Raw genomic sequence first — 57,542 nt, forward strand, 5'->3', positions numbered from 1 at the left:
CCGCTACGAAGATGATACCCGCGTCGTCAGCACGTTTCACGGCTTCAACTAGTGGTTGAGCTTGTGAACGAGACACTGCTGCACCCCAAGAAGCAGAGATCACGTCAACTTTTTTCTCAATCGCGTAATCGATCGCTTTGATCGCGTTGTTAAGGTCACCAGAACCACGCTCATCTAAGAAACGCAAAGGCATCATAGAGATGTCTGGAGCCAAACCAACGATACCACCGTCGATCAAACCCGTCGCGCCAACAGCACCGGCACAGTGAGTACCGTGACCAGGATTTTGGAAACCCGTTTTATCCATTGGATCTGCATCGTTTTCAGCAAAGTCGTAACCTGGAACCATGTTTGGAGCCAAGTTCGGATGGCGATAATCAACGCCCGTGTCAATAACTGCAACTAGAACAGATTTGTTCCCTTTGTTACCAGCACGTTGCCAAGCTTTTTCAGCTTGAACTTTAGAAATCGCCCATTGTTCTTTCAAAGCCGCCGCATCAACTGGTGCGGTGAAAGCATGGATCTTAAAGTTCGGCACAACATACTCAACACCTGGTTGAGACAGAAGACTTGCTAAGGCTTGAGCTTCGTGTTTTTTGTTGATGTCTACTTTTACAAGATTTGCACGTTCGTTGTGATCCGTCATTTGGATCGTCGCTACTTTCGTAGCTGTCATTGTAGTGATCATGTTAAGAGCGCCAGTATTGGTGTATTTCACCAAATACTCTCCGGCAAAAGCCTGAGACCCTAACAACAATGCACCTAAAAATAATGCACGTTTCATATTAAACCCCCTCCGTGGTGAAAAAATCATATTCAGATTTGCAACGCGATGGACAGGAAAATCTTTTAAAATCTTAAATTACTTTGACACGAACCAGCGAACATTGAACCCAGCGCTGATGTTTTTAAGAATGAATAACTTTGATTTTCAATACGACAACGCTAGAGGTCACGATGGATTTTGTTCACGCAATTATACTTGGAATAGTGGAAGGGATTACCGAATTTCTTCCGATCTCATCGACCGGCCACATGATTATTGCCAGCTCCTTGATGGGAATTGAAGACAATCAATTCACCAAAGCTTTTGAAGTCATCATTCAATTCGGAGCCATTTTGTCCGTTCTGGTTTTATACTGGAAACGCTTTTTACCGAACTGGAGCTTCTATAAAAAACTCTTCGTGGCATTTTTGCCGATCGCGATTATTGGTTTTTTTGCCAAAGATCTCGTCGAACATATGTTAGGAAGTGTTCAAGTTGTTGCGTGGTCCTTAATTATCGGTGGTGTTATTTTAGTGTGGTCTGACAGATGGTTTTCTCATCTGACCACCGAAGGGCAAGGGCGTACATTTAAGGACATGAATTACTTTGATTCCGTTAAACTGGGACTTTTTCAAGCCATCGCCATGATCCCCGGTGTGTCCAGATCAGGAGCCACTATTATGGGTGGCCTGACACTTGGCATGAACAAAAAAGAAGCAGCTGAATTTTCATTTTTCTTAGCTGTCCCCACAATGGCCGCAGCCTGCGGATACAAACTTTTAAAAATCTATAAGACCATCGACGCCGCACAAATCAATCTGCTTTTGGTCGGTGGATTTGTGGCTTTTGTGGTGGCGATGCTTGCGATCAAATTTTTTATCGGTATAGTAGCTCGCTATGGATTTCGCGGGTTTGGCTATTACCGCATTGTTCTGGGTCTCGTGATTTTGGTCATGATTTATTCTGGAATCGAGTTAAAGCTTACATAACACTTAATAAGGGAGCACACGATGGATAAGGGGTTGGTCAAAGAATCTTCGGTTGTAAGTCATGATTTAGCAGAGCTCTTTAATCAAACAGCCTTCCTTATGCCGAACTGGAAATGGTTCGGTTTAGCCCTTGTTATTGTCCTCGGTTTTTTTCTTCATCCCGTCTTTAAGTTTGTCCTGCGACAAATTAAAAATCACAATCCCATTGCACGACGTTTCCCGGACAGCTTTACCGGGCACATCGTGACTCAACCCATTGAACGTCCTATCGCGTGGTTATTAACCATCGCCCTTTGGCTGATCGGCGGCAATGCTATCGGGTTGCCGGAAAAATTAAATCGCTATTACGACAATACACTGACCTTCTTTTTAGCGATCAACATCATCGTCCTTTTATTTTACTGCGTGGATGCGATGAAAGATGTACTGACTAAAGTCAGCATCAAAAACTCAAGCTCTTACAACTATGGCGGGCAGCTGATCCCCTATGCCTCAAAGGCCTTGAAGGTTTTAATTTTTGTTCTAGGAGTCCTGATCGCGTTGCAAAGCTTCGGACTGAATGTGATGTCACTGCTAGCGGGTCTTGGTTTAGGGGGCTTGGCTTTAGCTCTGGCCGCCCAAGACACGGCCGCCAATGTGTTTGGTTCGGTCTCTATCATGCTGGACAATCCCTTTAAGGTGGGGGACTGGATCAAAACAAAAGACACCGAAGGAACCGTTGAAGAAATCGGTTTTCGTTCCACTCGCATTCGCACGTTTTATAACTCGGTGGTGACTTTACCTAATGCCACTATCGCAAAAGAACTTATCGACAACATGGGCGTTCGGCCCGCTCGCCGCATTCGTCAGGTTTTAGGCATTACCTACGAAACACCCATCCCGATGATCACAAAGTTCTGCGATCAAGTGCGAGAGAAAATTAAGTCTCACGATAAGGTAAATCCCGACACGGTCACCGTGGCGTTTAATAATTTTAATCAGTCGTCCTTAGATGTTTTAGTGAATTTTCACATTCATGTGTACACGGGGCCTGAGGAGCTTGAACTGCAGCAGAACATTTTCTTAGAAATTCTGCAAATCGCCGCAGACTTGAATGTCGAGTTTGCTTACCCAACTCAAACGACTTACTCAAAAGATGCGCCACCGCCGATGGCCAAAAATGATTTCGTCCCCTCGCCTCAAGCTTAGTTTGTAAAAGAAAACGCACACTGTGACCGCTCATCTTGCGCAATGCGCCGATGCAGGACGGTGTGCTTTTCGTTCTCAAAGCTCTTAGTATCGTGGGAATGCGACCCTACGAAATACTCCGCCATCCACGAATTCGAAGTGCTCAAGATAAATTATTACTCAATTTGCCGTTTTGGATCGCCGCCGGACTGACGGCTTTGATCTCGGTCTTTTACACCCAAGTTTTTAAAATCTGCGAAGAATGGGCTATCGAAAATGCACATTCACCTTGGATTTATGCCACCGCCCCGCTCGCCCTTTTGGCGTCATTTTTAATCGGTCACTTTTTTTCTAAAGAAGCCCTGGGCAGCGGAATTCCTCAAGTCATCGCGGCGGTTGAGATGTCGCCCACAAGACATCCTTATCTGGAAAAACTCTTAAGCATTAAAATGGTGATCGTCAAAATCGTGGGTTCTTGTGTGTGTGTTTTAGGAGGCGGCGTTTCGGGGCGCGAAGGGCCGACTTTACAAATTTCCACCGCCGTATTTTATCAACTGTCGCGCTTTTGGCCCAAAAAACTTCCTCAACCTCAACTTCCCGCAATGATTTTGGCCGGCGGTGCGGGGGGACTAGCTTCGGCCTTTAATACTCCCTTGGGCGGTATCGTCTTTGCGATCGAAGAACTTTCAAAGTCGCACATCAGCCTTGTGCGAACCGCCGTCTTTCAAGCGGTCATCATCGCGGGTTTATCGGCACAACTTTTTTTAGGGAATTATCTTTACCTGGGAGATTCCAGTTTTGGAACTTTCCCGGCCGCCGTCTTATACCAAACCGTCATCATCGCGGGCCTGGTCGGCCTTACGGGAGCGGCCTTTGCTGAAGGCCTTTTTCGTATTGCGACATGGAGGGCGCAAAAATCTTTATCATTTAAAATTATCATGACCCTGGCCTGCGGTCTGCTGCTAAGCCTGACCATCTATCTTTGTGGTGCTCATACGGTCGGCGCGGGAAAAGGAGTGATGGTTGAACTTTTAAAAAATCCCACGGCCACCGCCGATCCTCTTTTACCGATAGCGCGCATTTTCGGGAATTTCTTTACTTATATTGGGGGAGTCATCGGTGGCGTCTTTGCTCCCGCACTCGCAAGTGGTGCGACGATGGGACAATTTTTAAGTCAACTTTTTGGCTTTGCAAATGTCAAACTGATGATCATGGTGGGGATGGTGGCTTTTTTGACAGGCATCACTCGCACGCCTTTTACTTCCTTTGTGTTAGTTTTAGAAATGAGCGATTCCCATGAGATCATTCTTTATTTAATGATCTCTTCGATGGTGGCCAACGTGGCCGCCCGAGCGGTCAACAACAAAGGCTTTTATGAAATGGCGGCTCACGGGATTATTTCAGCCAACCCACCTCCGGCGGCTGAAAAAGCATAAAAGCAGTGCTTTGACGGTATTGTCCAAAAAATTGACACTTTTTGCGGGGGTCGCGAATGTTTTTCAAGCGACCCACAAAGCTTCCACATCTGTGCTATAAAGACCTTCGCTTCGGAGGTTTTATAAATGAAAAATTCCTTCCAAAAATTCTTGGGTGTTCTTTTAGTTACCACCACGATCGTGGCTTGTAATAAAGACGACTCTAAAAACGGTGGTGATTTACGCCCCTTAAATGTCACGACGGCAAATATTGTCGGCGCTTGGGAGATCGAAACGCAAACCGCCGATGTTCGCACCAGCGTTCCTAACACCAAATCACAATTTGAAATTACGGACACCACCATTGCGGCGATTCAAAGCTCCGGCAATCGCGTCCTGTGGAATCGCAGTGCGGATTACGTTTTACAAAACGGACGTATCATCACCCAAAACGTCGATAAAAATATCTTACCTGATTTAGATATTCTAAAAATCACGGAAAGCACGATGCAAGTACGTGCCTTGGTGACAAACGGATCAGCAAATCAAGAATTAATCTGGTCATTGAAGCGTATTGATCCCTCACTGCTTGTGGGGGGTTCAACAGGTCCGACCCGTCCCGGCGGTTCTTGGGAAGAATCCGTGCAAATGGAAATGGTCACGCCGACTTTGAAGTTCAACTATCAGGATTCATTCAAAGGCCGTCGCCAACAAAGAAGTCCTTTGAGTTGTTCTTATGATCGTGAAACTAGCACTTTTGATCTTGATTTAACGGCCTACCGCCGCGGTTCAGATCGTCGTGATGACCGCGACGTCGAAGCGCAAGTGTCGCTCACGGGCCGTGATGTGGTGTTTGATTTTTCAAGACGTCATGAATCAGTGAACTTTTCAATCGTGAATCCCCGTCGCCAACAACGACCGGCGTTTGTGGCGACTTACAATCCCCAAGGTGGCAGAAAAATTTATTTCAGCACCACACGCGAGAGCCGTTGCAACGTAACCCTGACTCGCCAAGGTAAGATGGTCAGCTTCGAAGCCATGTGCCGCGAGCTTGACGCCAATGGCGACCGCTTAGAGGGCCGTGCGCGCATCAGCTTGAAAGGTTCTTGTTCATTGTAAGATTAAAAAGTCGTGGGCTTTCTGGTTTTAAAACCAGGTTCACGACTTTGATTTTTTTCTTTTTTTGCATCTCTTGCACCAGGTAATGCCGATGACAGTCTGATTCATCGGCTTCATAACAAAGTAATACCAGCTTTTTTTTAAGTATCAGCTTTTTGAGCTCTGCGATTTCTTCTGAAACTTCAGGCAACACTTTCTTAACATAGTCCTTAAACATTTTATCGCGCGTGATGATCTTCGCCTTAGCTTCTTTACGCCATAAAGTTGGCACCCCCAAGGAAGGCCAATGAGTGTACTCAATGCCTTCTTTAGCTAGCTCCTCTGCCAGGCGTTTCTTGGAAAAACCTTTTTTACCGCTCACAGGATTTTTTCGAATATCTGCCAGGTGCTCAATGCCGTTTTCCTTAAGCCCCGCTACAAATTGGTTAATATCGCAGCCTTCGTATCCCACGGTGAAAAGTTTTGCCATGCCCGACACTCCTACACTCTTGAGATCATAGCTCTGATTGTGTCCCGGCGCGGAATAAAACTTTGAGGTCTTTTAACAAAAAACCCCGGGATTCTCCCCGAGGTTTTAATCGAAATTAATTTAACTGTGTCTTCTGACTATTTTTTCTTTTTCTTAGTTTTATCCGTCAAACCAGATTCAGCACGAATCTTCGCGGTTTCAAGTTTCGCTTTTTCTGTTTCGGTTTCGGCTCTGGCCGTTTCAAGCTTCACTTTTGATTCATCCGCTTTATCTGCGGCGGCTTCGGCCAGCTTTTCTAACTTCGCTGCTTCGGATTTAGCTTTTTCCGCTTCTTCACGCAAACGCTTCATTTCGGCTTCACCACGGGCTGTTTCCGCCTCGTGATCGGCGATGGCTTTTTTAGATTTCGCGATCGCCATAGTAGCCTCTGCTTGCTCTTTACGAAGAGTATTGCGGTTGGCTTCTAATTCTTGGCGGATTTTCGCTGCGGCTTGACGCGCTTTTTCTTCTTCTTTGCGGATCTCTTCTGATTTTTTTCTTTCGGACTCTGCTTGTTTCACCGCTTCTTTAGAAGCTTCTTGAGAAGCCGCTAATTCTTTTTGTAACTTTTCAGTCATCGCCTTGGCTTGTTCGTCTTGAACTTTCAAGCGCGCTATTTCGGCCTCCGCTTTGGCTTTATCCGCTTCCGCACGAGCGATATCTTGTTTTGCTTTCGCTTCGCGAGATTTAGCTTCCGCCACCGCTTTTTCCGTCAGCAGTTTCGTTTTCGCTAAATTCTGCTCAGCTTTTTGCAATTCCATTTTAGCGTTATCAGCTTCTTTAGTGGCCTTGGCTCCCTCTTCGTGAGCCGCATTGGCTTTTTTCTCTTGGTCTTTCGCTTGATCGCCAATTTCCTTGGCTTTGCTTTCAGCGTCTTTGCGCGCTTTTAAAGCTTCATCTTTATCTTTTTGTGCTTTTTGAGTTTTTTCTTGAGCGGCTTTAATACGCGCCTCGGAAGAAGCTTGTTCTTTTTCGGCAACGGCTTTTTGGCGTTCGAAATCGGCGATCTCGGCCTTCATCTTAGCCACATCACGCTCACCTTCAGCTTGTTCCTTTTTTGCTTCCGCTTCCATAGAGCGAGCTTTGGCAATTTGGCTTTGCGCCTCAGAACGAATTTTATCGCGCTTACGACGTTCATCGTCGGCTCTTTTTTTAGCCTCAATAGCTTCAGCTTTGGCAGATTCTGCGTCGGCCATGGCCTCTTCCGCGTCGATCTGTGCGCTGTCTGCTTGTGCGTGGGCAAACTGTGGTGTTTGCGCCATCAATGCTGCCAAAATCAAAATCCCAAAAGCTTTAAACATCAGATGTCTCCTTAAGATGTAAAACAACAGAACTAAGACTATATTGATTTTTGGGAAAAAAAAAGACGACCAGGATTGGGGGGGAGGGTCCTGGCCGCCATGGGGGGGTATCTTTCCTTATTGCAAGGGGGCTGCCATGATCAAATATTCGTCAAAACCCCTTAAATTCGCTCTTAGCCCAATACCTCTGTCGAGCTTTTTTACAGAAAGCGCCCAAGGCCGTCCCCGGTTTGCTTATTTCGAAAGCAAGAAATCTAGCCGAGGGTCTCGCTTAAGAATTCGCCTAAATCTTCAAATAATTTTAAACCTGTCTCATTACCAATGTCCCATTGCTGGACTCGACATAAACGACCTTCATTCCCTAACCTGTAAAGACATGACATTTATCTTAAAGACTCTTTTTTGCTTCCTGGTCACCACCTCACCTGCTTGGGCATTGCATATCATGTTAGACCCTGGCCATGGTGGCATCGATACGGGAGCCGTGTATGGTTCGGCCAAAGAAGCCGATCTGGTTTTAAAAGTCGCCCAACGTCTTAAAACTTTGTTAGAGCAAGATCCTGACTTTAAGGTCTCTATCACCCGCACCGCAGATCGCGTGGTGGCTCTGCCCGCTCGGGTGAAGTTGGCGGAACAAGTCAAAGCCGAACTGTTTGTGAGCTTACACGCTAACGCGGCCACCGACCCCCGAGCCAAAGGAGTGGAGTTCTTTTTTCAGAATCATTTACCCCCCGATGAAGAAAGTCTTTTTTTAGCCAGCCAAGAAAATCAGTTGATGATCAACGCCAAAGAAATCAATGAAATTTCAGGGGGCGATGATCTGTCAAAAAAAGGCGACGTCGCCGCCATCGTGGAAGACTTGCAACGACAAAATCGCATCAACAGCAGCTTGCGTTTAACCCAAACTTTGACACGCGTATGGCGCCAGGACAAAGACTCAACCCATGCGGCCATCAAGCAAGCACCGTTTTACGTGATCTCTAAAACTTCGATGCCTTCAGTTTTAATTGAAATTGGTTTTTTAAGTAATCCGCGTGAAGCCAAAAAACTTTTAAACGCGGACTATCAGAAGGATTTAGCGCAGAAGATTTATTCTGCGCTCGTGAGCTATAAAGAAAAGATCGAAAAAGTTCCCGCAAAAATCACCGTGAACTAATTCTTAATAATATTCGTCGTAGACTTTCCACTTACCGTTCGTGCAAATCACACGGCGGTAAACGTTGCGATCATTCGCGTTGTCGCGCTCTTGCCATAACTCTTTACGACCCTCCGCACAGCGCGATTTAGGATTGTAAACATAATCTGACAAATCATAATAGCTGCCATTTTGACAGGTGCGTACGATGGTGACTGATTGGTCGTTGATATTATCACGTTCTGTGAAACTAGCGCGTTGGCCTTCCACGCAGCGACGTGGGGCCGCGTAAGCAGCGCGCTGACGAAGTCCGCCCCCGCCAGAGCCCCCACCACCTACTGTTTGGGCGAATGTGCTTGGAATAATAAACATCACCAATAAAATCGGTAATAAGATCTTTGCGATCATGTGAGGTCTTCCTTTTCGGCGTTACGAGCCATTTTCTTTTTCATTTCCATTTCAATAACGCCGGTGTGAGTCCATGAGAACAGGACATCATTGTCTTCGCGAGTCGTTAATGAGTTTTCGTGTAAATCCCGCAAAGCGCTATTCACCTTGCTAACAAACTGTCGGATATGCTGACGGCTTGTCACCAACGACAGCGTGTCGTATTCATACGATCTAGCATCGGAAAGATGCGCGATAATACTGATGGTCATGGCTAAGTAGTCTTTAACGGAGATATCACCCAGACTTAAAAATTCGAAATGAGTTTCTATGCGACCGTCAGCGCGCAAGTGCCATAACCCTGAACGCAATAAACGTGTCGTGAAGTCATGATAGGCTTCCTCATCAATTCCTAATTTTTTGGCCGCTTTTTTTAACGCTTCGGTTTCTGGTGCAAGTCCCGGCAAAATACTAAACAGCGAGAACTGATAGTTCTGGCGAATCATCTCTTTGGTCGACTCTAGAATTTCTTCTGTCGTCTGGCCCTCGAAAGCGAGTGTGCTGGGGATATTACTTAGACCCCAAGACGTTAACGATTCGGAGGATGGATTGTTTTTTGTATTCATCAAGTCGTCCTATCGTAGCTAACATGCGACTTTCAGTCCCTGGTGCTTTCAAAGCGGAACCACCCAGTTCTTTGATACGCTCTTCTAACATTCCTTCCACGTCCACGCCCAAAATACCCAATAACATGAGCAATCGGTCGGAACGCATCTCAACCTTCCCTTGAAAGTAAAGATTCATTTGGCTGGGTTGGATATCCAAACTGTCGGCCAAATCTTTCTGACGAATCCCCATTAAGGAACAAGCCTCGCGCACGCGCGCCATAAACTCATCACCCCTAGAAGGAGATTTAAAAGATTCTCGATTCATCCGACACCCATTAGCGATGTTTACTCGCAAACACAACTGTAAAATTTTCTAATCCATCGCAGAATTGCCTAAGATCGAAAATAGAAAAGGGAGAAGTGGCTTCTCCCTTTTCTTTGCAAAAAGCTAATAATTGAACTTTGCAGGTAACGATCAATTAGTTTGCTTTGACCCATTTGCCAGCGCGGCAAACTTTAGACACATAAACCGTGTTGTCTGTTGAATTATCACGGTAAGAGTCAAGGAAACGAGCGCCTTCTTTGCAACGGTTTTTTGGAACGCGAACGTAAGCCGCGCGCTCTTCAGCCGTCATGTATGAGCCGTTAACACAAACACGGTGTGTAGTGACGTTTTGGTCGTTAACATTGTCACGCTCTGTGAAAGAAGTTGTTTGACCTTCTTTACAAGCAGGACCTGGATTGCGAACGTAAGCCGCACGTTCAGCATCCGTCATGTAAGAACCGTTTTTGCAAACGCGGAACTCGGTCACTGTTTGGTCGTTGATGTTGTCACGGTGAGTGAAAGTCGCTTTTGTACCTTCAACACATGGTTTTGCCATCGCTACAGAAGCTCCGAAAAGAGCCATTACTAGAACTAGTGCTTTCATTTTACTTCTCCCATTAGGTTGGTTTGTTTGTTCTCTTCTTTGTGAGGAAAGGTTTATTCCCGAAAAATGGAACTCACAAACGCAGACACGCAGCTGCAAAATAATCGAAAACGATAACGAAAAATGCCTAAACCACTGATTTGACTCGATGTCGGTTTAAGAAATGATAGACACTTTGGCCACCAAGCATTAGATTGTGAGCATTACACAAGGATAATACATGCGCACTGACGGACGTCTCTTTGATCAATTACGTGAAATTAAAATCACCCCGAATGTTTCTGAATATGCAGAAGGTTCTTGCATTGTCGAGTTCGGCAGAACTCGCGTTTTGTGCACAGCCACTTACGAACCCAAAGCTCCGCAATGGTTGATGGGGTCCGGCGCTGGCTGGGTGACGGCCGAGTACGGCATGCTTCCTCGCTCAACACACACTCGTATTAAGCGTGAAAAATCAATGACCGGGGGTCGCACCCAAGAAATCTCTCGCTTGATTGGCCGCTCTTTGCGAGCCGCCGTCAATTTAAAACTTTTAGGTGAACGTCAAATCATCGTCGACTGTGACGTATTAAACGCCGATGGCGGCACTCGCACGGCTTCCGTGACCGGCGGCTATGTCGCTTTGGCTTTAGCTTGTAAAAAACTTTTAGCGGTCAGCGAAATCAAAGCTATGCCGTTAGTAAATTACGTTTCAGCGATCAGCGTGGGACTTCACAACGAAAACATTCTTTTGGACTTAAATTACGAAGAAGACTCGGCCATTGGCACTGATATGAATTTCGTGATGACCGGTAGCGGTCAATTTGTGGAAGTTCAAGGAACAGCGGAACACACTCCGTTTTCGCGTCAGCAGCTAAATGCGATGATGGATGTGGCTGAAAAAGGCTGTAAAGAGCTTTTCATTCACCAAGCCGCCGTGATGGGCGAAATTTACCGTTTGGCCGGAAAGTAGGTTTTAAAGATGGAACTTTGGATTGCGACCGGAAATAAAGGCAAACTTTCAGAATATAAACTTTTATTACGCGAACTTGCGGATTTAAAAATCTTTTCTCAAAGTGACATCGCGTCCTTCACTCCCCGCCCGGAAGACGGCAAAACCTTTGAAGACAATGCCCGTATTAAAGCTAAAACTTTGCATGCGGTGAAAAATAACGCCTATGTTTTAGGTGAAGATTCTGGCCTTGTGGTTGAGGGACTTAATGGTTTACCAGGAATTCATTCGGCTCGTTATGCTGGGCCTAAAGCTTCAGACAGCGAAAATGTTTCTAAGCTTTTAAAAATGATGACCTTAAAGCCCATGCAAAATCGCAATGCAAAATTTGTGGCCTCCGTGGTGGTTTACACCCCCACTGGTGAAGAATGGATTTTCACGGGCGAAATGAAGGGCACGATTGCTTCAAAACCGGCTGGGTTGCATGGTTTTGGCTATGACCCGGTGTTTATCCCCGAGGGACAAACCCAAACTTTGGCGGAACTGGGTGCGGGATACAAAAATCAACATTCGCACCGTACGCAAGCCACCAAACAGTTTTTGGCTAAACTTCAAGTTTAGTTATTTAACGAAAATCATGTTCCAGGCGCAAAGCGGATTTTTTTGTTTTTGGCATTAAGATCTGGGCAATGCGCTCTTTTTCTTTCATGCCATCGGCAAATCCAATATCTATCAATTGTCGACAGTAGCTGGGCGTAAAAAGCAGATAGCTCATCATCTCAGCCGACTCATCTAAAGACCCAGGGCCTTTTAATAAATATCTGATCATACGCGGCAGTTCGGATTTTCTTTTTGATGCGATTTCGGCAAAATCCACCGACGGTGAAATCCATAAATGTTCTATTTCATGCAAAGCCACGCGCGCGCGTTCTTTAGCACTCAGCAGACGATAATTTTTGTTGATGTTATCAAGTCGCTGCACATCAGCCTCAAGTCCGTCCATCATCACGGCGTTCATTAATACGTCAGCCACCCTAGATACGGTGGGAATTTCTTCGCCCTTGTTATGATGATACTTAAAACTTGTGTCCTGCCGACGGCGCACACCGATCGCGATTAATTTTTCCGCACCCATATAAATCGCCGGCCCACAGGGAGACTGATTGCGGATGCAGCCATCACCGTAATACCGCTCCCCGATTTTAATCGGTGGAAAAAGCAATGGAATCGCCGAAGAAGCCATAATGTGTTCGGGCCCTAGAATGGCGCGCTCACTGCGATGCATGCCGCGCTCCCAGGGGTGCAAGTCCTTGGCCCCTTGGAAAAACGTGACGGTCGAAATACTTTCGTATTCTAAGGCCGAAATGCCGACGGCGTGTAAAGTGCCTTTTTTAATTTTCTTTTCGATTTCTTCAAAATGGCATTTCTGCGACAGATACCCGTGCAAGGGCTGGGTACTTAAGAGCGAACGCAAGGCTTGATCTTTTTTCGAGCTACCCAAGGAAAGCTCTGTCATCCATTGCAAACCACCCCGCGAGAGCGCCATAAAGTCGGCATAAAATATTTGATCACTGTCAATATCCCGCCAGGAATCAGCCAAGCGCGTGGCACTTGTCACAAAATCATCTGACGTGGCCGCAAGCATCCCGACGTTAATCGCGCCGGCACTGACGCCGGAATAAATTTGAAAAGGATCTCGCACATGAATCTTTTGAGCGATATGTGCAATAGCAGCAAGCACGCCAGCCTGATAGGCTCCGCGAGCTCCTCCACCTGAAAGCACAAGACCTAAGCGGGACATACTTGCACCTCAATACCGATTATAGAAGCCTTGTCTTGGAGGGAAAATCTCGCAATCGTGTATCAGCTGAAATACAAATATTTAACACGGCGATGGACTAGACAACCGCAGGATCAGGCTATTTTCAGGTGAACTTTCATTTTTATGCCTAAGCGATCCAATTCGTCTTGGACCGCAAGTTGCACAAAAACAATTTCAGAATGACCTAAAGCTTTCGCAAACTTCTTGGCTCTTTCTACACTTACGACCTTAAGACCTTTTTCAATTTGGGAAAGATGGTTTTGAGAAATTCCAAGCTTTTTAGCGTACTGAACTTGGGTTTTCTCATCACTAAGGCGAAGAGCAGCAATTGCGCGGCCCAATGTCATAGGTCCTGATAACTTTTCGAAAAACTCTAAGGCATCGACATTTCTTTTAGCGGTAGTCATGTTTATTCACCTCAATAATTTCTATAAATTCAATTTCGCCATTATCTTTTATCTCATAAATGGCTCGATAAGATCGATTTAATCGAATGGATCGTTGCCTTCGGTGAACTCCCACTAGCGGCTCATCGTGGTATCCAGAAATCTTCCTCATCTCTGCAAGGCCCTTGGTTCGAACTCCAAAAACCCAAAGATGAAAGTTATCCCGCACATGATGCGGCAGCTTCGAAACTTGCTTTTGCGCTGTCCGAGACAGCTCAACAACATAAATCACAATATTACCTCATAGGTGATATTTAGTCAATAATGCAAAATATCGCCTGCGATCCTGGTACCAGGCTAAAACCCACGTATTTTCGATCACAATAACCACTAAAAACGAATAACGGACCAGACAGCCTCGACAACGCAGCCAATCGGGCATTTTTCACTGACCGCTTGAAAATAAGAAAGCCCTTTGTTACCGTTGCGAAACTGCACTTTTAACTCTAGGAGACTCACGAGTGATGAAGGGCCTAAAAATCTTTACAGCCAATTCCAATCCCAATTTAGCAAAACAAGTGGCTCAAGCTGCCGGTATCGAGCTTGGCTACTGCGAAGTCAGCACTTTTGCTGACGGCGAAATACAAGTTGAAATTCACGAGAGCGTTCGTGGACAACATGTCTTTGTTGTACAAAGTACATGTCCTCCGGTGAACCAAAGCTATATGGAGCTTTTCGTGATGCTCGACGCCTTACGCAGAGCCTCGGCGGCTTCGATCACGGCAGTCATCCCCTATTTCGGGTATGCTCGCCAGGATCGTAAAGTCGCTCCGCGGGCCCCGATCTCAGCCAAGCTTATGGCCGATCTGATCACGACGGCCGGCGCGGACCGGGTGGTTTCGGTCGATCTGCATGCCGCCCAAATCCAAGGATTTTTCAATGTTCCGGTGGACCATTTGTTCGCCATTCCGACTTTATCTCGGGCTTGGCGTGAAACCCATGGCGAGGGCGCTGAATTTGTCGCGGTGAGTCCAGACGCTGGTGGCGTTGAAAGAACCCGTGCTTTTGCCAAAAGAATCAATGCCTCCATTGCCATTATCGATAAACGCCGTTCCGGCCCTAATGAGGCAAAAGCCTTGCATTTAATTGGGGATGTTACGGGTAAAACCGCCGTGATCGTGGATGACATGATTGATACGGCGGGAACTCTTACACAAGCGGTTGACAGCCTCATAAAAAATGGTGCAAAACGTGTGTTCGCCGTAGCTACGCATGCCGTTTTATCCGGCCCTGCGATCTCTCGTTTGAAGGAAAGCCCTATTGAAAAAGTATGGGTCACCGACACGATTCCGTTATCGGAAGCCGGGGCGAAATGTGGAAAAATCGAAGTTGTTTCCGTAGCGCCCGTTTTGGCCGAAGCAATTAAGAGAATCCACGGGAATGACTCTGTCAGCTCGTTGTTTGATTAAACGGCGGACGCCGGCAGAGCGCAGGCGCCTTCGGGCGCCGGAGCTGAAGCAGTAACTCAATTCGCCGAAAGGCGAAACTTTATTAACAACCTTTCTATTGGACTAGAGGGAAAAAACATGAAAAACAGAATCGAACTTGATGTACAAGCTCGTGAAATCGGTAAACACAACAGCCGCACTCTTCGCACAAATCGCCAAGTGCCTGCGGTTATCTATGGCGCCGTTGAGCCTATCAACGTAGCAGTGGGTGAAAAAGAAATCGTAAAATTCAACACTCGCGCTTACGAAAATGCTCTTTTCACATTGAAAAGCCCCGTTAAGAACGCCAACGGTATCGTTGTTCTTATCAAATCCGTAGACGTACACCCTCTTTCACGTCGCCCACAACACGTTGACTTCTTTGCTCTTGATCTTAAAAAATCAGTTCGCGTTAACGTTGAGGTTCGTCTTGAAGGTAAACCAATTGGTTTGTCTGAAGGCGGTCTATTGAACGTCGTTCTTCGTTCTGTTGAGGTTGAAGTTCTTCCAACAGACATCCCAGAGTTCATCTCTGCAGACGTTTCTAACCTAGGCGTTGGCGATGCTCTTCACGTTTCTGATCTTAAAGTGACTGGTTCTACAAAAATCATCACGGGCGCAGAACAAACTATCGCCGTTGTTAACACGCAAGAAGAAGAAGTTGTTGCAGCTCCAGCTGCGGCTGCTGCTCCTGCCGCTGCGGCTGCCGCTCCAGCTGCTGCTGCTGCAAAAGCTCCAGCTAAAAAGTAATTTGACGCTCGCTTTAGCGAGGGTCCTAAAGACCTTCGCTAAAAAGAAAATCAAAAGTCCCGATGAAAATAATCAAAACCTCGGGACCGTTAAAAGGCAGCGCCAGCTGCCTTTTCTATTAAAGGCTTAGTTATGTGGTTGATTGTTGGTCTTGGAAATCCTGGTGGTGAATACAAACTCACTCGTCATAACATTGGCTTTATGGCCATTGATTATTTCATGCAAGGCTTGGGCAATCCGCCGATTAAAAATCAATTTAAGGCCGAAATCGCTCAAGTAAAATGGAAAGAGCATCAACTGATTTTCTGCAAACCGCAGACGTACATGAATCTGTCGGGTGAGTCCGTGCAACCCCTGATGGGCTTTTATAAAATTCCTTTGGATCACCTTATTGTCATTCATGACGATATCGATCAGCCTTTTAATCAAATGAAAATTCATAAAAACCGCGGTCATGGCGGCCATAACGGGATCAAAAGCATTTCTGGACTTATGGGCACCATGGACTACACCCGCCTTAAACTGGGTGTAGGACGACCTGAAAATCCTCAGCACAATGTCGCTGATTACGTTTTAGGGAAGTTTAGCAAAGAAGAATTTGAGAAAATGCCCGATTTCCTTAACAAGGGCATCGATGCCGTCGAAAGCATTATCCTCGACGGAGTTCAAAAAGCTTCGACAAAATTCAACGGGTAAGCTAGATTTAGCTGCTATTTTAATTCGTTTTTCTTAAGGGGTGCCTATGGCATTACAAGTCGGTATCGTTGGTCTTCCAAACGTTGGTAAAAGTACGCTATTCAACGCTTTAACTTCAGCTAAAGCGGAAGCCGCGAACTACCCTTTCTGTACGATTGATCCTAACGTGGGCGTAGTCACAGTTCCAGATCCCCGCATGGATAAAATCACGACGTTCATCAAACCTCAAAAAGTGATTCCGACGACGATGGAATTCGTGGATATCGCTGGTATCGTCAAAGGGGCTTCCCAAGGGGAAGGTTTAGGAAACCAATTTCTTTCACACATCCGTCAAACAGACGCGATCGTTCACGTGGTTCGTTGTTTTGATGACCCTAATATCGTGCACGTAGCCGGATCCGTAGATCCCATTCGCGATATTGAAATCATCAACACCGAGCTTTTGCTTGCCGATCTTGATTCGGTTGAAAAACGCCTGCAACGTATCGAAAAACAAGCGAAGAACTCCACTGATAAAAAACTAAAAGCCGAAGTGGAAGTGGCTAAAAAAGTTCAAGAAGCGTTGGGTAAGGGTTTACCAGCACGTTCAGTCACTTTGGATGAATTCGAAATGCCTTTGTTAAAAGAAATGCATTTGCTAACAGCAAAGCCCGTTCTTTACGCGATGAACGTTTCTGATTCTGATTTCGCCGCTGGCGGCAATGATTGGACAAAAGCTGTGATCGCGCGTGCGGCCGAAGAAAACAACAAAACCATCATGATCTGTTCGGCGATGGAAGCAGAGATTGCTTTATTGCCACCTGAAGATCGCGCTGATTTCTTAGCCGCCCTCGGCGCTGAAGAGCCCGGCTTAAATCGTTTGATCCGCGAAGCTTACACGCTTTTGGGCTTACAGACTTACTTCACCGCTGGTGAAAAAGAAGTTCGTGCTTGGACGATCCGGGCCAACACGAAAGCTCCACAAGCCGCTGGCGTCATTCATACTGATTTTGAAAAAGGATTTATCCGCGCTGAAACTTATCACTGCGAAGACCTTTTCAATTACAAATCTGAACAAGCCGTTAAAGACGCTGGTAAATACCGCGTGGAAGGTAAAGAGTACGTCGTAAAGGACGGTGATATTCTTTTCTTCCGTTTCAACGTTTAGTATTTACGTTGCCCCACTTCACCACCGCATCGGTTCTGCAATGAGTCAAGCGGTGGTGAAAATGTCCGTCCCTCGGACTTCACCTCGCCGCCGACCCATTCTCGCCAAACCTTTGGAGTTCACATGAATGAGTTATTAAAGCTTTCTGCGCTGGAATTAGCCGCTAAAATCTCTAAAAAAGAAGTCTCTCCTTCGGAAGTTTTAGAAACGCATATTGCGCGCATCGAAGAAGTAAATCCCCAATTAAACGCCATGGTCGAAAAGGATTTCGAGCGCGCGCGAGCGACGGCGGAAAAACAGACCGAAGAACTTACTAAGAATAACTCACGCTTGCCGCTGTTTTTTGGCGTCCCCATGACCGTAAAAGAAATGTTCGCCTATGAAGGCATGCGCCGAACTGGGGGCAGCATTCATCGTCGCCACTCGGTCAGTGACTATGATGCGACGATTTTATCCCGCCTGAAAGAGGCCGGCGCGAACCCCATGGGAAGCACCAACGTCCCTGAATTGGGATTTTGGTTTGAAACTTTCAATCCCGTCTATGGTCGTACCAATAACCCCTATGATCTGACTCGCACATGTGGTGGCAGCAGTGGTGGTGAAGGGGCGCTGATTGGTGCTGGCGCTTCGCCGATGGGTATTGGCAGCGATATCGGCGGCAGCATCCGCATGCCCGCATTTTTTTGCGGGATTGCGGGTCACAAGCCTTCACGTAAGTACTTGCCCCTAACGGGTCACTTTCCCTATACCAAAGACGGATTTACAAACTTAGCCGACGAAAAGTATCCGTTTACTTCAAGCGGCCCCATGGCACGTAAAAGTGCTGATCTGTACGCCATGATGAAAGTGATGATGGGAGCAGACCCCTTAGATCCGGCGACGGTGCCGGCGGATCTAGAAGAGATGACCCAAGAATGGGCCGGCAGAAAAATTCTTATTTGCCCATCCCCTTCTTTTCATTTAGCGCGCGGGACTGATAATGAACTTTCCCAAGTCGTGCGCAACTGCGGAAAGCTTTTTGAAGAACTCGGAGCGGACGTTGAAGAACTCGATCCAAGATTTTTTGTGCGCGCGACCGAACTGTGGTTTGCCGCCTTAAGCTCGACTCGCAATAAAAGTTTCTTTCAAACCCTAAAAGGCCAAAGCGAATCTTTTTCTTTTGGCGCCGAGTTTTTAAAAATCGCTTTGGGACGTGGTGATTACACTTTGCCGAATCTTTTTGTCGCTGCATCTGAGGCTTTTGACTTAGGCAAAAAAGATCTTTCAGAAGAACTCGCGGCGCTAGAAAAAATGCGCTTAGAATTAGATGAAAAACTGGGACCTGAAGGGCTTTTGTTATTACCACCTCACCCGCGCGTAGCGCCAAAGCATCGTGCGCCGCTGTGGTCGCCTTTTGATTTTATTTATACGGCGATTTTTACCACCACGGGGCATCCCGCATCAGTGGTACCAACAGGACTGACTCCGGATGGTTTGCCCTTGGGAGTTCAGATCATCGGGCCCTACGGCAAAGATCATTTAACATTGAGTTGTGCAGAGTTTTTAGAATCAATCTTTGGCGGCTGGGTGCCGCCCACAGGAATTTAACAGAATTATTGATGTGGCCTCTTAATGCTGGGCTTCGGGGACAGATGCAGATTCGTCGTCTGGAGTCGGTCCTTTTTTTGCCTCTTTTTCAAGATCCGCCCAGCTATCAAACGCTTCAATAATTTCTTCTTTGATTTTTTTATCTGTGATTTTATTGATTTCCGCCAAATAAGCTTTCTTGTTCACCTTGAAGTCGTCGTACACCGAATCCGTATTTGAATTCGCAAAATCCGTGTCAATCGTCGCGGCTAAAAAATCCACGATCACTTTGATTTGTTCGGCTTTTTCCGCTTTGCTAAGCTTTAATTGCTGAGTGTCATATAAAAGATTATTCGAAGCTGGCAAAAGTTCTACCTTTTGTTCTTTCGTCAGTTTGGCATCACGGAATTTAACGGCCAAGGCATTAAGCGCGGCTTTGCTTTCTTTCCAGTTTTTCGCTACTGGTGGCTCCGCGGGCTCGGCGGCGGCTGATTTAGGCGCTTTATTTTGAGCTTCGGCAAATGGAATGGCACCAAGAACAAAAATAATGGCCATAATGATCAAAGTCCATTTTTTCATCTTAGCCTCCGCAAGCGTTTTTCAATTTTTTAGAGCACGTCGGACACGAGTTGCCCATAATCATAATGCCTTTTAAAGGGCGGCATTTCGCGCCGTAAGCTTGTTGGATATTAAATTCCGGATTTCCATCGTAAAGCCAAGAGTTATTATTCACCTTTAGTTCGATGTGGCCGTAAACGTTTCCAAGACTTTGCTTGCAACGAGCCCCTTTTAATTTCGGACCGTAAACGAGGATTGAACCGGCTGGCGCATCTTTCGGAGTCATGCCTGGCTTATAAATATTTTTAAAACCCATTTTGGTCATGGTTGGAATAGTGTCTTTCGCATTCCCGTAACCACCACCCGGCCAAACTCCAGCGCGGTTTAATGACTGGCGAATCGCGTACTGGCATTTTCCTTTACCTTTACGACGTCCACCGTATTTATTTTTATGAACCCATTTTGCCGCAGAAACGATTTTATTAGTGATGCAATTTCCAAATCCACTCGCGGGATTTACAATATTCAAAACGTTTTGCGCTTGAGTTTGCGGATGATCATCTTTACTTACGCGGGAATCACCACTGCCGCACTCCTCACAATATCCACCTTCAGCCGAATCAGCGCGTTCGCCTACATACTTGCTGTGGATATAACCTTTTTGACCCGTGCTTAATTGAACTTTAGTCCACGAACCACGGGTTCCAAGAATATCAAAAAAATCACCCTTGGGAACTCCACTGATAACACGATAATTCATACCTGGGCCCGAACGGAAGTTCACCCCGGCTTTGGCTTCGCCAGTGCGGGGTCCTTGCGCGAACGCAACCGATCCCATCAGTCCAATAAGAAGAGTAAGAAGGTGTTTCATAATGAGATCGCGCATTTGTATATTCATGTTGTATTTCTAAAGCATGAAGTATGCCGCCCTCATTTGCAATGAATGGCTGTACATACGCTTCAAGTGTCCAGCTTTCACGTATCACCCGTGAGTCGCGACGATTTGCGCTGACAATCTTATTTTGAGATGTATTTAAGAGGATTTACTTTCGTCCCATTGACGTGCATTTCCAGATGCAGATGGGGACCGGTAGAGCGTCCCGTACTGCCCGACTTACCAATCGTGGTACCTAGACCTACATGGCTGCCAACGCGAACATTGGCGCTGCTAAGATGGGCATAAACGCTTCTTACACCATTTCCGTGATCAACGATCACGTGATTGCCCCAACCGCCGCCACAGCGCTTATCGCCCGTGCGGCAAGAGTTCTTTACTTGAACCACGGTCCCAGAACGAATGGCACCCACAGATGTTCCCGAACGGACGGCAAAATCAACGCCACCGTGATTTGAGGTCCGCCCCGTAAATGGGTCCTTACGACCCCCGAAGCGAGAGCGAATGGCTGCGTTCACGGGAAAGCTATATCCTGTTTTGCCGACTGGAAGCTTTTGTAACTGACCTTGATTTTGGCAAGTCGTACAAACTTCTTCCGCGCGGCCTTCGGTTTTTACCTGTTGGGCGTATTCATCAATTTCTTTCTTTGCATCATTTGCTGAAACCGGATTACGGTCCGCCAGCTCTAGTGGATTTAAACTGCCTTCGTTTTCTAATCCAGTCACATGCATCCAACCTTTTTGTCCCGTCGCGGTCACACGCACCGGCACCCATTGTCCTGAGGGCTGACCAATAACCTGAACCTCAGCATCATTCGGAATGCCGTCTAAAATGCGACCTTGAAACGATGGAGAAGCACGCAACCGAGCCCGCGTGTTTACGTTCACGGTAAGACGCATGGATTCGATTTCAGGGTACATGCGTTCCATGATGAAAGTAGGTCGTTGTTGAAGAGCTTGCTCCACGCCATCGGTTTCAGCACTTTTTACCACGGTGGCGCGATTTTCCGTCGTGTCACTGGAGGTTGCATAGCGCATGTAAATCCAACCATTACGCCATTCATTAGATTCATTTTGATAACGGATGGGCAACCAGTATTGCTTACCCGCACGTCCCGTCGAATGCAATCGCGCCGGTCCCGTCGCAAATACCGTATGACCATTAGGAATGGCCCCAATACGTTTGGCATTAGGTTTTTTTCTGACGTTAATACCGCGAGGAGCATCAATTAAGAATGGATCACCAGCTTCTATCGCAGCTTGGGCTTGAGGGATCATACCCAACACGCCAAACAGCAGAGGAATAATAAATATAGAAAGAAGCTTTCTCATAAGAGCTTAACAAAGCAAGGGGTGAGCCAAGTTGGTCAAAGCGTCTCAAATCGTTTCATGTTCTTAATTTATGGGTTTAACTGCGCGCATCCCTTTTAAAGGGATTTGAATATGTCCAAGACTTTGACAAGTGTAAAACCAAACCCAGCTCCTTTTATCCCCGATTAGGCAAAGATATAAAAAACACGGTCTTCTCTGGAGAGCTTTCAAACGTGATGGTGCCGTTGAGTTTCTGTACTAGCTTCTTAACCAGATAAAGCCCTAAGCCACTGCCTTCGGTGTTCTCTTTATGGAAACGTTTAAACATTCCAAAAACTTCCGTTTGTTTTTCAGCGGGAATACCTAAACCATTATCTTCGACCTGAATATAAAAATGGTGATCATCACTGTAAGTTCTGACACAAACGAGTTGGGTCGGTTTTTTGTAATCAACATACTTAATTGCGTTGGAAAGAAGATTGTCTAAAATCTGTGTAAATAACAAGGGCTGAGATTTCAGAGGTTTTGAGTGCGCCAGCATCTCTCGAATTTCAATATCATGATCTTTTGCCAGGCCCTGGAATTTCAGCCGTGCGGTAGATATCACCTCGGCTACGGAAATTTCTACGGCCGGCTCTTCGATATGGTCTGCCTTCGTAAGAGATAAAATATCTTCAAGCAATGACTTTAACTTATCTGAAAGCTTGATGATTTTTTCTGCGTTTTTTTTTACTTCCGCGATATCGCCGTTCGCCGCATCCTCCAAAATAAATTCCGCGAGCCCCCGCATCGAAATCAAAGGCGCTTTAAGATCGTGTGAAGTGCGGTACGAAAACTGCTGTAATTCTTCATTACGGGACATCAACCGCTGACGGTCTTTCACGCGCTCGGTGATATCCACAATAGAACTGATGACAAAAATTCCTTCGGGGCCGGCAAAAGGCCGTAAACCAATTTCGACGGGAAATTGACTGCCATCTTTACGACGAGCAAAAAGATCTCGCCCCACGCCCATGGGCCGCGGCACGGGTGAGTTCATAAATGATTTCACAAATGCAGGGTGACGTCCCCGAGTTTCAAGAGGGACTAAAAACTCAATGGGCTGTCCTAAGAGTTCAGCCTTGGTATAACCGAACATCCTTTCAGCTTGTTCATTTGCTAATATGATGACCCCCTTTTCATCGATCATGATCATGCCGTTGGGGGCCGCCTCCACGGCAGTTCGGAACTTTTCTTCGGCCTTCACCCGAGAGGTAATATCCAAAATGGAACTTACCACATACGTTTCGCCTTCCGATACAATCGGGTTCAATCCAACTTCAATAGGAAACTTAGACCCATCCCGACGCACACCAAAAAGATCTCGTCCCATCCCCATCGAACGAGATTGTGGATTTTCAAAAAAGCCCGTTCGCAATTTAGGATGCCGGTCACGGGATTCATGGGGTACCAGCATCTCTAAGTTCTGATTTTGCATGTCGTTTTTAGAATATCCAAAAAGTCGTTCTGCTTCGCGATTGACGTATTTCATCTTGCCATTACAATCGACCAAGATAAGCGCTAAGGGCGAACATTCAAAAATTTCTTGAAACAAGTTAGCTCCCGGTTTGCAGAAGATGTTGGATATCTTTTTTACCGATAGGTTTTACTAGATATCCCCGAGCAAAAGGAAAATCACCGGCTCTTTCTTTGTCCCCTTCGACGTCGGAGGAAGTGACAATCCAGATGTCCGGGGGCGGCACCGCAATGCAGTTTTTTTTACAGATTTTATCAAAGGCTTCTAAAAAATCAAAACCGCCCATCACAGGCATGTTTAAATCAAGCATCACCAAATCTGGAGTTATCTTTTCGGCCACACTTAAAGCTTCAAGATATTCCAACGCCTCTTTGCCACTGCCGCAACTTTTAATCGTTAAGTTCTTATCCATGGAACGCAGTTGCCGCTCTATCAGATAGACGTACGTCTCGTCGTCATCAACCACCAAAACGTTTTTCATATTGGCCCCACCCCTTACTAATCAATTAGAGGAGGTTGGCAAACAAAACAAATTATTATTTTGAAAGAAAATGGGTCCCCAGATTGTGAGGCCACTAGTGACGTAAACGATCAACCACAATGTGGACACTCCACACCGTTAAAAAAAGAATCAACGAAGGAAATAAGATCAAGTGGGGAAAGCTGGATAAGGTCTTCCACCCTTCGCGCACTAGGATTCCCCAACTGGTGAAGGGTGGATGAATGCCCAGGCCGATAAAGCTCATAAAGCTTTCATACAGAATGTTTGCTGGCACCTGCAAGGCCATCATGACCAGCAATGTGCTTAACATATTCGGTAAGACATGTTGTTTTAAGATGCGCCACGGAGTCGCGCCTAAGGCTTCCGCCGCTTCGATATAAGGTTTGCGCAAAATTTCTTGCACCATGCCCCGACTGACGCGCGCCATGCTCATCCAGTGAGACGCACAGATGCCCACGCAAAGACTGATCAATGCTTTAGCGATGCCTTCTTCCAAAGGCAAAAGCAAGTTGAGTGACAAACAGAGCACCGCCACCAAAATAAAACTGGGCAAGGCCATTAAGATATCACACACCCGCATCAGGACCCGATCCACCCCACCGTCATTCCATCCGGCGATGGCGCCATAAATAAAACCAAAAATGGCCGAGACAATGGCGCACACCACGCCCACAAAAATAGAAATTCTTGCACCCAATAAAACGCGAGAAAAAAGGTCGCGCCCCAAGGTGTCCGTACCAAACCAATGTTGCAGGCTGGGGCCTTGCAAAATAAGTTCGACGTTCTGTTGTAAGGGATCTGTCCCCACCCACGGAGACACCATCATCAAAATGACAAGGATACTTAAAAAACTGACCGCAAGCTTAAAAGACATCTTTGTCATGCTTTTTCTCGCAATCGGGGATCAATGACTTTGACTAAAAGATCTAAAAGCGAATTGATCGTGATCAAAAAGAAACCGTAAAAAAATGTCGCCCCCGCGATCAATGTGTAATCTCGATCATTGATCGCGGACAAGAACTCGGTTCCTAATCCGGGAATGGCAAAAAGCATTTCTACTAAAACCGAGCCCGAAAGAATAGAAACACATAACGGTCCCAGATAGCTCAAAAACGGGATCATTGAATTTCTTAATACATGGTGGATTAAGACGCGCCACGGACTTAAACCTTTGGCCTTCGCTGTGCGCACGTAATCAAAGCGCTCGTTCTCTTCTAAAGAATTCTTTAAAAGACGGGTCAGTGAAGCCAGGGGCCTGGCACTTAAAGTGATCACCGGTAAAATGTAATGCCATGGGGTCAAAAGCAAGGCCACGGGCAAAAGATTAAAATAAAATCCAAAAAAATAAATCAGAAGCGGACCCCAAAATAAGCTTGGCAACGCAATCAATGCAATAAGCACTTGATCCGTCGCCCCTTCAAACCATGACCCGCGATAGCGCATAGTAAGAACAGATAATATCAACGCCCCCAGGACAATAATGAGCAACGCAATGGCATTTAAAGTGAGCGTGTTTTTAAGGCTAAAAAAAAGGATCTCGCTCACTCGGCGGTCGGGGCGCGCCATCGAAACACCTAAATCTCCTTGCGCCACGGAAGCGATATAAGAAGCACCTTGAATATACCAAGGCTCATCCAAGCGCCATTCTTGGCGCAGCTGAGCTTGAACCGCGGGGTCTAAAGTTCGTTCCTCATCAAAAGGAGCACCAGGTAAAAACTTAAGCAGGAAAAACGTTAACGTCGCTAGGAACACCAGCGACGTTAACGTTTCAAAGATTTTTTCTAGCACGTACCGCAAAACACCTTGGTTCAAATGTCATCCCAATTTTCTTTCCCTGCAAGTTCTGTCGGCATTTTCACCGGCAAAGTGTCAGACATATAAGGGAAGAGATCTTTTTTATTGCCATAAAGTTGAGAATAAACATACGCATTTGAAACCACGCGCTTGACGTAATTGCGCGTTTCTAAGAATGGAATATGTTCAATAAACTCATCTGTTTCTAAGTTACCAAAACTGACCAACCAGTTTTTCACGCGATGAGGTCCCGCATTGTATCCCGCCGCCACAAGGGGGATCGTATTATCAAACTTATCCATCATACGCTTTAAGTACTTAGAACCAAACTTCACCGAAGTCTCAGGCTGCAACAACATCGGAACTTTAAAATCTTTTTCACCCACTAAAGTGGCCACTTTATGACCCGTAAACGGCATCACCTGCATCAAACCCAAAGCACCCACGGGTGAAATGGCATCGCGACGGTATTGGGTTTCCGCACGCATGATACCCCACACGAGTTCTTGAGGAACCGAATAGCTTTTCGTGTATTTATCGACATACTGAGAATAGGCTTTCGGATAAGCCGCTTCCCAAAGCGACTTCCCTGCTTCTAAACCTTGGGCGGCACGCTGGCTGCCAAAAGTAATTTGGGCAATATATGACGAGCGATTGAAGTTTTCCGCCAGGCTGTATTCGGACATCAAAGTTTTTAAGTATTCACGATTCGATGTTTTGCGTTCGATATCATAAAGGTCCCAGCGCACCCAATCCATTTCACCTAACTGACTCATCGTGCGGGCGCGCTCAAAACGTTTGGCAAGTAACGGACTCGCAAAAGACGTTTGCACTTCCGGGGCTTCAGAAGAAGGAGCGTCCTCACCTTCGGCGACTTCCACTGATTTTAAATCAGGATTGTCTTCAGATTCAGCTTCTTCATTTTCGCCCTTTTCGTCATCGGCAGAATATTGGGTCAGAATCAGCGTGTCTTCAGATTCCGATTCATCACCGGTATAATCCGCGGCATAGGCTGGCATTAAGAACTCACTGGCTGAAAATCTTGAGATCACACGCGGCTGCACCGGCAAAGAGGTCTGCAAAAGTTTGGGAGTGGCTTTAAACTCTTCCATCTTTTTGAGACGAGCTTGGGCGGCAATAGCGTAATAACCTAACAAAGGATCTTTTGAAAGTTTACCCATGATGGCTTTGGCCGGCTCAACTTTGCCTTGGCGGAAAAGGCTCATCGCCATCCAATAAGATACGCGATCTTGAGGGAAGGACTTCCAACCTCTTTGATTTTTTCTTTTTTGCGTGCTCATCGCCGCAAAATCTTTATAAGCACCTTGATAGTCACCTTTAAGATACTTTAGCCATGATAGGTGCCACTGAGCATCGCGATTTAATCCCGACTTGGGATACACTTTCATGAACTCTTGGAAACGGCGAGCGGCCCCATCATAATCTTGGAACTGATAGCTTAAAAAAGCGGACTGATACAAAGCTTGACGACCCGTTTTTGAACGCGGGCTTAATTTGTACGCGGAATAATAAGATCCCACGGCCAACTGCACTTCACCGGCGCGTGCGGCGGCGGAACCAAACAAAATCAAATAATCAAAATCTCTTTTTTTGTTTTCATAGTACGGCTTTAAAAGAGCCACGGCCTTAGCCATCTCGCCTTCTTGTAAGAAGAACTGCGCCTGCAATTTATCAGCAGAGTATTTGTCCGTTTTAGCTAGTTTCTCTTTTAAAACATTGATCTCCCCTTGGGCTTTTTGATCCAGTCCCGCCCAAAGAAGATAACGAACACGCGTGCGGAAATCCTCAGTCGTAGCTTGGCAGTCCGTAGGCTTTCCGTCGAATTCATTTTTAGCTAAGTCCACACCCCAGTCCGAAACTTTGGCAAAGTTCGGATAACGTTCGTAAAGCTTTACTAAAGATTTACATTTTGGCCCGTGGTGATTCATCCCTTTTTCAGCTAAAGCCAAATTATAGATCACCTCGGGATAGTCTTCGGTATTACGCGTGCGCTTTTCTAATTTTTTGAAATGCGTCAATGCCAGTTTATAATTCTTCTTTTCTAAAGCCACTTGACCCAGCAAGTTGCTGGCTTCAATAGACATCTTCACATTTGGTGAAAGATCTAAAACCTTTTTTAGCTCTTTTTCGGCTTCATCGATTTTTTGAGTCTTCATATATGACTCAGCTAGATAAAAACGCACGTACTCTTCTAGAGACCCCGGGTCTTTAAGCATAGATTCAAAAAGAGGAATCGCTTCCGCATATTTTTCGGCGCGATACTGCCCTAAAGCGTTTTTAAACGAATCTAAGTTCTTATCCTTCGAAGTTTCCTTGCTGCTCTGAGCTCCGGCTGTGGACGCTAAAAGCAAAGACATGACGATGCACTTCAGTGCTGATTTCTTCATATGTACAATCCTTGTAACTCTCATCCAACAATGATACCGAATATCTATGGCAAAATCGAAAACTAAAACGATCTATACCTGTCAAAATTGCGGCGCCCAAAGACCAAAGTGGGAGGGCAAGTGTTCCGACTGCGGGGCCTGGAACTCTTACGTCGAAGAATTGCAGCTTCCAGAGGTTAAAACTCGAGGTTGGTCTACGACGCCAACCGAAAAAGCGACGGCTTCTAGCAAACCGATCTCGCTAGACCAAAGTATTGAGGCAATCAAATTGGATCGTTTTGACACGGGATATGAAGAGCTGAACCGCGTCTTAGGCGGGGGTCTTGCCCGCGGCAGTTTCGTTTTGCTGGGCGGCTCCCCTGGCATCGGGAAGTCCACGCTGCTTTTACAAATGGCCGGGGGACTGGCCAATAACAAGCAAAAGGTTTTGTACATTTCAGGTGAAGAAAGTGTGTCGCAAACAGGCTCCCGTGCTCATCGTTTGGGCATTCGCTCGCCTTTAATTGAAATCGGCTGCGAGTCGAATCTGCACACCATCATGGACCTGGCTCGTCACAAGCAGCCGGATGTTTTGGTTGTCGACTCCATCCAAACTATGTATTTGCCGGATCTGCCCGCAGCCCCCGGATCCGTATCTCAGGTGCGTGAATCCGCGGGACATCTGATGGGACTGGCCAAACAAGAAAACATCACGGTCATCCTTATTGGTCACGTCACTAAAGATGGTAACATCGCCGGCCCTAAAGTTTTAGAGCACATGGTGGACTGCGTTCTTTCGTTTGATGGTGATGCCTCTTATAATTTCCGTTTGCTGCGTGCTTTGAAAAATCGCTTTGGTGCGGCTCACGAACTGGGTGTTTTCCAAATGAACAACAAAGGCTTAGAAGAAGTTTCGAATCCTTCAGAGCTGTTCTTAGAAGAGCGGGGCAATCAACTCGTTGGCTCGGCCGTTTTTGCGTCGATGGAAGGCACAAGACCTTTGCTTTGTGAAGTTCAAGCACTGACTTTATCAAGCCCGATGGCGATGCCTCGTCGAACTTCGCTGGGTATTGATGTGAATCGTCTGCATTTACTGGCTGCCGTTTTAGATCGCCACCTCGATGTGCGCCTTTCTACCAACGATATTTTTATCAATGTCGTGGGCGGGCTTAAACTTGTGGAACCTGCGGCCGACCTGGCCGTTGCGGCCGCGATTATTTCTACGACTCGAAATCGCGATTTAGATGCCAAAACGTGCTTTTTTGGAGAGATCGGTTTGACCGGCGAAGTCCGTGGCGTTTCTTTTGTTGAAAATCGAATTCGCGAAGCCGACAAGCTGGGCTTTTTGCATTTCGTGATCCCTTATTCTAATAAGAAACACCTTGAAGACGTTAAACTTTCTAAAGATAAGCAGATTTCATTTGTCAAAAACGTCAACGATCTGAGTAAATTGATTTAGCAGTGACTTTTAGAACAAGGACGTTTTCATGAGTGACCACACCGCGATTCAAAAAGAAAGCTATAAGCCTGGCGATTTTATTTTCTTTGAAGGAGATATCGAAAACCATTTTTATATCGTTGAAAATGGCGTGGTCTCTATCTTCACCAAAGATAACACGGGAAAGAAGATTCCAATTTCTGAAATCGTCGATGGTGAATCTTTTGGCGAATTTGCGTTGATTTCAAATTCTCCCCGTTCAGCCACGGCCCAAGCCATGACGGATGTCAATCTGGTCAAAGTTTCTGAAGAAGGTTTTAAAGAGCTGATGGCGGATCTTCCCCCCTGGGCGGAATCCATGCTGAAGTCTTTCGTGGAACGCCTGCAAAATATGACCGAAAAAATCCGCGAACTTGAGTTAGAAAAAACTCGCAGAAATTCTTAACAAAAAGACCTTCTATTTGCTCTTTTTTACGACTTCGCTGGGTATTTTAAAAACAACTCGCGCTGTAAATCCATCATCAGGCTGAGCAGCCGATTTTCTAAAATATGGTCCACGTTTAAAAATTGCACACCCACGACCTGCGCCTGATCATTTTTTTGAGTGAAGCGCACTTCCACTTCAAACTCCATAGGCCGACGACTGCCTAAACGTAAAGAACCTTTTAAAACTTCGCCCATGCGAAAATCAGGATGCGTCAGCGGGGCTTCAAGCTTAAGGCCGCCGGCGCTGATGTCTTTCACTTTACAGTCGACAAAAAACTTTTTTCCTTCGTGAGACATCAAAATATAAACGGCGGGATATTTTGGCGGAATGACCAGACGAGCATTCGCGCGACGCTGCAACTGAAACAGATCACCGCCAATTTGCAGGACGGCCCAGCCCGATTCAAAGGCAAGTTCTGACTGCATGAAATAGCGTTCATTTTTAAAATTAAAATTTATTAAAACTTTTTGCGCCTGGGTTACTCCTTTAGAATCTTCCGTGTGATGACATAAAAGGGTTTCATCTTTTTCAGTTTGTACGGCAATCAAATGAAAGGCGGTCTCGTGTTCGGAACCCTTTACCGAAATCTGACAACGATCTTCGGCCATTTCACGAAAGATCATCTTTCTTTCTGAAACTGCGACTCGTTTAAAGATCAATTCACCCGGCTGTCCCGTCACCATGCGCTTACACCTTTTTAAGGGCCGCGGCCCAACGTGCTTTTCTTTGTTTGCGAGCCGCCGAAGTCATGGAAACTTTAAACTCTTTATCGACCGCCCACACTTTTTTAATATCATTTAAGCTGTTCCAGAAACCAGAACCAAGACCGGCCATGAAGGCTGCACCCATGGCCGTGGTTTCTAGATTTTTAGGACGGACCACGTTGGTGGCGCAATAATCCGCCTGCAACTTCATCAGCAAATCATTGGCCGCCGCCCCACCATCCACGCGCAATGATTTTAATTTCTTTCCAAGATCTTTTTGCATCGTCTCTAAGATATCGACATTTTGCAACGCCATGGCCTCTAAGGTCGCGCGCGCAATATGCGCCTTCGTCGTCCCCCGAGTCAATCCACTGATCACCCCACGTGCTTCGGCATTCCAATGGGGGGCGCCTAAGCCCGTTAATGCCGGAACGAATTCAACTCCCAAAGTGTCATCAACGCTTTTTGCTAAGTTTTCCACGTCCGATGATTTTTCAAAAAGTCCCAAGCCATCGCGCAACCACTGCACTGCCGCTCCGCAAACAAAGGCACCACCTTCAAGGGCATAAGTGGTTTTTTGGCCTTTAAGCTGCCAAGCAATGGTGGTTAAAAGTTTGTTTTTAGATTTTGTCGCTTTCGTACCTGTATTAAGCAAAATAAAACTGCCCGTGCCGAAAGTGCATTTTGATTCGCCTAAGTCAAAACAGGCCTGTCCGAAAAGGGCCGCCTGCTGATCGCCGACGATGCCTGTGACTGGAATTCCATCGGGCATAAATCCTAAACCTTGAGTTCTTCCGAATTCGGAATTCGAGGGGCAGATTTCTGGCAAAAGGGACGAGGGCACTTGAAACAGCTTCATCATCTCTTCATCCCAATTTCCACGATGAATGTTCATCAACATAGTTCTAGAGGCATTGGAAACATCTGTTTTATGGGAGTGTCCCGCGGTCAGCTTCCACAGCAAATAAGTATCCACGGTGCCTGCTAACAGCTCCCCGTTTTTTGCTTTGTCCTTGGCTCCTTTGACATTTTTTAGCAGCCACTGAATTTTTGTCGCTGAAAAATAAGGATCTAAAACTAATCCCGTTTTTGCGGTGACCAGTTTTTCTTTTTTATTTTTCTTCAGCTTTTCACACACGTCGTGAGTACGGCGACATTGCCAAACAATAGCGTTATAAATGGCTTTGCCCGATTTTTTATCCCAGACCATCACCGTTTCCCGTTGATTGGTGATTCCAATCGCTCTGATCTGCGAACCTTTGATATTGGCTTTTTCTAAAGCCATGCGCATTGAGCGTTGCGTAGAATACCAGATATCTTCCGGATCATGCTCGACCCACCCGGCTTCAGGGTAAATCTGCTTGAAAGTCTCTCTGGCTTCGGCGACAAGACCTCCGGCTTGATTGACGATACAGGTTCGTGAGCTGGTTGTCCCTTGATCGATGGCCATGATAAAAGAAGAAGACATGCACGTTCCTTTTTGACGATGGATTGAATGTATTAATCATGAAGAATTTTTTGCAGAAACCCAATGAAAAAATATTCGGTCTTCGCAATCTCGACAGGGATACATTGATCTATCGCGTCCTGCCGCGGTTTCTTTTAGAAATTTTGCGCAAATACTTCCGGATGGAAGTCGAAGGGGCCCAAAACATTCCGCGTCGTGGCGCCGTCATCATCGCCCCCAATCATTCTGGCTTTTCTGGGTTTGATGCTTTCTTACTGGGCCACATCGTCCAACAAGAAGCCAAACGTGTGCCGCGCGTTTTAACCCATCATTTTTGGTTTTTAACCGAAACCACCGCCATTCCGGCAAGCAAAATGGGTTTTACCGAGGCCACTTACGAAAACGGCGTGAACGCTTTAAAAAAAGGAAACGCTATCGTCCTTTTTCCTGAAGGGGAACAAGGCAATTTCAAGCCGACCACCGAGCGCTATCAACTTCAGGAATTTAAGCGCGGCTTTGTACGTATGGCTTTAGAGGCTCAATGCCCCATCGTACCCGCCATCGTTTTGGGCGCAGAAGAAACGCATATCAACTTAAAACAATTGAAATTCACGAAGTTCTTAAAAGGAACCGTGATCCCCTTGCCGTTAAATATCATTCCCTTACCGGCAAAATGGCGCATCCGCTTTTTAGAGCCGATCCGCTTGCCTTATAAAGCTTCGGCCATGAATGATTCCGAATTAATGCACGAAATCGCCCAAGACATCCAAGAAAAGATGCAAGCCGCGATCGAGGAAGAGATCACCAAGCGCGGCAATCCATTTTTGTAGGTGCCAGGTCCTATTTACGGAAGCGGCCCGCGATGAAATAAGCCCCGAGGCCAGACCTAAGTCTATCAAAAAATACCGCTTCAATTCCGATAAAGTAAGAGCATGTTCTTAGCAAACTTATTGGTTTTTTCAATTTCATTTTCCGCAGTGGCCCAGCCCCAGCTTCCACCTTCCTGTCTGAAGCTAGAGTCCCCGCAACTGTGCGCAACTCCGTCCAAAAAAACCGCCGCCCAAGAAGCCTGCGAAATCGAACAAAAATCTCATCAGTGCGAAGAGTACGTCAAACTTCATCCCGAACTAAAAGCTTCGGGTAAACTGAAAACTTGTTCGGACATTTCAGTGTGTGAAGAATCCGCCGGCACCCAGGCCTTTTTAAAAATTTGCGCCACCCAAATGGGAGAAGCTTGGAAAGACATGGCCGTAGGAATTTTTATGTATCTTACCGGCCAAACCGGCATTCCCAGCGAACAAGATTTAGCCAAACAGGATTTTTTTAAAAATTGCACAACAGCTGAGTGCAAAAGACAGATGCTAGGCCCTTTTCAAAAGTATTTCACCGCCGAGGAAATTCAAGGGCATCGCAATGATAAAAACTTAAACCCTGACGATCTTGCAAATAAAAATTATCTTGAAGGTTATTCCGCGGCTGTTCTTTATCGCAAACTTTTGATGAAACTAAAAAAAGAGTCGCAGACCCGAAGGTTAGACGAAAAATTTATCGAACCTTGGAGCGGTCAGGCGGCACGCCTCCCGATGTCTTTTAATGAACTCATCGATCAGGCTTTACAAAAAGCGGGGATCACACACGCCGCCTGTTTTAAACCTGAAGTCGTCACCGAAATGCGCTGTTATGCTTTGTTTTCGATTCTAGATCCCACCCTTGCGGCGGGTGCGGCCTTGAAACTTACACGCATCGCAGGCCTTGCTGGCAAAGAGGCTTCTCTCGCCACAAAGGCGGTCGAATCTGCACCGGGAGCTCGCAATGCGGAAGCAGCCATCGAGACTGCCGCTAAGGCCCCCACAAAAATAGAGCTGACTCCTACAGGAAATACGCAAGTCGACATTTGGCAAGCGCGTGAAGCTGGAAGGCAAAGTGCTGCTGACGCGATGGAGGCAAAACTTCTTGAGGACATGAAAAGTAACGATATAAAAAGCGTGAAATCATTAACGATGGGGCGAGCCTCCCCTCCGCTTTTACTTGAGTTTGATAACGGTGTTAAGGGCGTATGGAAATCTTCAGAAACGCCGGGACTTAATCCTCACGGTGAAATTTTCGCTTACAAGCTGGATCGTCATTTAGGCGAAAACATGGTGCCTGCCACCATTGAAAGAGATCTCAATGGCAAACCAGGAACATTTCAATATTATGTCGACGACGCCAAACCCGGAAAAGTCGATGATCCGGAAAGTTTTGTCTTCTTTGATTATCTAATTGAAAACGGAGACCGCCACAGTGACAACTATCTGGTGCGAGCAGACGGCCGCAAAGTGGCTATTGATCATGGCTTAGCTTTAGATGCCTGGCATGTTCCGGATTTTCCTCGCCATGTGGATGTGGTCATCGATCAACAAAAAAAGATCGACGCTGAAGTCGGCGCATTGCGAGCAGAATACGAACGTGCCCAACGCGGAGGCGTGAGCCCTCGCCAACTGAACAAACTGGCTGAAAATCTAAAGAAAGCCGAAAGCGAAGCAAAGATTTCTCGCGCCAAGGCCCAGCAAGAAATCGCCGCCATGGGAGTTTCGGCCCGCGCCACAGCAAAAATCGCTGACACCACCCCGGCAGAGTGGAACAAGGTTCTTAGCAATCTTTCGGAAGCAGAAAAAAAGAAATTTTTTGAACGAAAAGACAAAGCCATGAAAGCGATCGAAAAAGCGTATGATTATTTGGGTGAAGGCATTTACTCTGTCGGCCCGACGTCTTCGAAGTTTAAAAAAGCTAAAGAATTGCCCGAACGAAATCCTTACGTTGAACAGCTTAACGGCAGCGGATTATAAAAAACTATTTCTTTTTGTCAGGAACGTCGTCACCAATGGTCATCAAGATGGCATGCCATTTCGATGTCAATATGCCAGGATTGTCAGGATCACGACTGACAAGATTACTCACTAACATGGCAGAGATGCTGACCGCGACGACGAGTAAAAGAACATACTCGACCACGATCTGACCTTTTTGATTCATAAAGAAATGATAGCACAAGCCCTTCCTAAAAAGCCAGGCCTGGACTTAAGTGGATTAAACCTCAACTAGACCCTGGGGATTTGCCACATTCACGGGTTTCCAGTTGTTCATTGTAAGACGAAGGCTTTCGATCAATAGTTCTAGATTATTATCTTCAATAGGGCCGCGAAGACCAATCATGATGTCTTCGTTCCACTTTTCTGTTTCAAACGGCGTGTCTGCAGGTTTGCCATCAAATGAAAGCGTAAAGCTTTCCGCCGTGGGATACACCATCATCATGATGTTGGCGCCTGAGCTTTTAGAAACTTCTTTGGCACGAGCCATTTCTTTCACCAGCTGCTGCTGAATCATGAAGTAAATTTTCAAAGCTAGCGACTCATGAAATTGAGCAAAGTAAATACGAATCGGGCCGTCAAAGATGGCGCTATTAAATGCAGGATTAAAATACTTTGACTGCATCAAAGTAGAATATGATGACCTCACGATTTTCCCCTCCCCCAAACGATACAGCTCAAGACTAGAAAGAAAGTGGGTGATTATTCAAATAAAAATTTTAAGAATCTTAAATTTCGTGACGCACTAGATTATTTAGAGGGCCCTAAAAGCTTCTTTCCTCGAGAGAAAACCAGGGGCTCAAGACGTGCGCCAACACTATAGAAAAGCGTCTGCCAATCCTGCTCTATGCTTATTAAATCAGCAGATTTTCCGACCTCAATCGAACCCACTTCATTGGCTAAATTTAATGCGTGAGCTGCTCCCACCGTGTAGGCAGAGATGACTTCCGGCAAAGTCATCTTCATTTCAATGCGCGCGAGCAATCCGACAAAGTTCAAATCTTGCGTCGGTGAACTGCCCGGATTGAAATCCGTGGCCACGGCCACTCGCGCCCCAGCGTCGATAAGTTCCCGGGCCGCTGGATATTTTGTCTTCATATAAAGATCAGACGCTGGAAGTAACACACATGTCACTTCAGAGTTTGCTAAAGATTTGATTTCTTTTTCGCTGATTTGCAAAAGATGATCGCCCGAAAGAGCGCCCAGCTTCACCGCCACATCGCTGCCACCACTTAAAGAGAGCTGATCGGCGTGAACCACGACATCAAAGCCTAAACTTTGAGCATGACGAAGGTAAACCTCCGACGCTTGCGTCGGAAAAAATCCTTTTTCAATAAAGACGTCCACGCGCTGAGCAAGTTTCTTTTTTTGAACCCGGGGTAAAACCTCGGTCGCTAAGAAATCAAGGTAATCTTCATAAGTTTTAAATTCGGGCGGAAGCGCATGGGCTCCTAAAAAAGTTGTGACGGTGCGCGGCCCTTGGATTTTGTTGGCCGCTTCAAGCATTTTCATTTCGTCTTTAAGATTGAGCGAATATCCCGATTTGATTTCTAAAGTCGTTACACCTTGAGCCACGAATTGATCCGCCCGCTTTTGTCCGGACTTCACCAATTGCTGAAGCGACGCTGCGCGGGTTTTCTTCATGGTCGAAAGAATTCCGCCACCTTTTGCGGCAATTTCTTGATAACTCACTCCGCGTTGGCGCATTTCAAACTCTGCCGCGCGATCACCTTCAAAAATCAAATGCGTGTGAGCTTCGACGAAACCCGGTAAAACTGTGCGACCTTTGCAGTCGTATTCTTTCACGGATTTCTTTTTTGCGTATTCTTTAGGCAATTTCTTCGTCGGCCCCACCCAAACGATGCGATCTTTATCTAGGAAAACCGAAGCATTGGTTTGAATGCTTAAGTCCTCTTCCGTTACGCGACGACCTGCTTTCGCGGCCGCGCCTTGTAACGTCAATAAAGTCGAAATGTTTTTAAGTAAGACCGCCATACTTTTGACTGCCTACTTCGCTTTGCCTTGATTTGCGACGGCTTCCATCGCGGCTTTAACCTCATCAGCGTCGCCGATGAATTCTTTTTTCAAGACTTTAAAGTCTGCGTCCAATTCGTACAGCAGCGGAATGCCCGTTGGCATGTTAACGCCCATGATTTCATCAGGAGTCATGTTTTCCAGATACTGGATTAAAGCCCGCAAGCTATTACCGTGAGCCACAATGAGAACTTTTTTTCCTGACTTAATCTCTGAAGAAATCTTCTCTTTCCAAAGTGGAAGAAACCTCGCCACCGTGTCTTTTAAAGATTCTTGGCTGGGTAGAAGTTTTGGGTCCACACCTTTGTAGCGAGCATCATGCGAAGGGTGTCGAGGATCGCTCGGATCCATCGCTGGCGGCGGCGTATCGTAGCTGCGTCTCCAGATTTTCACTTGCTCTTCGCCATGACGAGCCGCGGTTTCCGCTTTGTTCAAGCCTTGCAACGCTCCATAATGGCGCTCATTCAATCGCCAGTCTTTGTGGACTGGAAGCCACACCTGATCCACCTCGTCCAGGACAAAGTTTAACGTCTTAATCGCTCTTTTAAGAACACTCGTATAAGCCACATCGAAAGTAAAACCCTTCTCTTTGAGGGCTTTTCCGCCTTTTACGGCTTCGGCCCGACCTTTTTCAGAAAGATCAACGTCCTGCCATCCGGTAAAGCGGTTTTCTTGGTTCCATACACTCTCACCGTGTCGAATCAATACCAATCTATACACAGTTAAACTCCTTCAATTTGCTAGTAAAAAGAGCTATCATGACCCTGCTCTCTTTGAATATCAAAAGCTTGAAGTTTTGCTATGCATTAAGGCGTGTCAAACACCGAAGTTTTTGAAAAATTAGCACGCGTAATTACAACGTGAGGAATATCGTGAACAACACCGGGATCAATCGATCTAATCTTGAATACATCGAACAGCTTTACACGGATTTTAAATCCAATCCGGATGCATTGGCTCCTGAATGGAGAAGTTTTTTTGAAGGAGTTGAATTTGCTCAAGAAGGCAAATTTGGAATGTCCGACAAAGAGCTCGCTGTTTTTCAATTGATCCAAGCCTATCGCGATGAAGGCCACACGCAAGCGGATCTCAATCCCTTGTATCAAGCAAAGCCTTCTGAGTTCTTGGATATCAAACGCTTTGGCCTTTCAGAAAAAGACCTGTCGGCAAAATTCCAAGTGGGTTCCTTGATCGGCAAACAAGGTGCGACCCTTTCAGAGATCATCGCGCAATTGAACAAAGTCTATTGCGGTAAGATGGCTTTGCAAGCCGCCGACGCTTCTTTGGTTGCGATGAACTGGCTGCAAAAAGAATTCGAAGGAGTTTTAGCGCCACTTCCCATTGAAGAAAAAAAATCAGCTTTGAATTCTTTGACGAAGGCTGAAACTTTAGAAAAGTTCATTCACTCTCGGTACGTCGGCACGAAGCGCTTCTCGGTCGAAGGCGCGGAAACCATGATCCCGATGCTTGAGACTTTGGTCACTCGCGGCTCTGCTTTGCAAGTTCAAGAAGTGTTTATCGGCATGGCCCATCGAGGTCGCGTCAACACTCTTGTGAACTTCATGGGCAAGCCAGAGCAATACGTTTTTGGTGATTTCAATGGTCCGCTAGAGCTTGAAGAGCCGGTTGAAGGTTTTGATGGCGACGTGAAATACCACTTGGGTTATATTTCTGAAAGAAAAACCGCGAATGGCACTTGCAAGCTGACTATGGCCTACAACCCTTCGCATCTTGAAACCGTGAACGCGATTGCTTTGGGCATGACGCGTGCGACTCAAGACAAACTCGGCGCTGATGGGCACAAAAAAGTGGTTCCGGTTTTAATTCACGGGGATGCGGCTTTTGCAGGTCAAGGAATCGTGCAAGAGACTTTGCAAATGGCGCAAGTTCGTTCGCATTCCACCGGTGGAACTTTACATATCATCATCGACAACCAAGTGGGTTTTACAACCAATGGTTTTGACACCCGCTCCACTCGTTACGCTTCAGACGCCGCGAAAATGACATTCACGCCTGTAATTCATGTTAACGGCGATGACGTTGAAGCGGGCGTGCGCGCGATGGATATCGCCATTCGCTTCCGTCAACAATTTGGTCGCGATATCGTGATCAACCTGATCTGCTTCCGTAAGTACGGTCATAACGAAGGGGACGAACCCGCATTCACTCAACCGTTGATGTACGATATTATTAAAACTCACCCGACTGTTCGCGAACTTTACGCGAAAAAGTTGACGGCAGAAAATAGCATCGATCAAGCCACTATTGATGATTTGTACACAAAAGCTATGGATCGCTTGCAAGGCATCTTTGACGAGACTAAGAAAACTCCACCGAAATTAAAAAACTTCAAATTTGAAGGTCCGTGGAAAGGTCTTCGTCGCGCAACAGACGCTGATTTTGAAAAAACCGCGAACACAAAATTTGATCTGGCGACTTTGAAAAAAATCGGTGAAAAAATCGGCAGCTTCCCAGAGTCATTCACCCCTCATCCAAAACTGATCAAATTGCTTGAGGCCCGTAAAGCCATGGGTGCCGGCAAAGAGGCGATCGACTGGGGTATGGGCGAACTTTTAGCTTTCGGATCTTTATTGTCTGAAGGAACTTCGGTTCGTTTGACCGGTGAAGACTGCGTGCGCGGGACCTTCACTCACCGTCATGCGGGTATGTATGATGTTAAAACTAATAAAGCTTACTTCCCGCTTGCAGATTTAAATCCAAAAGCCAACCTTCTGGTCGCGGAAAGTATTCTTTCAGAATACGGCGTTCTTGGTTACGAATGGGGTTATTCAAATCAAGATCCACGCAGCCTGGTTCTTTGGGAAGCGCAGTTCGGTGACTTTGTTAACGGCGCGCAAATCATTTTAGATCAATACTTGGCCGCGGCAGAATCGAAGTGGCAACAAATGAACAGCTTAGTGATGTTGTTACCTCATGGTTATGAGGGGCAGGGTCCAGAGCATTCATCGGCTCGTTTAGAGCGGTTCTTACAATTGGCCGCGCAGAACAATATGCAAGTGTGCAACTTAACCACTCCGGCCCAAGTGTTCCATGCGTTCCGTCGTCAGATCCATCGCGACTTCCGTAAGCCGTTGGTGATCATGTCGCCGAAGTCTTTACTCAGACATCCCAAGGCCGTTTCTTCGATTGATGAGTTGGCGAACGGTCAATTCCAAGAAGTGATTGCCGACACGGTTGATAAATCCAAAGTAGACACCGTGGTGTTTGTCTCTGGTAAACTTTATTACGAATTATTAGAAGAACGTGAAAAGACGAAAAAAGAAAACATCGCGCTTGTGCGTTTGGAGCAGATCTATCCGTTCCCGGCAAAACAAGTGACCGAAGTTTTGAAATCGTACGCGAAAGCCAAAACCTTGGTGTGGGCGCAAGAAGAGCCACGCAACATGGGTGCTTTCCAAAACGTGTACTTCAAGTTTGTGGATGTCGTGACGAAAGCCGGCTTAAAGCTGGGCTTTGAATATGCAGGCCGCCCGGAAAGATCTTCCCCGGCCGTGGGTTCAAACTATCGTCACAAAGTTGAACAAGCTGATTTGATTAAATCTATTTTTGGCGCTTAACCGCCGGTTTTTAAGGTAAAGGACGTTAGCATGAAACAAGAAATCAAAGTTCCCACAGTTGGGGAATCCATCACTGAAGCGACGATCGGCAGCTGGACAAAAAAATCTGGCGACTTCGTCAAGCGCAATGAAATCTTGATGCTCCTTGAAACCGACAAGGCCAGCGTGGAAGTGGTTGCCGAAAATGACGGTGTTTTGACCATCCTTCCAGGAGCAGAGGCCGGATCTGTGGTTAAGATCGGTGCGACAGTGGCAACGTTAGATACAGATGCTAAAGCTCCCGCCGCGGGGGCCGCGGCTCCGGCAGCCGAAGCCAAACCAGCAGCTCAAAGTGCAGCTCCGCAAGCTTCTCAAAGCACAGGCACACAAAGCACGGGTAAAGACATGCCATTGTCACCAGCGGTGCAGAGAATTGTTTCTGAAAAGAATTTGGATGTCGGCGGGATGTCTGGCACGGGTAAAGACGGTCGCCTCACTAAAGGTGATGTTCAAGATATGCCAGCCGGTGGCGCAAAACCTGCGGCCGCCCCTGCTGCTGCTGCCTCGGGTGGCGATACAAAACCAGCTAAGAAAGAAGCGGCTCCTTTAGTAAGTGCTGCTGACGTATTGGCTCCTCGCGGTCAGAGCAAACAAGGCGATAAAAAACTTGTGGCGATGACAACCATCCGTAAACGTATTGCGGAAAAACTAAAAGAAGCACAAAATACCTCTGCGCTATTAACGACTTTCAATGAAATCGATATGGGCAAGGTCATGGACCTGCGTGCGAAATACAAAGACAAATTCAAAGAGAAATACGGATTGAATTTGGGCTTTAACGGCTTCTTTGTCAAAGCCGTGGTGGAAGCACTAAAAACTTACCCCGCAGTGAATGCTTGGATTAATGGCACCGACATCGAATACCACAATTACTATAACATCGGGATTGCGGTCTCGACAGAAAAAGGCTTGATGGTTCCAAACGTGAAAGATGCCGACATGCTTTCGATCGCCGGTATTGAAATGACGATCCGTGATCTTGCTTTAAAAGGCCGTGATGGAAAAATCACTCCGAACGATCTTGGTGGCGGAACATTCTCTATCACTAACGGGGGTGTTTTCGGATCCCTTCTTTCAACTCCGATCTTGAACTATCCTCAATCCGCAATCCTAGGTCTTCATAAAATCCAAGACCGTCCGGTAGCGATTGACGGTAAAGTTGAAATCCGTCCGATGATGTACGTGGCACTAACTTACGATCACCGCATTATCGACGGCAAAGAAGCCGTCAGCTTCTTAGTAAAAGTCAAAGAACTTGTAGAAGATCCAGAAAGACTTTTACTTGAGATTTAATAGAAGGATGCACCCATGAGCGATACACAATTTGATCTTATTATTATTGGTTCTGGCCCCGGTGGTTATGTCGGCGCGATTCGCGCAGCACAGCTGGGATTAAAAACAGCGGTCATTGAAAAAGACAAAACCTATGGCGGCACCTGCTTAAACGTGGGCTGCATTCCCTCGAAAGCCCTTTTACAGAGTTCAGAAAACTATGTCGCCGCCCTTCATGATTTTGAAGGACACGGCATCAAACTTTCTAAGGTCGAGCTGGATCTTAAAACCATGATGTCTCGTAAAGACAAAGTGGTAAAACAAAACACCGAAGGTATCGCCTTCTTATTTAAGAAAAATAAAATCACGCCTTTTACGGGTTTTGGCAAAATCGTCGCGGCTGGCAAGGTCGAAGTTAAAGATGCTGAAGGCAAAACCCAAGTTTTAACCACTAAGAACATCGTTATCGCGACCGGTTCTGTCCCGGTTGAATTGCCGTTCTTAAAGTTTGATGAAAAACGTATCGTCTCTAACACCGGCGCGTTGGTGTTATCGGAAGTCCCAAAATCCATGATTGTTGTCGGTGGTGGGGTTATCGGACTTGAATTAGGTTCGGTGTGGCAGCGCTTAGGTTCGAAAGTCACGGTGATTGAATATGCCAATCGTTTAGGTGGTGCCACTGATCCAGATTGCATGACGGTTCTTAAACGCGGTTTAGAAAAAGAAGGCATGAGCTTTATGATTTCTACGAAAGTCACAGGCTCTAAAGTGGCCAACGACGGCGTGGAAGTGACTTATGAAGCGTTGACCGACGGAAAAACGGGTTCATTAAAAGCGGACGTGGTTTTAGTGGCGACGGGAAGAAAACCCTTCACCGCCGGCGTGGGCCTTGAAGAAATGGGCATCCAAAAAGATCCTCAAGGTCGCATCATTGTTGATCACCACTATCAAACAAATGTTCCAGGCATTTATGCCATTGGCGACTGCATTCCAGGACCGATGCTAGCCCATAAAGCCGAAGAAGAAGGTGTCGCATTAGCGGAAATGCTGGCCGGTGGCGCAGGGCATGTGAATTACAACACCGTTCCTGGAGTTATTTATACGCATCCAGAAATTGCCACCGTGGGCTTAACAGAAGAACAATGCAAAGAAAAAGGCATTGAAGTGGCCGTCGGAAAATTTCCATTCATGGCCAATGGTCGCGCCCGCGCGATTGGTTTCAGCGAAGGATTTGTAAAGATCGTCGCGGATAAAAAAACAGATCGCATCTTGGGCGCCCACATGGTGGGGCCGTCAGTGTCTGAATTGATTCATGAAGTGGTTGTATGTATGGAGTTTGGCGGCAGCAGTGAAGATCTGGCCCGTTCATTCCACGCCCATCCGACCTTGAGCGAAGCGGTTCGCGAGGCCGCTTTGGGTGTTGAGAAACGCACTCGTCAGATGTAATAAAAAAGCCAGGACAACGTTCCTGGCTTTTTTAATCGGCTCTTAAGACAGAGATAAATCTCTGTCTTAATTGCAAAGCGAATTCATAAAATCCGCCGCCAATTCATGACTCGGTTCGGCGGCTAAAGTCGCTTGATAGGAATCACAGTTCTTACGTTTAAACTGTTTCTGAGAAGGTAAAGAGTTTAAAGCAGCGATCACCTGATCCATATGAGCTGCATCCGGACTGTCGGTCATCCCAATCTCTTGGCGCAAGATCTTCATTTGATTTAAAGCCTGATCTAAAAGGGAAAATCTTTTCTTTTTATCTTTGTCTTTATTGAACTGGATTTCTTTTTTTAGAAGTTCCATATAGCTATCGAATTGCACGCGCAAAGAACGCTCACTGCGCACCGGAATTTCAGCCCAAGAACTGACAGTGACGAAACTGATGGCAAGAATCACAGAAAATAGTTTCACTTTAAATCACCTCACGTAATTTAAGTTATCTTATGGGACATTCCAGTTTTCAAATTATTGAATATGATAACAAATCGCGGCGTTAGAATTTTGCCTATTCTCCGCACATTTCAGGCGTGATTTGGTACTGAAACAGATCTACTTGGTCATTAGACTTAAAAGTCAAAAGCACCGTAATGCCTTTATATAATAAAAACCTTAACTGGCGAATGTCGCACGCATAGGCCGGCAAACGGGACTTAGCACTTTCCACTTGGGCGTGGGCCGAGGCACTTGTGGATTCAATCTTCACCAACGTCACTAAGACTTCAAATTCATCCTTAGCGGTGATCCGTGCATCCTCCGCACGGACCTCGTCATCTAACATTTTGGGATAGCCAAAGGTGGCCTTAGAAAGAACTAAAATATTGTCGATTTCTGCCCGGGAAATTCGAGGGTGGGAATCCCCCCCGCGGCCGACCGGCTTTCTTAAAAGCCAGAAAAGGAAACCGCTTAAAATCAAGAGTGTAAAAACCGCAATGTTAACCCAAAGTTTTTTATTTCTCATAACCCAGGAATTAGGCGGCCCCGCCGGGGATGTCACGAAATTATTTGTTACAAATCAGTTTCGTAACTTTTAACGCCCTATCCGCATAGTCTTCTTTGTGATCCGCTTCGTATGATTTAGCCGAAGCTTCCACTTCTTTCACATACTCAGAACAGTTCGCAGCCTTGAATTCGGCCTTGCCCGGCAAGGCGGCCAAGGCATCCATGAAATAACTCATGTTGATTTCTTTTTCTTCATCCTGACGAGGGTTCTTTTTACGAAGCTCATGAATTTCTTTAAAAGTTTTTAAAAAAATATCATAGCGCTTCACGATGTCTTTTTCTTTTGGTAATTTTTTTTCAAGCGCGCTGACTCTGGATTCAAACTCTTTGTAAACATCGACCTTGGCCGCGAAGGCCCCGCCCGGCATCATCACGATAAGGCAGATTACATTTCTAAGAATTTTGGCTGAGTGCATGTGCCTTCTCCTAACTGCTGATCTAAAACACGGGCCTGGGCTCTGACGGCGGCGATATATAAATTATCCTTGTAAGCAAAAATATACTCCGCCAAAGTCAGCGGGGCGCCGTTTTTAGAATCTGAGATAAGCTTGGCGCGAGCATTACCATATTTTGCCTGCATCTGCGGTTTTGTCGGCCAATAATTCATATTGAAATCGGCGGCCTTCACTGGGCATGGTCTCGCCGCCGGACAAAGTTTGGCTTCTTCAATCCGTTTTTTTAACCATTCTCTTAAGATCGAAGAGGGGCGAGCGGGGCCGGCATTATAGGCCATCACAAACATCATCTCGCGGATCTTATCTTGATCAATACCGCTTAAACCAGCCTCTTTTAACAAAGTCTCTGTCGACTTAAAATCGTCAATTTTGGAATCTGTTTTGCGGGCATAGGCGTTATCTGAATTGCGCTTAGTCGCATGATAGAAAACGCCGTAATAAATCAAGCTGCGAAGTGGATTTGGCGGAACGGAAATCGAATGGCAGCGATTTGCGTCAGCCGTCATAATGTCCTTACTATTTTTAGGCACCGCTCCCGGAATGGAGCGCAGTCGCTTGCAAGAGGCTTTATCGCTGTTTGTAATACGCCCCTTAAAGTTGTCATAGTTCTGCACGACATCATCTAAAGCTTGCTTGGTAAATTGTCCGATGCCCCCGTCGTTCACCAACCCGAAGGCATTCAGGTGCAATCCACTTTCATTGCTTAGCTTCGGAGCAATAAACTTTGCCGGAACCCCTAAACAATCGGCCACATCAATCAATGAATTATAAACCAAGTTCACGTAAGGCTCCGTCACGCAAGCTTTGTGCCCGTAACGTTCTGGCGTGCCACTAGAGTTCGGTGCGCACTTCGAATACAAATGCGGATCCGGTTTGTACTCACTGATGTCTTTGATCTCGCGTTGTTTATCGGGCGGCGCCGTGCGATTAAATTCAATATCTTCGTTCAAACGCTCTTGCGGAGTGCGTGCACGGTCTTTCCAAAAACGGCGCATGATAAATAAAGCACATTTGCGCGGCAAAATTTCAGCGGTCTTAGAATAATCACGTCCGGCGGTGTAATACCCTTGAGGGTCTATGGTCTTCATCGCCTTTAATGAACTCTCAAGGTAATTGCGTTCGGGTCCACAGGCCTCGGGGTCTTCAAACTTCAAGACGCCGTTATCTGTACCGAACTGACAGCTGCAAGTCATGCCGTCCTTGCTTTTAACGGGGTCATCAAAACCGCGCATGCGCAATTGCAAGGTGGTAAATTGATTAATGACAGCTTCTTCCGGCGAAGAAGCGATACCTCGAGAAACCGAAGGATTTTCAATGCTGTACCAACCAAAAACTAAAAAGGTCAGGCAGCAAAAAACGGTGGTGGCCCAAAACGACGTGCTAGATGTTTTCACCTTGAAACTTCCTTTCCTTGAACCAAGTTAGGATAACTTGGCCAGGGATCAGAGGGAACACATCGATGTTTTGTAATGGATTTTGAAGTACTAAAGTCCAGAGCGAAAAACTTAGAAGCTGTAACTCACCGCCAACAGCGCATTCGCCCCCGCTAAGAAATAAAACACCGATTGTACATCGGCACTTTTTTCTTGAGAGGCGCTGTACAAATTCGCCGCCGCAATCAAACCGTAAGTCACGACCCGAATCCAGCGACGATTTTCTTTTTCTTCGCGTTCTTTATCCAGGTAACGTTGTAAAACTTCATTTTTTTCAGCGAGCGATAACGAAGAACCGTCAATGGCATAAAAAAACGAATCCACACTGCTGCCGGTCCAGTAATAGCTCGCCCCGACACCGATCGCCGCCAAGCCGATATTTGAAGTGATCGCAAAGGCCGTGCGGCTAAAAACTTCTTCCGATTGATAAAAACCAATCGCCCCGCCGACAGCGGCGACCGTTCCCGAAATGATATAGCCTAAGCCTTTTTGCTGATCGAGTTCTTGTTGAGTCAAAACATACTTACGGAAGTCATTCCAATTGGCCGCCCCCTCGTATTCAAGTTCACGCTCTTGCGCAAAAGCTTGTAATGAAAATGTCAGGGCTAAGATTGCAGCAAGAAACTTCATCATAACGTCACCAAGAAAGATATAAAGACACCACGGCTGTCATCTTGATCCCAATAAGAAAGACCACTAGAGAAACTGCGGAAGCTCACCGTAAACCCGGCGGAGCGATCATAATCCGACGCACTGGCAATAAGATGCAAAATTCCCAGCTGATAAGCGACGGAAGCGCGCAAAGCATCGCGCGCATTTTTAGTTTGCGCATTGATTTGAAATTGCACACCCAACTCTAAAAGTCCCAATGGGACAAAGGGTTTGATCGAGGCCCCTAAAAGACCTTCAGGCTGAATAGGATATTCGGCGGTTTTTTCACTCGAATAACCCCAGTTTGCCAGCACCGCGGAAACTTGAGGTTTCCAAGGTTGTTCTTCCCACGAAAATAAAAAGCCAGGCTCTAAGTAAATCAAATCTTGCGTGCGTGTTTGGAAAAGTTCGTTTTTATCACCCGCGAAAGCTTCAGTTAAGGCAAAGTACTGACCAATGAACTTCACGTGCGTGTAACGAGCTTGCACGCCCGCATAAAAGTTTTCTCCGGCATAAGTAGCCACTTGGGCCCGCACACTTTGTTCTTGGGCAATTGTCACATCCACCATCGGCAGGGCCGGGTTTTCCATGCGAGTCACCGCAATAAAACGATACGGCTCGACACCCAAACCCCACGTTGACGCTTGAAACGAAGCTTCAAAAGAAGCCTCCCCTTGCATGGAATCTCGGTGAGAGAAAAACTTAGATACAGCCTCGGGCGAATCATTCCCACCCAAAATGTCTTGAGCTTCTTGGATGTATTTTAAGTGACTGCCCATTAAAAGATCGGCATCAAAACGACTTTTACGCTCTTTAGCGACCGAAGCGGGATTGCAAGGAAGGCCGCGCTCTACACTGTCCATGGTGTAACAAGAACTTCCTAACGCGCGAGAAATAAAACGACTGGAGCCGCCCCGCAAGGACGACGGCAGCTCACTGGCTGGGGCCACCACAGAGGCACTTAAAAGAACCGCGATGATTGAAAGTTTTAAACCACGACTTAGTAGCATTGGTTACTCACAGGCCATGACAGGTTCGAAACTTGGTTTACAACGTCATCGATTTTGACGCGAATTTCTTCATAATTCTTTTTTTGCTCGGGGAAAGCGAGTTCTAAATCCGAAGTTAAAAGGATCAGACTTTCAAAAACTTTTCCCGACCAATTGACATAAGGTTTTAAATCTTGCGTGCAGATTTTTTTCTTACTTTGCAAACGTAAATTAAAATTCTCAACCCCTTGGCTGATCGTTGATTTGACGTTCACGATACGCAAAACCGCCGAATACAACCGCACACCGGGTTCATTTTCATTTTCTAAAGTTTTAAGGGCGGAAAGAATGTCAGCTCGAGACTTCCCTTGAACATCGGGAATCTTGTTCCAGTGCTCTAAATACTTGGCTAAATTTTCTAAAGTTGCAGAGGTCTGCTTATCCAAAGCCAGCCCCTTCATCTCAATTTTCGGCACGGGAACTTCTTTAACGACTGAAAATTGATAAATTTGTTCGATCTTAATGCCGGCTCTGCCAGCATAAGCGGAAGCTAAAGCCAATTTCACGTGATAGTGCGGATCATGATCTAAAACGTCTTGGAAATACGAAATGGCTTCGTCCCAACGCCCCTGATCCATCAAAGAAAAGCCCTCAGAAAGGACTTGTTGACGGGTGACAGGCTCTTCTTTTTGGCACCCAATTTGTGTAAATATTACCAGGGTTAGAGAGAGCAGAAAGATGAAAGTTTTCATAAGTTTAAGGAATATGCCGCGACGCATTGGAAATGTCTACTTAACACGGCGCAACGAGCAATAAATTCATTGAACCTTGGCCCGTCGCAATATATCCCTCCTCGGCCTAAACAAATCCGAGGAGAAAAAGAATGTCACGCCTGAACCGTTCCTTAAGCCTCTTTATCATGACCCTATTTATGGGCCTTTCTGCCCATGCCGCGGTTTGGACTGAAACCAATAGTTGGGGTCCTAACGCCGAAGCCCGTTTTTCTGAATGGGTTCGTAATAATTGGACTGTCGATTTTTTTGCCAGACAAACTCGTAACGGCCGCCCGAATCCCTATTATGGACTTCGCCTGGACTGCGCCGACACGGTTTATTCTATGCGTATTATTTTTGCCTATGAAAATCGCCTGCCCTTTGTGATGCAAGATCCCACTGCTTCAGGTCGTACGATTTCAAATCGCATGAGCCGTTGGGATGGACAAAGCGACACGGCTCGCATCCGTGGTTTTTTGCTTTACATGTTTGATATGGCCAGCACAAAATCTCTTCCGAACGACACGTATCCGGTCGCGATGAACAACCGCGCGATCCGTGCGGGGTCTTTGATTTTAACAACCGCTGCAAATCATCACTCTTGGACCGTCAAAGAGATGATGTCGATCGGTGTCCCCCACTTAGTATTTAATTCGACCATCGGCGCGGGCTCTGGCTCGATGTTGCAAGAGCGTCGCTCTTGGCCCAACCCGGAATGGGTTTTTGAAGGCAATTACTCTCCGTCAGGAAACGCGGGTTTCCGTTACTGGCGACCGGCGGCTTACATCGGTCGCCCGGTGTGGGAAGTCCCAGGATACAGCGAAGAGCAATACCAAATCGGTTTGCGCGGTTGGGTCAGCCAAGTGCAAAGCCGCTTAGCCACTCGCAGCGAAGGTGACGATCAAATGGTCAGTCGCATGTTGCACACGATCTGCCAAGGATTCACATCGCGTGTGCCGTCCGTAAACGATGGCTTGCGCGCTTTGAGTCGTACGAATGGTTGCATGAGTTCGGCAGATTACGACACGTATTCAACTCCCAGTCGTGACCAACGTGTTTTTGACGATATGATGGCTTTACGTCGTGCTTACCGTCAGATGATTGATCGCAACGGGGGCGCAAAATTAAGCGCCGAAAACGCGCGCCGTTTGGAAAAAATCTTCCCTTACATTCGCTCTTCAGCCGCCTCTGAGGCGGCGAACATGAAGTTCAGCCCCAACAGCCGTAATTCAGTCTGTACGGTTGAATATCTTTCGGGCCGCAGCATGGATATCGCAGAGTTTAAACGACGTATGTTTGCGGGGAATATTTCAAATAACCCTAATGACAGTGGCGCCTACCGTTGGGGCGAAAGCCGCGGTCCATCAGAGCGTGCACGCAGCTGTCCTTCATGGGATAACTGGAAACCAAGATTGAATTAGTTTTTGCTTAAAGAGGATGCATGAAAGAAATTAAACTTAAAACCTGGATTCTGTGGGCCGTTATTTTGTTTTCCCTAGGGATCTTCGCGGACTATTTCTTTTGGCATCTTCTTTTAGGTCATCAGAACAGCGAGCCGGTTCATACCACTGAAGCCGCCATCTCAGATTCCGCAAAGCCGGAGACTGAAAGCGCAAAATTAGATAAAGAGGAAGAAGTCAGCTCTTTCATTCGCGAGTCGCACACCGAGGCCGATCCTTCCGGGACACCGTCGCTAAAAGATAACTTTTTAGAGACTTTGCAAGCTTGTGCGCCAGAAATCGCCGCCCAAGCCATTGCAACACCGGAAGCTTTGATTGAGTACCTGCAAAAAAGTGTTGGCGTTCAGGCCGAAAGTGTCTCAGTTGAAAACTACCACATCACTTTGGCCGATGGCTCTCACCATCGTATTCACGTGGTGGCTCAAGATCGCTCCAATCTTCCCGATAAAAAAGAAGTTCGCTATTACAAACTGGATGCCGAAGGGTATCCGGAACGAATCCGCCTTAAAAAAGACGACACTTTACAAAGCTTGCTTGCTCAAGGGACCCTGACTCGCCATGAGCTGCGCGCGGATTTAAAACTGAAAGATGGATCAGCAGTCCAGCTTGAAAGACATGACCAAAAGGTTTTCGAGTTCCAATACAACAACCACGGACGTGTTCTGTCTTGCCGATTAGCTCACTGCCAATGTCCTTAAGTCCAGTCCTTATTGGATTGTAAATTCCCCTCGTTTAAAACTTAAAAGCCTCTGTTAAACTGACGTTACACACAGAGGCTTCATGAAAACCCTTTTTCACACGCGTAGTATGATGACTTACTATGTGCTCTTTATGTCTGGAGCTCTGGTCCTTATTTACCAGGCCATGGGATTTAATTTCGTGGGGGATTCTGTTAACTTTCTTTGCCTTTTGTTTCTAGGTTATGGCATCGCCACTCGGCATTGGATACATATCTTAGAAAATTCTGTTTTGATGACTTTAGGATACATCTTGCCGTTATTGATTCGCAATTCAATCAAGCTGACCTATCAAGAAGCTCCCTCGATGAAGTCTTTCTTGCAGCTGGCCGCGGTGTCTTCGTCGACAACCCTGATCTTGGGTCTGGGATGTACTGCCGCCAGTTTTATGACGTATCGCTTGATTCGGCAGGTGAAAACTGCGGGTCGCAGCAAGATCACTACAAGCTCGTCCTCCGATGACTCGTTGACTTCTTAACTCCCTGGGACCTAACCGGCCATCAATCCTAGGTTTACGATGCTCATGACAAGCAAGACGACCATACTTACAATCAAAGCTCCGTTACGGTGATAAGTTTTTTGCATAAAACCCTCCACTGATGCCTATGGAACTCCCGGTCGGAAGCCATGGCAACAAGTCTTATGACAGGGACACATCTCCTTTGCTGAACAGCAGATGACAGCCTTGAAATTAGTGCTTGGCACTCTTAAGTGACATACTGATTAAGAACACGAGCCAACCTTAAGAAGGAGTCCAAGATGGCCACCAAAACAGCAAGAAAACCAACCGCAGCAAAAGCTGCAAGAAAAACAAAAACCAAAACCGGCGCTGCCACGAAAGCTTCTGGCTCTGCAAAGTCAAAATCTAAAATGTTGTCGGGAAAAAGCATGAAGGCTTCGGCGTCTAAAACGCGCACCACATCCAAAGCAAAAAAAGCTATTGCACCGAAAAAATCAGCGACTTCAAAATCAAGCACGGCCTCTCGCTCCACTGGACGCTCTAAAATGAGCGAGCCCACGAATGATGCAAGAATGGCGGCGGACTCTGAAAGTCACAGCCTGACGTCTCAATCTAAAATGAAGCTGTCTCGTCGGAATCCAAAAAACTTCCGCGACGAACAAAGACTGCAATCAACACCAGACTCTGTGAATCCAGCCACTCGTCGCTAAGACTAGATCCTGGCTGGCAAGTTCACGAGAAAGCCTTTCTCCGAGCGAGAAAGGCTTTTTTTATTTCCATTTTCTCCAATTACAAACTTGTACTGTGACCTTCCCTTCGCCTCGTGCGAAGACAACCTGTCTTTACCTTTAACAGGAGAACTTAATGAAAAAGATCTTATTGGCCATAACCACCCTATTCGTTTTGTCTGTCACCGCTTATGCCGTTTCTATTGAAGTCACCGAATATGCAGCTGTGGCTATCAGTGACCTCCGAACCGTGACTTCTGATGACGGTTTTACCAAAGAACATTCTATTTCTTTTATGGGCCCGGGGCTCGCTCCCTTGATGTATCTTCTTCCAGCGATGAAAGACATCGACGGCCAAGAAAATCGTATTTTAGAATACAAACGTGGTTTCGCGGTGTCTCAGCCTGCAGCTGAAGATGGAAAATCCAAAGCCTTATTTTTTGAATGTCAGCAAGCCGACGGCGGCGATAAAAGTGTTTCTTGCAACATCACTTTGATTGTTGGAATTATTCCGGGTTAAAAATCGAAATAATCTTTGTTCCAAGAAAAAGCCTTTCTGTTCGCAGAAAGGCTTTTTTATAAATCTTAAGTTATAGCTTTTAGATCCAGCAGCTTTTTACCCCACGCTCTTGGGCGACTTCTTTGGCTAGTTCATAGCCCGCATCCAAATGTCTAAATACACCCATCGCTGGATCGGCCGTTAAAACTCTCTCTAAGCGTTTTGCAGCTTTTTCAGTTCCATCGGCGACAATCACTTGGCCGGCGTGTTGGCTGTACCCCATCCCCACACCACCACCGTGATGAAGACTGACCCACGTGGCTCCACACGCCGTATTCACCATGGCATTTAATAATGCCCAGTCACTGACGGCGTCAGACCCGTCTTTCATCGCTTCCGTTTCGCGATTGGGTGACGCCACAGATCCACAATCTAAGTGGTCACGGCCAATGACGATGGGTGCTTTGACTTTACCTTCAGCGACCAGCTGATTGAACATCAAGCCAGCTTTAGCGCGCTCGCCGTATTCAAGCCAGCAAATCCGTGCGGGCAGCCCTTGAAAGGCAATGCGTTCTTCCGCCATATCTAACCAACGTAAAAGATCTTTTTTATGCGGGAAGAGTTTTCTCATCGCATCGTCGGTGACTTTGATATCGTTAGGATCACCTGACAAAGCCACCCAGCGGAAAGGACCACTGCCTTTACAGAACAGAGGTCTGATAAATGCCGGCACAAATCCCGGGTAATCAAAGGCGTTAGTGACACCCGCTTCTTGAGCACGCGCACGCAAGTTATTACCGTAATCAAATGTCACAGCGCCTTTATCTTTCATTGCCAGCATGCCACGCACGTGTTTGGCCATCGATGCGTAAGCGGCTTCCAAATATGCTTTTTGATCTTTTTCGCGGAAAGGTTTTGCGGACTCAACCGTGTAACCTTCCGGTATATAACCCACCAACGGATCATGTGCTGAAGTTTGGTCCGTTAATAAATCCGGGATAAAGTTTTTTTCTAACAACTGATGAATGACGGTTGCCATATTGCCCAGCAAAGCGATGGATTTTGCTTCCCCCGCCGCCGTGTACTTACGGATCCGTGCGATTGCATCATCGATGTCGGTGGCGACTTCATCAATGTATTTTGTTTCTAAGCGTTTTTGGATTCTTGTCGGATCAATTTCAACTGCGAGCACGCAAGCACCAGCAAACACTCCGGCTAAAGGTTGCGCCCCACCCATGCCCCCAAGACCGGCAGTCAAGATCACACGACCTTTCAGGCTGCCATTGAAATGCTGTCTGCCCGCTTCAACAAAAGATTCATACGTCCCTTGGATAATACCTTGAGTTCCAATGTAAATCCAAGAGCCTGCGGTCATCTGGCCGTACATCATCAAACCTTTTTTATCCAACTCATTGAAGACTTCCCACGTCGACCATTTCGGCACAAGGTTTGAGTTTGCAAGTAAAACTCGGGGTGCGTCTTCGTGAGTTTTTAAAATACCGATCGGTTTTCCTGATTGGACTAAAAGAGTTTCATCGTTTTCTAAATTTTTTAAAGCCTCTAGGATTTTATCAAAAGACTCCCAGTTGCGCGCCGCTTTTCCAATTCCGCCATACACGACGAGATCTTCCGGACGCTCGGCCACCATAGGGTCCAAGTTGTTTTGAATCATACGGTAAGCGGCTTCTTGCAACCAGCCCTTACAAACCATTTTATTTCCGGTGGGAGCTTTTACTACTCTTGGTCCTGATGTCATAAATACTTCCTCTTAAATAATTTCTACCACTCAAGCTCGCCGACGGCTTTTTGCACGACTGCCATCAGTTCGTTCGACAGCATCATCGCCTTGATGGCTTCGACGTCTTTGTGGAAAATGCGGTCTTCGGTTGCAAATGGAACTGTTTTACGAATGTGTTCATGCGCGGCTTTGACGGCCGCTGACGGTTTTAACGGTGCAATCAAATCCAAGGCTTGCGTGGCTGAAAGCATTTCCATCGCCACTACATTTTCTGCGTTTTGCAGAATCTGTTTAAATTTGCGCGCGGCAATTGTTCCCATCGAAACGTGATCTTCTTTTTCTGCCGAAGTCGGGATTGAATCCACGCTCGCCGGATGAGCCAGAACTTTATTTTCACTGACCAAAGAAGCCGCCGCCACTTGGACAATCATGTGACCTGAATTCAAACCTCCGTTCGGAGTTAAGAATGCAGGGAGTTCTGACATTTGTGTTGAAATCATTTTTGAAATACGGCATTCGCTGATACTGGCTTGTGAAGAAATCGCAATCCCCGCAAAATCCATCGCGTGCGCCACCGGCATCCCGTGAAAATTGCCGCAAGAAAGCACTTTATTATCATCGGCAAATACAAGTGGATTGTCGGTGGAAGAATTCGCTTCAGTTTCTAAAACTTTAGCAACATAGCGAAGGGCATCTTTGGCCGCCCCGTGAACTGCCGGCATACAACGAAGCGAGTAAGCATCTTGCACACGGTGATCTCCGGTGATGTGGCTTTGACCGATTTCGCTCATCTCACCCATAAGTTTGATTAAATTGCGCGCCGTTTTTCCTTCGCCAGGATGAGGACGAGCCGCCGAAATAAGTGGATCAAAAGCTTTGCGCGAACCACGCAAGCCTTCCAAGGACATGGCACCCGCAAGATCGGCCAACCACAACAAGCGACGAGCTTCCCACACAGAAAGCAAACCTATGGAAGTCATCACCTGACAGCCATTGATCATGGAAAGACCTTCTTTGGCTTGAAGGTCTAAGGCTTTGATGGTTTTTTCTTGCAAAAGTTTTTGCACCGGTACGATTTGACCGTTCGGTCCCCAGGCATCCCCTTCACCGATGATCGTTAACGCCAAATGGGAAAGAGGTGCTAAGTCACCACTCGCGCCCACTGAGCCTTGCGAAGGAACCACCGGAATGATGTCATTATTCAGGAATTCTAGAATTTTTTCGACAACCAACGGACGAATCCCACTGTGACCTTTAGCCAACGCATTGGCACGCAAAACCATCATCGCGCGAGTTTCTGTTTTGGTAAAAGGAGTGCCGACACCCATGCAATGGGAACGAATCAAGTTGCGCTGAAGCTGTTCAATTTCAGAATCAGAAATACGAACCGAGGAAAAGGCCCCAAAGCCGGTGTTCACTCCGTACATAACTTCGCCACTTGAAATACGGCCTTCAATGTACGATCGAGATTTTTGCATTTGCGCTTTTGCGGATGCCGAAAGCTCAGCCTTTAACTGCGGTTTGTGCGCGATTTCATAAAGGCTTTCAAGAGTGATATTTTCACCAGTAATTTGCATAGAACCAGGCTCCATTTTCAAAGGCCCGATCCTAGCGCAACGACCCTAAATTCTCAAAGGTGCCTGGCTCTTTTTTCTGGCTACATAGCGTCATAGAGTGACCTTTGTCCCAATTCTCAGAGGATAACGCGCCATGGTCCTAAAAAAGAGCCAGGCACCTTTTATTTACAGGGCTTGGTCCATTTACCGGTGAGGTTTAGTTTGGCGAAAGACGGGATGCCTTTGAAAGAGCCTTCGGCGTCGCCTTTGAGGTCGTAACTTTTTTCAGTGACCGTACCTGCCAATGTTCCTTCGGCTTCGATGTCATCTTTTTGGCATTTAAGCGCGGCTTCTAGTTTTTTGCCTTTGAGTGACCATTTCGTGATCGTGCACCCACGTTTGGTGAGTTCTTTGCTGATAGTTTGTTTGGGGTCTTTGGCTAAATCTTTAGAAATACATTCTTCGTTTTCGGTTGCTGGCAATGGCAAGCCATTGAGCTCAAAACTTGATTTCGCTTTCCACAAACCGGGCTGCATATTTTGCGCGAAACTTGTGCCTGAAACTAAAACTAGAAATGCAATTAACTTTATCATCACAACACACTCCTAAAAAAAGACCCTAACATCGTTAGGGTCTTCCGACTAGCTTTGTTGTGAAAGAACAGCTTACCTATTCATTAGGGATTCACACACACCGCGTTTGCTGCCGCAACACCATTATCCGCGGTATTGTCACAGTGAACAACGTTTGAAAGGGCTTTTTGCAATCCCACGACCGGACCCGCAAAGTCACCTGAAAGACGATTTCCACTGAATACGTTTTTATCTCCCCAACCGGCGACAGCGATGTGCGTTTGAAAGCCGTTAAGTTGGCACGACTTCGATCCGCATTGCCCCGCAACACCTTTATTGTTCAACACATAGGTCAAATTACCTTTTACGTCGATAAAAGAATCCGCATAAGCTCCCGTCATGCCCGAGCCTTCAAATTCGTTTTCCGCAATAACGTTGTTTTGTGTTCCCTCTTTCACGTCGATACTTTCAGCCTTTACGTTTGAAATATAATTTTCAGAAACAAGATTGCAGTCACTGCGATCCGGCTCGCCACAATTCGTACCACTTGGACACCACTTGTTTTTCGAACTTCCTAAATAAACCCCTTCACCAAAATCAGGTTGATATAAACCAGCATCTAAAATTTTAGATCTAGAGATTACGCTGTTTTGCGTGTTATTGCGAAAATGCACGGCTTCATCGCCCACACCGGAAACTGTCATATTATGAAGAACAAGGTTCTGTCCCCCGTCCATCATCACACCCTTTTGTACGTTTCGTACCGCCAGTCCACTGACGACGATGTTGGAGGCTTTATTAAGATACAGCCCATAGCCTGATTTATAATTACCCCCATCAATGACAGCGCCTTTTTCTGCACACACATAAGCCGCAGAGCTAGCCTTCAAGGTGATTACAAAAAGCCCGCTATAAACGCCACTTGCCACTGACACCAAATCTCCAGCTCGCAAATCAGCCAAAGCGGTTTTTAACTCCGCCGCCGAGCGCACATCGATTTTGCGAGCATATTTAAATGACTCACAATCAATGCGTTCTTCCCATTTACAAGCCTTCGGGGCTTGCGCTGGAACTTTGAA

The 57,542-nt window shown here is 46.4% G+C and carries 59 protein-coding genes (2 of these 59 running past the window's edge); 24 read left to right on the plus strand and 35 right to left on the minus strand.

Translation table 11 applies throughout. The features are described from left to right. A protein-coding gene (locus tag AZI86_RS00520; protein WP_061833141.1) for a S8 family serine peptidase crosses the window boundary here: on the minus strand, positions 1-784 show its 5' portion. Its footprint begins 755 nt before the window's first position; 784 of the gene's 1,539 nt are visible here — the first part of the coding sequence; it begins with the start codon at positions 782-784; the stop codon falls past the left edge of the window. Between the two features lie 173 nt (positions 785-957). Between AZI86_RS00520 and AZI86_RS00525 the strand changes: the two genes are divergently transcribed. The 4 genes from AZI86_RS00525 (at position 958) to AZI86_RS00540 (ending at position 5,456) form a co-directional block, all read left to right on the plus strand. Beyond that, positions 958-1,755 (plus strand): undecaprenyl-diphosphate phosphatase, encoded by a 798-nt coding sequence (locus tag AZI86_RS00525; protein WP_061833142.1) that lies wholly within the window; start codon positions 958-960, stop codon positions 1,753-1,755. A 21-nt stretch (positions 1,756-1,776) separates the two neighbouring features. Continuing rightward, a complete protein-coding gene (locus tag AZI86_RS00530) occupies positions 1,777-2,943 on the plus strand; it encodes a mechanosensitive ion channel family protein (protein ID WP_253715513.1) in 1,167 nt (388 codons plus the stop codon). A gap of 164 nt (positions 2,944-3,107) precedes the next feature. Continuing rightward, positions 3,108-4,358, plus strand: a complete 1,251-nt coding sequence (locus tag AZI86_RS00535; protein ID WP_157684583.1) for a chloride channel protein — start codon at positions 3,108-3,110, stop codon at positions 4,356-4,358. 126 nt (positions 4,359-4,484) lie between these two features. After that, positions 4,485-5,456 carry a hypothetical protein gene (locus tag AZI86_RS00540; RefSeq protein ID WP_061833145.1) on the plus strand — a complete coding sequence of 324 codons (972 nt, stop codon included), beginning with the start codon at positions 4,485-4,487 and terminating at the stop codon, positions 5,454-5,456. On the opposite strand, the gene AZI86_RS00545 is transcribed toward AZI86_RS00540, so the two are convergent. Then, entirely contained in the window at positions 5,428-5,925 is a 498-nt protein-coding gene (locus AZI86_RS00545; RefSeq protein WP_061833146.1) for a DUF488 domain-containing protein, read from the minus strand. The genes AZI86_RS00540 and AZI86_RS00545 overlap by 29 nt on opposite strands. Positions 5,926-6,062: 137 nt before the next feature. After that, positions 6,063-7,265: a hypothetical protein gene (locus AZI86_RS00550; RefSeq protein WP_061833147.1), complete on the minus strand. Its 1,203-nt coding sequence runs from the start codon at positions 7,263-7,265 to the stop codon at positions 6,063-6,065. A gap of 376 nt (positions 7,266-7,641) precedes the next feature. Between AZI86_RS00550 and AZI86_RS00555 the strand changes: the two genes are divergently transcribed. Then, positions 7,642-8,421 (plus strand): N-acetylmuramoyl-L-alanine amidase family protein, encoded by a 780-nt coding sequence (locus tag AZI86_RS00555; RefSeq protein ID WP_061833148.1) that lies wholly within the window; start codon positions 7,642-7,644, stop codon positions 8,419-8,421. Positions 8,422-8,424: 3 nt separating this feature from the next. Here the strand turns inward: AZI86_RS00555 and AZI86_RS00560 are convergent, their stop codons facing one another. From AZI86_RS00560 to AZI86_RS00575, 4 genes are all read right to left on the minus strand, one after another. Beyond that, positions 8,425-8,808, minus strand: coding sequence for a hypothetical protein (locus AZI86_RS00560; RefSeq protein ID WP_061833149.1), 384 nt, complete (start codon positions 8,806-8,808; stop codon positions 8,425-8,427). Further along, positions 8,805-9,413 carry a hypothetical protein gene (locus tag AZI86_RS00565; RefSeq protein WP_157684584.1) on the minus strand — a complete coding sequence of 203 codons (609 nt, stop codon included), beginning with the start codon at positions 9,411-9,413 and terminating at the stop codon, positions 8,805-8,807. Before AZI86_RS00565 ends, AZI86_RS00560 begins: the two co-directional genes overlap by 4 nt. Beyond that, entirely contained in the window at positions 9,358-9,720 is a 363-nt protein-coding gene (locus tag AZI86_RS00570) for a helix-turn-helix domain-containing protein (RefSeq protein ID WP_061833151.1), read from the minus strand. Before AZI86_RS00570 ends, AZI86_RS00565 begins: the two co-directional genes overlap by 56 nt. A gap of 154 nt (positions 9,721-9,874) precedes the next feature. Further along, the gene (locus AZI86_RS00575) at positions 9,875-10,324 is read right to left on the minus strand and encodes a hypothetical protein (protein ID WP_061833152.1); all 450 of its coding nucleotides are present in this window, start codon (positions 10,322-10,324) and stop codon (positions 9,875-9,877) included. A 220-nt stretch (positions 10,325-10,544) separates the two neighbouring features. Between AZI86_RS00575 and rph the strand changes: the two genes are divergently transcribed. After that, complete coding sequence (rph, locus tag AZI86_RS00580; protein WP_061833153.1) at positions 10,545-11,276, plus strand: ribonuclease PH; 732 nt, start codon at positions 10,545-10,547, stop codon at positions 11,274-11,276. Between the two features lie 9 nt (positions 11,277-11,285). Continuing rightward, positions 11,286-11,876 carry an RdgB/HAM1 family non-canonical purine NTP pyrophosphatase gene (gene rdgB, locus AZI86_RS00585; RefSeq protein ID WP_061833154.1) on the plus strand — a complete coding sequence of 197 codons (591 nt, stop codon included), beginning with the start codon at positions 11,286-11,288 and terminating at the stop codon, positions 11,874-11,876. A gap of 4 nt (positions 11,877-11,880) precedes the next feature. On the opposite strand, the gene AZI86_RS00590 is transcribed toward rdgB, so the two are convergent. From AZI86_RS00590 to AZI86_RS19480, 3 genes are all read right to left on the minus strand, one after another. Beyond that, positions 11,881-13,056: a patatin-like phospholipase family protein gene (locus tag AZI86_RS00590; RefSeq protein WP_061833155.1), complete on the minus strand. Its 1,176-nt coding sequence runs from the start codon at positions 13,054-13,056 to the stop codon at positions 11,881-11,883. 113 nt (positions 13,057-13,169) lie between these two features. After that, positions 13,170-13,484: a helix-turn-helix domain-containing protein gene (locus AZI86_RS00595; protein WP_061833156.1), complete on the minus strand. Its 315-nt coding sequence runs from the start codon at positions 13,482-13,484 to the stop codon at positions 13,170-13,172. Then, a complete protein-coding gene (locus AZI86_RS19480) occupies positions 13,471-13,755 on the minus strand; it encodes a type II toxin-antitoxin system RelE family toxin (protein ID WP_081111732.1) in 285 nt (94 codons plus the stop codon). Before AZI86_RS19480 ends, AZI86_RS00595 begins: the two co-directional genes overlap by 14 nt. 232 nt (positions 13,756-13,987) lie before the next feature. Here AZI86_RS19480 and AZI86_RS00605 point away from each other — a divergent pair, with 232 nt between their 5' ends. The 5 genes from AZI86_RS00605 to AZI86_RS00625 all read left to right on the plus strand — a co-directional run bounded on the left by AZI86_RS00605 (position 13,988) and on the right by AZI86_RS00625 (position 19,130). Next, on the plus strand, positions 13,988-14,932 hold the full coding sequence (locus tag AZI86_RS00605) for a ribose-phosphate diphosphokinase (RefSeq protein WP_172798005.1): 945 nt from the start codon (positions 13,988-13,990) through the stop codon (positions 14,930-14,932). 117 nt (positions 14,933-15,049) lie between these two features. Further along, positions 15,050-15,700, plus strand: coding sequence for a 50S ribosomal protein L25 (locus AZI86_RS00610; RefSeq protein WP_061833158.1), 651 nt, complete (start codon positions 15,050-15,052; stop codon positions 15,698-15,700). A 132-nt stretch (positions 15,701-15,832) separates the two neighbouring features. After that, positions 15,833-16,396, plus strand: coding sequence for an aminoacyl-tRNA hydrolase (pth, locus tag AZI86_RS00615; protein ID WP_061833159.1), 564 nt, complete (start codon positions 15,833-15,835; stop codon positions 16,394-16,396). A 46-nt stretch (positions 16,397-16,442) separates the two neighbouring features. Continuing rightward, positions 16,443-17,543 carry a redox-regulated ATPase YchF gene (gene ychF / locus AZI86_RS00620; protein WP_061833160.1) on the plus strand — a complete coding sequence of 367 codons (1,101 nt, stop codon included), beginning with the start codon at positions 16,443-16,445 and terminating at the stop codon, positions 17,541-17,543. Positions 17,544-17,666: 123 nt separating this feature from the next. Then, complete coding sequence (locus AZI86_RS00625; RefSeq protein WP_061833161.1) at positions 17,667-19,130, plus strand: amidase; 1,464 nt, start codon at positions 17,667-17,669, stop codon at positions 19,128-19,130. Between the two features lie 21 nt (positions 19,131-19,151). Here AZI86_RS00625 and AZI86_RS00630 read toward each other — a convergent pair whose 3' ends face one another. From AZI86_RS00630 to AZI86_RS00665, 8 genes are all read right to left on the minus strand, one after another. Next, a complete protein-coding gene (locus tag AZI86_RS00630; protein WP_061833162.1) occupies positions 19,152-19,688 on the minus strand; it encodes a hypothetical protein in 537 nt (178 codons plus the stop codon). Between the two features lies 1 nt (position 19,689). Then, entirely contained in the window at positions 19,690-20,565 is an 876-nt protein-coding gene (locus AZI86_RS00635) for an SH3 domain-containing protein (protein WP_081111733.1), read from the minus strand. Between the two features lie 119 nt (positions 20,566-20,684). After that, the gene (locus AZI86_RS00640; protein WP_081111734.1) at positions 20,685-21,893 is read right to left on the minus strand and encodes a peptidoglycan DD-metalloendopeptidase family protein; all 1,209 of its coding nucleotides are present in this window, start codon (positions 21,891-21,893) and stop codon (positions 20,685-20,687) included. Positions 21,894-22,047: 154 nt separating this feature from the next. Continuing rightward, on the minus strand, positions 22,048-23,466 hold the full coding sequence (locus AZI86_RS00645; protein ID WP_061833165.1) for a sensor histidine kinase: 1,419 nt from the start codon (positions 23,464-23,466) through the stop codon (positions 22,048-22,050). 1 nt (position 23,467) lies between these two features. Beyond that, positions 23,468-23,869, minus strand: coding sequence for a response regulator (locus AZI86_RS00650; protein ID WP_061833166.1), 402 nt, complete (start codon positions 23,867-23,869; stop codon positions 23,468-23,470). A 94-nt stretch (positions 23,870-23,963) separates the two neighbouring features. Continuing rightward, positions 23,964-24,773: an ABC transporter permease gene (locus AZI86_RS00655; RefSeq protein ID WP_061833167.1), complete on the minus strand. Its 810-nt coding sequence runs from the start codon at positions 24,771-24,773 to the stop codon at positions 23,964-23,966. Next, on the minus strand, positions 24,770-25,702 hold the full coding sequence (locus tag AZI86_RS00660; RefSeq protein ID WP_253715516.1) for an ABC transporter permease: 933 nt from the start codon (positions 25,700-25,702) through the stop codon (positions 24,770-24,772). Before AZI86_RS00660 ends, AZI86_RS00655 begins: the two co-directional genes overlap by 4 nt. Continuing rightward, entirely contained in the window at positions 25,699-28,092 is a 2,394-nt protein-coding gene (locus AZI86_RS00665) for a transglycosylase SLT domain-containing protein (protein WP_061833168.1), read from the minus strand. The genes AZI86_RS00660 and AZI86_RS00665 overlap by 4 nt, the downstream gene beginning before the upstream one ends. Before the next feature lie 46 nt (positions 28,093-28,138). Here AZI86_RS00665 and radA point away from each other — a divergent pair, with 46 nt between their 5' ends. Both radA and AZI86_RS00675 read left to right on the plus strand, forming a co-directional pair. Further along, entirely contained in the window at positions 28,139-29,530 is a 1,392-nt protein-coding gene (gene radA, locus AZI86_RS00670; RefSeq protein ID WP_061833169.1) for a DNA repair protein RadA, read from the plus strand. A gap of 28 nt (positions 29,531-29,558) precedes the next feature. Then, positions 29,559-29,954, plus strand: a complete 396-nt coding sequence (locus AZI86_RS00675) for a Crp/Fnr family transcriptional regulator (protein WP_061833170.1) — start codon at positions 29,559-29,561, stop codon at positions 29,952-29,954. A 26-nt stretch (positions 29,955-29,980) separates the two neighbouring features. Here the strand turns inward: AZI86_RS00675 and AZI86_RS00680 are convergent, their stop codons facing one another. Beyond that, complete coding sequence (locus AZI86_RS00680; RefSeq protein ID WP_061833171.1) at positions 29,981-30,679, minus strand: PilZ domain-containing protein; 699 nt, start codon at positions 30,677-30,679, stop codon at positions 29,981-29,983. A gap of 4 nt (positions 30,680-30,683) precedes the next feature. Continuing rightward, the gene (glpK, locus tag AZI86_RS00685; RefSeq protein WP_253715530.1) at positions 30,684-32,168 is read right to left on the minus strand and encodes a glycerol kinase GlpK; all 1,485 of its coding nucleotides are present in this window, start codon (positions 32,166-32,168) and stop codon (positions 30,684-30,686) included. Between the two features lie 38 nt (positions 32,169-32,206). Here glpK and AZI86_RS00690 point away from each other — a divergent pair, with 38 nt between their 5' ends. Continuing rightward, a complete protein-coding gene (locus tag AZI86_RS00690; RefSeq protein ID WP_061833172.1) occupies positions 32,207-32,977 on the plus strand; it encodes a lysophospholipid acyltransferase family protein in 771 nt (256 codons plus the stop codon). A gap of 102 nt (positions 32,978-33,079) precedes the next feature. Beyond that, entirely contained in the window at positions 33,080-34,975 is a 1,896-nt protein-coding gene (locus AZI86_RS00695; RefSeq protein WP_061833173.1) for a hypothetical protein, read from the plus strand. Between the two features lie 4 nt (positions 34,976-34,979). Here AZI86_RS00695 and AZI86_RS00700 read toward each other — a convergent pair whose 3' ends face one another. From AZI86_RS00700 to gpmA, 4 genes are all read right to left on the minus strand, one after another. Further along, positions 34,980-35,162, minus strand: coding sequence for a hypothetical protein (locus AZI86_RS00700; protein WP_061833174.1), 183 nt, complete (start codon positions 35,160-35,162; stop codon positions 34,980-34,982). A gap of 54 nt (positions 35,163-35,216) precedes the next feature. After that, positions 35,217-35,645, minus strand: a complete 429-nt coding sequence (locus AZI86_RS00705; protein ID WP_253715533.1) for a hypothetical protein — start codon at positions 35,643-35,645, stop codon at positions 35,217-35,219. A gap of 101 nt (positions 35,646-35,746) precedes the next feature. After that, a complete protein-coding gene (gene hutI, locus AZI86_RS00710; protein WP_061833176.1) occupies positions 35,747-36,991 on the minus strand; it encodes an imidazolonepropionase in 1,245 nt (414 codons plus the stop codon). Positions 36,992-37,003: 12 nt separating this feature from the next. After that, positions 37,004-37,750 (minus strand): 2,3-diphosphoglycerate-dependent phosphoglycerate mutase, encoded by a 747-nt coding sequence (gene gpmA / locus AZI86_RS00715; RefSeq protein ID WP_061833177.1) that lies wholly within the window; start codon positions 37,748-37,750, stop codon positions 37,004-37,006. 140 nt (positions 37,751-37,890) lie between these two features. Here gpmA and AZI86_RS00720 point away from each other — a divergent pair, with 140 nt between their 5' ends. Genes AZI86_RS00720 through lpdA form a run of 3 tightly spaced genes read left to right on the plus strand, consistent with a single transcriptional unit; the run spans position 37,891 to position 43,365 of the window. Further along, the gene (locus AZI86_RS00720; RefSeq protein ID WP_253715535.1) at positions 37,891-40,608 is read left to right on the plus strand and encodes a 2-oxoglutarate dehydrogenase E1 component; all 2,718 of its coding nucleotides are present in this window, start codon (positions 37,891-37,893) and stop codon (positions 40,606-40,608) included. Positions 40,609-40,638: 30 nt separating this feature from the next. Continuing rightward, a complete protein-coding gene (gene odhB, locus AZI86_RS00725) occupies positions 40,639-41,940 on the plus strand; it encodes a 2-oxoglutarate dehydrogenase complex dihydrolipoyllysine-residue succinyltransferase (protein WP_061833179.1) in 1,302 nt (433 codons plus the stop codon). A 15-nt stretch (positions 41,941-41,955) separates the two neighbouring features. Continuing rightward, positions 41,956-43,365: a dihydrolipoyl dehydrogenase gene (lpdA, locus tag AZI86_RS00730; RefSeq protein ID WP_061833180.1), complete on the plus strand. Its 1,410-nt coding sequence runs from the start codon at positions 41,956-41,958 to the stop codon at positions 43,363-43,365. A gap of 66 nt (positions 43,366-43,431) precedes the next feature. Here the strand turns inward: lpdA and AZI86_RS00735 are convergent, their stop codons facing one another. The 7 genes from AZI86_RS00735 to AZI86_RS00765 all read right to left on the minus strand — a co-directional run bounded on the left by AZI86_RS00735 (position 43,432) and on the right by AZI86_RS00765 (position 48,692). Then, positions 43,432-43,824, minus strand: a complete 393-nt coding sequence (locus AZI86_RS00735; protein ID WP_061833181.1) for a hypothetical protein — start codon at positions 43,822-43,824, stop codon at positions 43,432-43,434. A gap of 94 nt (positions 43,825-43,918) precedes the next feature. Beyond that, entirely contained in the window at positions 43,919-44,371 is a 453-nt protein-coding gene (locus tag AZI86_RS00740; RefSeq protein WP_061833182.1) for a hypothetical protein, read from the minus strand. 40 nt (positions 44,372-44,411) lie between these two features. Continuing rightward, positions 44,412-44,828, minus strand: coding sequence for a hypothetical protein (locus AZI86_RS00745; RefSeq protein WP_061833183.1), 417 nt, complete (start codon positions 44,826-44,828; stop codon positions 44,412-44,414). After that, positions 44,798-46,261 carry a hypothetical protein gene (locus AZI86_RS00750; protein WP_061833184.1) on the minus strand — a complete coding sequence of 488 codons (1,464 nt, stop codon included), beginning with the start codon at positions 46,259-46,261 and terminating at the stop codon, positions 44,798-44,800. The genes AZI86_RS00745 and AZI86_RS00750 overlap by 31 nt, the downstream gene beginning before the upstream one ends. Before the next feature lie 111 nt (positions 46,262-46,372). Next, complete coding sequence (locus tag AZI86_RS00755; RefSeq protein WP_253715538.1) at positions 46,373-46,933, minus strand: hypothetical protein; 561 nt, start codon at positions 46,931-46,933, stop codon at positions 46,373-46,375. Continuing rightward, the gene (locus tag AZI86_RS00760) at positions 46,930-47,961 is read right to left on the minus strand and encodes a hypothetical protein (protein ID WP_061833185.1); all 1,032 of its coding nucleotides are present in this window, start codon (positions 47,959-47,961) and stop codon (positions 46,930-46,932) included. Before AZI86_RS00760 ends, AZI86_RS00755 begins: the two co-directional genes overlap by 4 nt. Then, on the minus strand, positions 47,952-48,692 hold the full coding sequence (locus AZI86_RS00765) for a hypothetical protein (RefSeq protein ID WP_157684585.1): 741 nt from the start codon (positions 48,690-48,692) through the stop codon (positions 47,952-47,954). Before AZI86_RS00765 ends, AZI86_RS00760 begins: the two co-directional genes overlap by 10 nt. 131 nt (positions 48,693-48,823) lie before the next feature. On the opposite strand from AZI86_RS00765, the gene AZI86_RS00770 reads away from it, so the two are divergent. The 5 genes from AZI86_RS00770 (at position 48,824) to AZI86_RS00790 (ending at position 52,618) form a co-directional block, all read left to right on the plus strand. Next, positions 48,824-50,134, plus strand: a complete 1,311-nt coding sequence (locus AZI86_RS00770) for a hypothetical protein (protein ID WP_061833187.1) — start codon at positions 48,824-48,826, stop codon at positions 50,132-50,134. A 20-nt stretch (positions 50,135-50,154) separates the two neighbouring features. Further along, positions 50,155-50,871, plus strand: coding sequence for a hypothetical protein (locus tag AZI86_RS00775; protein ID WP_061833188.1), 717 nt, complete (start codon positions 50,155-50,157; stop codon positions 50,869-50,871). 82 nt (positions 50,872-50,953) lie between these two features. Continuing rightward, the gene (locus AZI86_RS00780) at positions 50,954-51,388 is read left to right on the plus strand and encodes a hypothetical protein (protein ID WP_253715540.1); all 435 of its coding nucleotides are present in this window, start codon (positions 50,954-50,956) and stop codon (positions 51,386-51,388) included. 281 nt (positions 51,389-51,669) lie between these two features. Beyond that, a complete protein-coding gene (locus AZI86_RS00785; protein ID WP_061833189.1) occupies positions 51,670-52,080 on the plus strand; it encodes a hypothetical protein in 411 nt (136 codons plus the stop codon). 154 nt (positions 52,081-52,234) lie between these two features. Then, complete coding sequence (locus AZI86_RS00790; RefSeq protein ID WP_061833190.1) at positions 52,235-52,618, plus strand: hypothetical protein; 384 nt, start codon at positions 52,235-52,237, stop codon at positions 52,616-52,618. A 79-nt stretch (positions 52,619-52,697) separates the two neighbouring features. On the opposite strand, the gene hutU is transcribed toward AZI86_RS00790, so the two are convergent. The 4 genes from hutU to AZI86_RS00810 all read right to left on the minus strand — a co-directional run. Beyond that, positions 52,698-54,353 (minus strand): urocanate hydratase, encoded by a 1,656-nt coding sequence (gene hutU / locus AZI86_RS00795; protein WP_061833191.1) that lies wholly within the window; start codon positions 54,351-54,353, stop codon positions 52,698-52,700. Positions 54,354-54,376: 23 nt separating this feature from the next. Continuing rightward, entirely contained in the window at positions 54,377-55,912 is a 1,536-nt protein-coding gene (hutH, locus tag AZI86_RS00800; RefSeq protein WP_061833192.1) for a histidine ammonia-lyase, read from the minus strand. A gap of 161 nt (positions 55,913-56,073) precedes the next feature. Continuing rightward, positions 56,074-56,484 (minus strand): DUF3617 domain-containing protein, encoded by a 411-nt coding sequence (locus AZI86_RS00805; protein WP_061833193.1) that lies wholly within the window; start codon positions 56,482-56,484, stop codon positions 56,074-56,076. Positions 56,485-56,567: 83 nt separating this feature from the next. After that, positions 56,568-57,542: the 3' portion of a right-handed parallel beta-helix repeat-containing protein gene (locus tag AZI86_RS00810; protein ID WP_061833194.1), read on the minus strand. Its footprint extends 381 nt past the window's final position; 975 of the gene's 1,356 nt are visible here — the last part of the coding sequence; its start codon lies beyond the right edge, outside the window; the stop codon is at positions 56,568-56,570.

This window comes from Bdellovibrio bacteriovorus (assembly GCF_001592735.1).
Taxonomy (GTDB): Bacteria; Bdellovibrionota; Bdellovibrionia; order Bdellovibrionales; family Bdellovibrionaceae; genus Bdellovibrio; species Bdellovibrio bacteriovorus_D.

Coding starts and splice junctions, on each gene's coding strand:
- AZI86_RS00680 (WP_061833171.1), bottom strand. CDS start 30,679: ATGGTGACGGGACAGCCGGGTGAATTGATCTTTAAACGAGTCGCAGTT.
- rph (WP_061833153.1), top strand. CDS start 10,545: ATGCGCACTGACGGACGTCTCTTTGATCAATTACGTGAAATTAAAATC.
- AZI86_RS00560 (WP_061833149.1), bottom strand. CDS start 8,808: ATGATCGCAAAGATCTTATTACCGATTTTATTGGTGATGTTTATTATT.
- radA (WP_061833169.1), top strand. CDS start 28,139: ATGGCAAAATCGAAAACTAAAACGATCTATACCTGTCAAAATTGCGGC.
- hutI (WP_061833176.1), bottom strand. CDS start 36,991: ATGGCGGTCTTACTTAAAAACATTTCGACTTTATTGACGTTACAAGGC.
- AZI86_RS00780 (WP_253715540.1), top strand. CDS start 50,954: ATGAAAACCCTTTTTCACACGCGTAGTATGATGACTTACTATGTGCTC.
- AZI86_RS00690 (WP_061833172.1), top strand. CDS start 32,207: ATGAAGAATTTTTTGCAGAAACCCAATGAAAAAATATTCGGTCTTCGC.
- odhB (WP_061833179.1), top strand. CDS start 40,639: ATGAAACAAGAAATCAAAGTTCCCACAGTTGGGGAATCCATCACTGAA.
- AZI86_RS00540 (WP_061833145.1), top strand. CDS start 4,485: ATGAAAAATTCCTTCCAAAAATTCTTGGGTGTTCTTTTAGTTACCACC.
- AZI86_RS00765 (WP_157684585.1), bottom strand. CDS start 48,692: ATGAAAACTTTCATCTTTCTGCTCTCTCTAACCCTGGTAATATTTACA.
- AZI86_RS00790 (WP_061833190.1), top strand. CDS start 52,235: ATGAAAAAGATCTTATTGGCCATAACCACCCTATTCGTTTTGTCTGTC.
- AZI86_RS00695 (WP_061833173.1), top strand. CDS start 33,080: ATGTTCTTAGCAAACTTATTGGTTTTTTCAATTTCATTTTCCGCAGTG.
- AZI86_RS00605 (WP_172798005.1), top strand. CDS start 13,988: ATGAAGGGCCTAAAAATCTTTACAGCCAATTCCAATCCCAATTTAGCA.
- ychF (WP_061833160.1), top strand. CDS start 16,443: ATGGCATTACAAGTCGGTATCGTTGGTCTTCCAAACGTTGGTAAAAGT.
- AZI86_RS00745 (WP_061833183.1), bottom strand. CDS start 44,828: ATGCACTCAGCCAAAATTCTTAGAAATGTAATCTGCCTTATCGTGATG.
- AZI86_RS00675 (WP_061833170.1), top strand. CDS start 29,559: ATGAGTGACCACACCGCGATTCAAAAAGAAAGCTATAAGCCTGGCGAT.
- AZI86_RS00655 (WP_061833167.1), bottom strand. CDS start 24,773: ATGACAAAGATGTCTTTTAAGCTTGCGGTCAGTTTTTTAAGTATCCTT.
- AZI86_RS00595 (WP_061833156.1), bottom strand. CDS start 13,484: ATGACTACCGCTAAAAGAAATGTCGATGCCTTAGAGTTTTTCGAAAAG.
- AZI86_RS00700 (WP_061833174.1), bottom strand. CDS start 35,162: ATGAATCAAAAAGGTCAGATCGTGGTCGAGTATGTTCTTTTACTCGTC.
- AZI86_RS00785 (WP_061833189.1), top strand. CDS start 51,670: ATGGCCACCAAAACAGCAAGAAAACCAACCGCAGCAAAAGCTGCAAGA.
- hutH (WP_061833192.1), bottom strand. CDS start 55,912: ATGCAAATTACTGGTGAAAATATCACTCTTGAAAGCCTTTATGAAATC.
- AZI86_RS00805 (WP_061833193.1), bottom strand. CDS start 56,484: ATGATAAAGTTAATTGCATTTCTAGTTTTAGTTTCAGGCACAAGTTTC.
- AZI86_RS00610 (WP_061833158.1), top strand. CDS start 15,050: ATGAAAAACAGAATCGAACTTGATGTACAAGCTCGTGAAATCGGTAAA.
- AZI86_RS00550 (WP_061833147.1), bottom strand. CDS start 7,265: ATGTTTAAAGCTTTTGGGATTTTGATTTTGGCAGCATTGATGGCGCAA.
- AZI86_RS00640 (WP_081111734.1), bottom strand. CDS start 21,893: ATGAGAAAGCTTCTTTCTATATTTATTATTCCTCTGCTGTTTGGCGTG.
- lpdA (WP_061833180.1), top strand. CDS start 41,956: ATGAGCGATACACAATTTGATCTTATTATTATTGGTTCTGGCCCCGGT.
- pth (WP_061833159.1), top strand. CDS start 15,833: ATGTGGTTGATTGTTGGTCTTGGAAATCCTGGTGGTGAATACAAACTC.
- AZI86_RS00740 (WP_061833182.1), bottom strand. CDS start 44,371: ATGAGAAATAAAAAACTTTGGGTTAACATTGCGGTTTTTACACTCTTG.
- AZI86_RS00570 (WP_061833151.1), bottom strand. CDS start 9,720: ATGAATCGAGAATCTTTTAAATCTCCTTCTAGGGGTGATGAGTTTATG.
- AZI86_RS00545 (WP_061833146.1), bottom strand. CDS start 5,925: ATGGCAAAACTTTTCACCGTGGGATACGAAGGCTGCGATATTAACCAA.
- AZI86_RS00630 (WP_061833162.1), bottom strand. CDS start 19,688: ATGAAAAAATGGACTTTGATCATTATGGCCATTATTTTTGTTCTTGGT.
- AZI86_RS00755 (WP_253715538.1), bottom strand. CDS start 46,933: ATGATGAAGTTTCTTGCTGCAATCTTAGCCCTGACATTTTCATTACAA.
- rdgB (WP_061833154.1), top strand. CDS start 11,286: ATGGAACTTTGGATTGCGACCGGAAATAAAGGCAAACTTTCAGAATAT.
- AZI86_RS00530 (WP_253715513.1), top strand. CDS start 1,777: ATGGATAAGGGGTTGGTCAAAGAATCTTCGGTTGTAAGTCATGATTTA.
- AZI86_RS00555 (WP_061833148.1), top strand. CDS start 7,642: ATGACATTTATCTTAAAGACTCTTTTTTGCTTCCTGGTCACCACCTCA.
- AZI86_RS00775 (WP_061833188.1), top strand. CDS start 50,155: ATGAAAGAAATTAAACTTAAAACCTGGATTCTGTGGGCCGTTATTTTG.
- hutU (WP_061833191.1), bottom strand. CDS start 54,353: ATGACATCAGGACCAAGAGTAGTAAAAGCTCCCACCGGAAATAAAATG.
- AZI86_RS00635 (WP_081111733.1), bottom strand. CDS start 20,565: ATGAATATACAAATGCGCGATCTCATTATGAAACACCTTCTTACTCTT.
- glpK (WP_253715530.1), bottom strand. CDS start 32,168: ATGTCTTCTTCTTTTATCATGGCCATCGATCAAGGGACAACCAGCTCA.
- AZI86_RS00625 (WP_061833161.1), top strand. CDS start 17,667: ATGAATGAGTTATTAAAGCTTTCTGCGCTGGAATTAGCCGCTAAAATC.
- AZI86_RS00575 (WP_061833152.1), bottom strand. CDS start 10,324: ATGAAAGCACTAGTTCTAGTAATGGCTCTTTTCGGAGCTTCTGTAGCG.
- AZI86_RS00665 (WP_061833168.1), bottom strand. CDS start 28,092: ATGAAGAAATCAGCACTGAAGTGCATCGTCATGTCTTTGCTTTTAGCG.
- AZI86_RS00760 (WP_061833185.1), bottom strand. CDS start 47,961: ATGCTACTAAGTCGTGGTTTAAAACTTTCAATCATCGCGGTTCTTTTA.
- AZI86_RS00525 (WP_061833142.1), top strand. CDS start 958: ATGGATTTTGTTCACGCAATTATACTTGGAATAGTGGAAGGGATTACC.
- AZI86_RS00770 (WP_061833187.1), top strand. CDS start 48,824: ATGTCACGCCTGAACCGTTCCTTAAGCCTCTTTATCATGACCCTATTT.
- AZI86_RS00650 (WP_061833166.1), bottom strand. CDS start 23,869: ATGAAAAACGTTTTGGTGGTTGATGACGACGAGACGTACGTCTATCTG.
- AZI86_RS00590 (WP_061833155.1), bottom strand. CDS start 13,056: ATGTCCCGCTTAGGTCTTGTGCTTTCAGGTGGAGGAGCTCGCGGAGCC.
- AZI86_RS00565 (WP_157684584.1), bottom strand. CDS start 9,413: ATGAATACAAAAAACAATCCATCCTCCGAATCGTTAACGTCTTGGGGT.